The 57,671-nt window shown below is 60.8% G+C and carries 49 protein-coding genes and 1 other RNA gene (1 of these 50 running past the window's edge); 25 read left to right on the top strand and 25 right to left on the bottom strand.

Annotation, left to right across the window (positions count from 1 at the left end; translation table 11 throughout):
* The 15 genes from O9K64_RS05095 to smpB all read right to left on the bottom strand — a co-directional run.
* On the bottom strand, positions 1-214 hold the beginning of the coding sequence (locus tag O9K64_RS05095; protein WP_275097001.1) for an HNH endonuclease. The gene continues 521 nt to the left of window position 1, outside the view; the window shows 214 of its 735 coding nt (coding positions 1-214); it begins with the start codon at positions 212-214; its stop codon lies off the left edge, out of view.
* A gap of 3 nt (positions 215-217) precedes the next feature.
* Positions 218-1,546: an AAA family ATPase gene (locus tag O9K64_RS05090; RefSeq protein WP_275097000.1), complete on the bottom strand. Its 1,329-nt coding sequence runs from the start codon at positions 1,544-1,546 to the stop codon at positions 218-220.
* Positions 1,536-2,867 carry a restriction endonuclease subunit S gene (locus O9K64_RS05085; RefSeq protein ID WP_275096999.1) on the bottom strand — a complete coding sequence of 444 codons (1,332 nt, stop codon included), beginning with the start codon at positions 2,865-2,867 and terminating at the stop codon, positions 1,536-1,538. The genes O9K64_RS05090 and O9K64_RS05085 overlap by 11 nt, the downstream gene beginning before the upstream one ends.
* On the bottom strand, positions 2,864-3,880 hold the full coding sequence (locus O9K64_RS05080; protein ID WP_275096998.1) for a virulence RhuM family protein: 1,017 nt from the start codon (positions 3,878-3,880) through the stop codon (positions 2,864-2,866). The genes O9K64_RS05085 and O9K64_RS05080 overlap by 4 nt, the downstream gene beginning before the upstream one ends.
* A complete protein-coding gene (locus O9K64_RS05075; RefSeq protein WP_275096997.1) occupies positions 3,877-6,012 on the bottom strand; it encodes a type I restriction-modification system subunit M in 2,136 nt (711 codons plus the stop codon). Before O9K64_RS05075 ends, O9K64_RS05080 begins: the two co-directional genes overlap by 4 nt.
* Positions 6,009-6,242 (bottom strand): helix-turn-helix domain-containing protein, encoded by a 234-nt coding sequence (locus tag O9K64_RS05070; protein ID WP_275096996.1) that lies wholly within the window; start codon positions 6,240-6,242, stop codon positions 6,009-6,011. Before O9K64_RS05070 ends, O9K64_RS05075 begins: the two co-directional genes overlap by 4 nt.
* A gap of 594 nt (positions 6,243-6,836) precedes the next feature.
* Positions 6,837-8,021 carry a DUF3322 domain-containing protein gene (locus O9K64_RS05065; RefSeq protein WP_275096995.1) on the bottom strand — a complete coding sequence of 395 codons (1,185 nt, stop codon included), beginning with the start codon at positions 8,019-8,021 and terminating at the stop codon, positions 6,837-6,839.
* On the bottom strand, positions 8,018-11,386 hold the full coding sequence (locus O9K64_RS05060; protein ID WP_275096994.1) for an ATP-binding protein: 3,369 nt from the start codon (positions 11,384-11,386) through the stop codon (positions 8,018-8,020). Before O9K64_RS05060 ends, O9K64_RS05065 begins: the two co-directional genes overlap by 4 nt.
* A complete protein-coding gene (locus tag O9K64_RS05055) occupies positions 11,383-12,033 on the bottom strand; it encodes a DUF4194 domain-containing protein (RefSeq protein WP_275096993.1) in 651 nt (216 codons plus the stop codon). The genes O9K64_RS05060 and O9K64_RS05055 overlap by 4 nt, the downstream gene beginning before the upstream one ends.
* Positions 12,034-12,035: 2 nt before the next feature.
* A complete protein-coding gene (locus O9K64_RS05050) occupies positions 12,036-13,487 on the bottom strand; it encodes a DUF3375 domain-containing protein (RefSeq protein WP_275096992.1) in 1,452 nt (483 codons plus the stop codon).
* Complete coding sequence (locus tag O9K64_RS05045) at positions 13,484-13,774, bottom strand: hypothetical protein (protein WP_275096991.1); 291 nt, start codon at positions 13,772-13,774, stop codon at positions 13,484-13,486. The genes O9K64_RS05050 and O9K64_RS05045 overlap by 4 nt, the downstream gene beginning before the upstream one ends.
* A gap of 81 nt (positions 13,775-13,855) precedes the next feature.
* A complete protein-coding gene (locus O9K64_RS05040) occupies positions 13,856-14,860 on the bottom strand; it encodes a nucleotidyl transferase AbiEii/AbiGii toxin family protein (RefSeq protein ID WP_275096990.1) in 1,005 nt (334 codons plus the stop codon).
* Entirely contained in the window at positions 14,853-15,473 is a 621-nt protein-coding gene (locus O9K64_RS05035) for a DUF6088 family protein (protein WP_275096989.1), read from the bottom strand. Before O9K64_RS05035 ends, O9K64_RS05040 begins: the two co-directional genes overlap by 8 nt.
* 322 nt (positions 15,474-15,795) lie before the next feature.
* Positions 15,796-16,172, bottom strand: a transfer-messenger RNA (tmRNA) gene (gene ssrA / locus O9K64_RS05030).
* Positions 16,173-16,273: 101 nt separating this feature from the next.
* Positions 16,274-16,756, bottom strand: coding sequence for an SsrA-binding protein SmpB (smpB, locus tag O9K64_RS05025; protein ID WP_275096988.1), 483 nt, complete (start codon positions 16,754-16,756; stop codon positions 16,274-16,276).
* A 173-nt stretch (positions 16,757-16,929) separates the two neighbouring features.
* Here smpB and O9K64_RS05020 point away from each other — a divergent pair, with 173 nt between their 5' ends.
* The 3 genes from O9K64_RS05020 to O9K64_RS05010 are packed head-to-tail and all read left to right on the top strand — an operon-like array spanning position 16,930 to position 19,045.
* The gene (locus O9K64_RS05020; RefSeq protein ID WP_275096987.1) at positions 16,930-18,303 is read left to right on the top strand and encodes a sodium-dependent transporter; all 1,374 of its coding nucleotides are present in this window, start codon (positions 16,930-16,932) and stop codon (positions 18,301-18,303) included.
* Positions 18,304-18,741, top strand: a complete 438-nt coding sequence (locus O9K64_RS05015; RefSeq protein ID WP_260292468.1) for a type II toxin-antitoxin system RatA family toxin — start codon at positions 18,304-18,306, stop codon at positions 18,739-18,741.
* Positions 18,731-19,045: an RnfH family protein gene (locus O9K64_RS05010; protein WP_275096986.1), complete on the top strand. Its 315-nt coding sequence runs from the start codon at positions 18,731-18,733 to the stop codon at positions 19,043-19,045. Before O9K64_RS05015 ends, O9K64_RS05010 begins: the two co-directional genes overlap by 11 nt.
* Positions 19,046-19,102: 57 nt before the next feature.
* Here O9K64_RS05010 and O9K64_RS05005 read toward each other — a convergent pair whose 3' ends face one another.
* On the bottom strand, positions 19,103-19,594 hold the full coding sequence (locus O9K64_RS05005; RefSeq protein WP_275096985.1) for an outer membrane protein assembly factor BamE: 492 nt from the start codon (positions 19,592-19,594) through the stop codon (positions 19,103-19,105).
* Between the two features lie 96 nt (positions 19,595-19,690).
* On the opposite strand from O9K64_RS05005, the gene fur reads away from it, so the two are divergent.
* Positions 19,691-20,122 carry a ferric iron uptake transcriptional regulator gene (gene fur, locus O9K64_RS05000; RefSeq protein WP_275096984.1) on the top strand — a complete coding sequence of 144 codons (432 nt, stop codon included), beginning with the start codon at positions 19,691-19,693 and terminating at the stop codon, positions 20,120-20,122.
* Positions 20,123-20,152: 30 nt separating this feature from the next.
* On the opposite strand, the gene recN is transcribed toward fur, so the two are convergent.
* Together recN and O9K64_RS04990 are read right to left on the bottom strand one after the other, a co-directional pair.
* A complete protein-coding gene (gene recN, locus O9K64_RS04995) occupies positions 20,153-21,823 on the bottom strand; it encodes a DNA repair protein RecN (RefSeq protein WP_275096983.1) in 1,671 nt (556 codons plus the stop codon).
* Positions 21,824-21,829: 6 nt separating this feature from the next.
* Entirely contained in the window at positions 21,830-22,711 is an 882-nt protein-coding gene (locus tag O9K64_RS04990) for an NAD(+) kinase (RefSeq protein WP_275096982.1), read from the bottom strand.
* A gap of 461 nt (positions 22,712-23,172) precedes the next feature.
* On the opposite strand from O9K64_RS04990, the gene hrcA reads away from it, so the two are divergent.
* From hrcA to O9K64_RS04910, 16 genes are all read left to right on the top strand, one after another.
* On the top strand, positions 23,173-24,237 hold the full coding sequence (hrcA, locus tag O9K64_RS04985; RefSeq protein ID WP_275096981.1) for a heat-inducible transcriptional repressor HrcA: 1,065 nt from the start codon (positions 23,173-23,175) through the stop codon (positions 24,235-24,237).
* Positions 24,238-24,371: 134 nt separating this feature from the next.
* Positions 24,372-24,977 carry a nucleotide exchange factor GrpE gene (gene grpE / locus O9K64_RS04980; RefSeq protein WP_275096980.1) on the top strand — a complete coding sequence of 202 codons (606 nt, stop codon included), beginning with the start codon at positions 24,372-24,374 and terminating at the stop codon, positions 24,975-24,977.
* Positions 24,978-25,069: 92 nt separating this feature from the next.
* Positions 25,070-27,010 (top strand): molecular chaperone DnaK, encoded by a 1,941-nt coding sequence (gene dnaK / locus O9K64_RS04975; protein ID WP_275096979.1) that lies wholly within the window; start codon positions 25,070-25,072, stop codon positions 27,008-27,010.
* Positions 27,011-27,128: 118 nt separating this feature from the next.
* The gene (dnaJ, locus tag O9K64_RS04970) at positions 27,129-28,265 is read left to right on the top strand and encodes a molecular chaperone DnaJ (protein ID WP_275096978.1); all 1,137 of its coding nucleotides are present in this window, start codon (positions 27,129-27,131) and stop codon (positions 28,263-28,265) included.
* A 59-nt stretch (positions 28,266-28,324) separates the two neighbouring features.
* On the top strand, positions 28,325-29,128 hold the full coding sequence (gene dapB, locus O9K64_RS04965; protein ID WP_275096977.1) for a 4-hydroxy-tetrahydrodipicolinate reductase: 804 nt from the start codon (positions 28,325-28,327) through the stop codon (positions 29,126-29,128).
* A gap of 34 nt (positions 29,129-29,162) precedes the next feature.
* Positions 29,163-29,648 carry a hypothetical protein gene (locus O9K64_RS04960; RefSeq protein ID WP_275096976.1) on the top strand — a complete coding sequence of 162 codons (486 nt, stop codon included), beginning with the start codon at positions 29,163-29,165 and terminating at the stop codon, positions 29,646-29,648.
* Between the two features lie 314 nt (positions 29,649-29,962).
* Positions 29,963-30,940 carry a flagellar hook-length control protein FliK gene (locus O9K64_RS04955; RefSeq protein WP_275096975.1) on the top strand — a complete coding sequence of 326 codons (978 nt, stop codon included), beginning with the start codon at positions 29,963-29,965 and terminating at the stop codon, positions 30,938-30,940.
* A 345-nt stretch (positions 30,941-31,285) separates the two neighbouring features.
* Positions 31,286-31,573: a LapA family protein gene (locus O9K64_RS04950; RefSeq protein ID WP_275096974.1), complete on the top strand. Its 288-nt coding sequence runs from the start codon at positions 31,286-31,288 to the stop codon at positions 31,571-31,573.
* Between the two features lie 78 nt (positions 31,574-31,651).
* Positions 31,652-32,815, top strand: coding sequence for a lipopolysaccharide assembly protein LapB (gene lapB / locus O9K64_RS04945; protein WP_275096973.1), 1,164 nt, complete (start codon positions 31,652-31,654; stop codon positions 32,813-32,815).
* Between the two features lie 53 nt (positions 32,816-32,868).
* Positions 32,869-33,588, top strand: a complete 720-nt coding sequence (gene pyrF / locus O9K64_RS04940; RefSeq protein ID WP_275096972.1) for an orotidine-5'-phosphate decarboxylase — start codon at positions 32,869-32,871, stop codon at positions 33,586-33,588.
* 181 nt (positions 33,589-33,769) lie between these two features.
* Positions 33,770-37,003 carry an exodeoxyribonuclease V subunit gamma gene (recC, locus tag O9K64_RS04935; RefSeq protein WP_275096971.1) on the top strand — a complete coding sequence of 1,078 codons (3,234 nt, stop codon included), beginning with the start codon at positions 33,770-33,772 and terminating at the stop codon, positions 37,001-37,003.
* Between the two features lies 1 nt (position 37,004).
* On the top strand, positions 37,005-40,661 hold the full coding sequence (gene recB / locus O9K64_RS04930) for an exodeoxyribonuclease V subunit beta (protein ID WP_275096970.1): 3,657 nt from the start codon (positions 37,005-37,007) through the stop codon (positions 40,659-40,661).
* Complete coding sequence (gene recD / locus O9K64_RS04925) at positions 40,658-42,469, top strand: exodeoxyribonuclease V subunit alpha (RefSeq protein ID WP_275096969.1); 1,812 nt, start codon at positions 40,658-40,660, stop codon at positions 42,467-42,469. The genes recB and recD overlap by 4 nt, the downstream gene beginning before the upstream one ends.
* A gap of 361 nt (positions 42,470-42,830) precedes the next feature.
* Positions 42,831-43,562: an AAA family ATPase gene (locus tag O9K64_RS04920; RefSeq protein WP_275096968.1), complete on the top strand. Its 732-nt coding sequence runs from the start codon at positions 42,831-42,833 to the stop codon at positions 43,560-43,562.
* A gap of 355 nt (positions 43,563-43,917) precedes the next feature.
* Complete coding sequence (sat, locus tag O9K64_RS04915; RefSeq protein ID WP_275096967.1) at positions 43,918-45,105, top strand: sulfate adenylyltransferase; 1,188 nt, start codon at positions 43,918-43,920, stop codon at positions 45,103-45,105.
* A gap of 368 nt (positions 45,106-45,473) precedes the next feature.
* On the top strand, positions 45,474-46,748 hold the full coding sequence (locus O9K64_RS04910; RefSeq protein WP_275096966.1) for a bifunctional O-acetylhomoserine aminocarboxypropyltransferase/cysteine synthase: 1,275 nt from the start codon (positions 45,474-45,476) through the stop codon (positions 46,746-46,748).
* 103 nt (positions 46,749-46,851) lie between these two features.
* Here the strand turns inward: O9K64_RS04910 and O9K64_RS04905 are convergent, their stop codons facing one another.
* The 5 genes from O9K64_RS04905 to O9K64_RS04885 form a co-directional block, all read right to left on the bottom strand.
* On the bottom strand, positions 46,852-47,220 hold the full coding sequence (locus O9K64_RS04905; RefSeq protein WP_275096965.1) for a hypothetical protein: 369 nt from the start codon (positions 47,218-47,220) through the stop codon (positions 46,852-46,854).
* 91 nt (positions 47,221-47,311) lie between these two features.
* Positions 47,312-48,163, bottom strand: a complete 852-nt coding sequence (locus tag O9K64_RS04900) for a mechanosensitive ion channel family protein (RefSeq protein WP_275096964.1) — start codon at positions 48,161-48,163, stop codon at positions 47,312-47,314.
* A gap of 464 nt (positions 48,164-48,627) precedes the next feature.
* Positions 48,628-49,449 (bottom strand): hypothetical protein, encoded by an 822-nt coding sequence (locus O9K64_RS04895; RefSeq protein ID WP_275096963.1) that lies wholly within the window; start codon positions 49,447-49,449, stop codon positions 48,628-48,630.
* 38 nt (positions 49,450-49,487) lie between these two features.
* Positions 49,488-50,015, bottom strand: coding sequence for an acyltransferase (locus tag O9K64_RS04890; RefSeq protein WP_275096962.1), 528 nt, complete (start codon positions 50,013-50,015; stop codon positions 49,488-49,490).
* Between the two features lie 11 nt (positions 50,016-50,026).
* Positions 50,027-50,473 carry a GNAT family N-acetyltransferase gene (locus tag O9K64_RS04885; RefSeq protein ID WP_275096961.1) on the bottom strand — a complete coding sequence of 149 codons (447 nt, stop codon included), beginning with the start codon at positions 50,471-50,473 and terminating at the stop codon, positions 50,027-50,029.
* A 446-nt stretch (positions 50,474-50,919) separates the two neighbouring features.
* Here O9K64_RS04885 and O9K64_RS04880 point away from each other — a divergent pair, with 446 nt between their 5' ends.
* A complete protein-coding gene (locus tag O9K64_RS04880) occupies positions 50,920-51,672 on the top strand; it encodes a transglycosylase SLT domain-containing protein (protein ID WP_275096960.1) in 753 nt (250 codons plus the stop codon).
* A gap of 21 nt (positions 51,673-51,693) precedes the next feature.
* Here O9K64_RS04880 and O9K64_RS04875 read toward each other — a convergent pair whose 3' ends face one another.
* Positions 51,694-52,032, bottom strand: coding sequence for a PilZ domain-containing protein (locus O9K64_RS04875; RefSeq protein WP_275096959.1), 339 nt, complete (start codon positions 52,030-52,032; stop codon positions 51,694-51,696).
* Between the two features lie 21 nt (positions 52,033-52,053).
* Entirely contained in the window at positions 52,054-54,384 is a 2,331-nt protein-coding gene (locus tag O9K64_RS04870; RefSeq protein WP_275096958.1) for a DUF1631 domain-containing protein, read from the bottom strand.
* A gap of 362 nt (positions 54,385-54,746) precedes the next feature.
* Here O9K64_RS04870 and O9K64_RS04865 point away from each other — a divergent pair, with 362 nt between their 5' ends.
* The 4 genes from O9K64_RS04865 to O9K64_RS04850 form a co-directional block, all read left to right on the top strand.
* Positions 54,747-55,289, top strand: a complete 543-nt coding sequence (locus O9K64_RS04865) for a glycine zipper 2TM domain-containing protein (protein WP_275096957.1) — start codon at positions 54,747-54,749, stop codon at positions 55,287-55,289.
* A 35-nt stretch (positions 55,290-55,324) separates the two neighbouring features.
* Positions 55,325-55,633, top strand: a complete 309-nt coding sequence (locus O9K64_RS04860) for a PepSY domain-containing protein (protein ID WP_275096956.1) — start codon at positions 55,325-55,327, stop codon at positions 55,631-55,633.
* 9 nt (positions 55,634-55,642) lie between these two features.
* Positions 55,643-56,326 (top strand): response regulator transcription factor, encoded by a 684-nt coding sequence (locus tag O9K64_RS04855; RefSeq protein WP_275096955.1) that lies wholly within the window; start codon positions 55,643-55,645, stop codon positions 56,324-56,326.
* Positions 56,326-57,671, top strand: a 1,346-nt coding sequence (locus tag O9K64_RS04850; protein ID WP_275096954.1) for an ATP-binding protein, incomplete at its 3' end; no start/stop codon positions are given. The genes O9K64_RS04855 and O9K64_RS04850, both read left to right, overlap by 1 nt.

The raw sequence follows: 57,671 nt of genomic DNA, 5'->3' as shown, positions 1-57,671 counted from the left end.
CACAGGCCAGCAGAAAATTACTCCAGCGCCCGATCAAATGCGCATAAGCCGGCAGACCCTTGGGTTGAATATGATCGACCGCCAGCTGGGTCACCACCGGTCTCTCACAGAAACTGCAATAAGGGCCTAATCGGGCGACAAGGTCAGGCTTGGCGTCCTTGTAGTCAGCATAATCGTTCGGTCGCGGCGCATTGCCTCTTCGTATCGGCCGCATTCCTTATTCTCCCAATTTTGCAACACGCTTCATTTCCAGAAACGCCTGAAATGCCGGGTTATCCGCATAAGGTGCAATAGCCTCCGCCAGCTTGGTTTTGAAATCCTCAAGTTTCTCAGGCGGTGACTTTGCCGCTTCTTCGAGTGTCTCCAGATAACCTGTGGCAACCCCCTTCATCTCTTCGTAACGTTGGCTGACCTGAGGGTCTTTCACTTGCTGGATACCCTTGGCGATCTCTTCAATCGACAGGTTTCCAAGGTCGGCGGTTGGCTGGCCATCCAGCATAATCAGTTCTTCTCCACTGCGCAGCGACTGAATCAAAAAGGGCGAATGGGTCGTGCAAATGAATTGGAGCTTAGGAAACGTTCGGCGCAAATCTTCAATGGCGCGCCTTTGCCAACGCGGATGCAAGTGCAGATCGAGTTCGTCAATCAGCACAACCCCGGTCGTTTCCTGCAAGACTTTGCTCCCAAGTTGCGGATTAAGCTTAGCCGCCTTGTGGGCAATGTCGCCCACCATCGCCAACATGCACCGTTGCCCATCGCTCAGGTTGGAGAAAGGCTGAGTTCCACTGGAAAACTCGACAACGACTTCTCCGAGCGTCGCGTCGAAGTAGAGCTCCTGTGCCTCTTCAACACAGGCAATCAGAGCTTCTTTGACGGCGCTGTAGGCTGGGGGAACTCGGTTCTGTTGTTGGTAGGTAATCCATGACTGTCGGGCAATCCAGCGGGTCAGCTGGCTGACGGACAGGCGGGGATCAACGCTGTTCCAGTACCCGGCAAGTCTTGATTGCTCCTCCTTGCTGGCAACTTTCATGGGGTCCGAAACCGTAAATGCCTCGCGGGGCTCCTGCCACAGTCTGCCGGTGCCGTAATAGGAAACCAGTGGCAACAAAACATCCTGACCTTTACGAATCGCCTGGTCGGCCTTGGTGGCAAGTTGCTTGATACTTGCAGCCCTTCCATAGGTGGTTCGTCCGCTCGGTGAATTCAAGGTGCGAGTCCAAGAGATACGTCGCTCCTGTACTTGACCATGTGCGATGACTTCGCAGGGATAAGCCCGTTCCCACTGAACGCTGAAATGCCTGTTCCCTTCTTCGTCGATCTGCTCGTGCTCGAAATCACCGAGAAGAACTTCATTGGGGCGGATGTGGCGGGTATCCGCACCGCGCACCCCAAGGAACCAACTGCCGACAGCTACGCTTAAAGCGTCAAGGGTGCTGGTTTTGCCTGTGCCGTTCTTGCCGACAATCAGGTTGAATTCAGGGTGAAAGTTAAATTCTTTAGAATCAAAACCCTTGAAATTCTTCACCAACAGACGGTCAATTCTCATGGCGACCTCCTGCTTTCGTTTGCTTTTGTTCAATATCAATCTGGCCGGTCACGGTGGATGTGATTAGGGCGGCTCGGCGTTCCTTGAGTAGCTGAATTGAATGGGTTATTTCACTGTCCATTTTCTCGAGATGTGCAGTCTCACGATTCAAAAAAGAAACAATTTCGCGTTGTTCATGAATAGGTGGCGCGGGGTATCTAACGGTTCTTAATTTCTCTGCGGGCAAATGTTGAATGGTCGCTGCGTTTGCCTGAGAGGAGAAAACACATAAATTCACAAGAGCCTGCATAACATAAACAAAAAAAGAGGCGTTATCATAACCGTTCAAAGGACGGAGTCGATGTAGGGCTTTTTGATAGTAGCACTCCGCAATTTCTCCGAACCATATAGCTGACCTGCCTATTTCTCCACCCTCACAAACTAAAATATCTCCGGGTTGAAGAGAGTAACGAACACGGCTTTCGTCATCAAAATCCATCTCAGGCAGGCTTGATGTATTAATTGTTCCCCATTGGACATCAATATTTCTCAAGTAAGGCGCGAGATGCGTTCCTTTGATTTTCTTCTCATCAAGCATCTTCCCTAGTTGAACTTCAAATCGAGCGTAAACCGGAGGCGTCTCCCAATGCGCCGGAATATCCCCCAGCCAGTCGAGGCCGGAGGGTTTGAGGGGGGCGTTTGGGTTAAGGCCGCGGGTGACGGCGCGGCTGATGAGGGCGGCGCGCTTTTCGTCCAACAGGGCCGCCATCTTTTCCTTTTCCGCCACCAGCGCATCGATGCGCACGGTTTCCCGGTCGAGGTAGTCGGCGATCAGGCGTTGGGTATCGATAGCCGGAAGGCTGATTCGAATGTCTGCCAGATCAGAAGCATTTATTGCAGGGTAGCTGACGCCGACTGATCGGCTTTCGACCTCCCAAAGAAAATGTTTTTCACGCACAGCGTATTTACAAAAACGTGCATCGAAAAGATTGCCCTTTGGGCGAACGACTGCAAAGCCTGTTGAAACAATCAAATTTTCCGGCGGGTTCTCAATTGGCGCAATAGCCTGCAAATAGGTTCTGACCGTTGAAACGATGACGTCGCCGTGTCGAGCAATTCTGCGCGCCCGGCTGGGGGCATCTTCAAACTTATAAGCGACGACATCATGCACAGTGCCATAAGAATCGACATTACCAATGTCGATATATTGCAACTCATAGTCGGGTTCAGTCGCCTCGGTAAGCGACTCATCGTTGATTGTTGCAGCGTACTTGAGGCGTCTAGCCGCCTTCCTTCGTGTCTTCGTGCCTTCGTGTGAGGCCATCATCACCCCCGGATTCATCGCTTTTCCTTCTTCTGTTCAAGCTGTTTTTCAATCCGCGCAAGTTCCACGATCTCTTCGGCATCAGCCTGTCCGGCCTCGGCGATACGGCGGTTTTCGTCGAAGGCATCGAAGCGTTCGCGGGCGATGCGCTCCATGGCCTCGCGCGAGACACTGCCGGCGTGGGTGAGCACGGCCTTTTCGTTGAAGTCCAGCAGGCGGTCGACATTCTTCCGCCAGTAGTCGAGGGTGAGCTGCTTGCGTTCCTTCACCCGCAGTTCGGCCTGTTCCAGGAAGATGACCACCAGCCGGTTGAGGGTGTCCACCTCGTCGGCACAAAGGTAGTTCTTGGCCACGATCACATCATGCTTGCGCACCCGCGAGCCGCTCCAGTTGGTGAGCGCCATGTTGGGGGCGTTGGGGTCGGCGCGGGAGACGACGATCTCGGCGGCGGTCTGGCCGGTGACGGCGAAGAGCAGCTTGTTATGGGTCTCGGCGAAGAAGAGCTGGGCGGTGCGGTCGTCGGAACGGTAGTCGGAACTGAGGGCGAAGAGGTCGCGCACTTTCTGGTAAAAACGCTTTTCGGAGGCGCGGATCTCGCGGATGCGGGCCAGCAGCTCGTCGAAGTAGTCCCAGCCGCCGGGGTTCTTGAGCCGCTCGTCGTCCATGACGAAGCCCTTGACCAGGTACTCGGCCAGATGGGCGGTGGCCCACTGGCGGAACTGGGTGCCGCGGGGCGAGCGCACCCGGTAGCCCACCGCCAGGATCATGTGCAGGTTGTAATGCTTGGTCTGGTAGCGCTTGCCGTCCTCGGCAGTTGTCAAGTATTCCTTGACAGTTGCCGCCTCCGGCAGCTCCCCTTCCTTGAGGATGTTTTTGATATGCAGGCTGACGTTCTGCTTGGTGGTATCGAACAGCTCGGCCATCTCGCCCTGATTCAGCCAGACGGAGCCGTCCAGGGTTTGCAACTGGACTTCCGCCTGTCCGTCTTCGGTGCGGTAAACGATCAGTTCTCCCCGGTCCGGTGTGCTCACTCCGTCACCTCCCGCAAGAGCCCCATGATCCGTTTTTCCACTGCCTCCAGCTCGGCGTCGATCTTGGAAAGCGGCCGCGGCGGCTGGTACTGGAAGAATTCGCGGTTGAAGTTGATTTCAAAACCCACCTTGCCGATGCCGCCGTCCTGTTCGTCCAACGTGTCGCGGTCGATCCAGACGTCCGCAACATAGGGGCGCACCTCGCGCAGCACGTAGCTGATCACGTCTTCCTTGAGGAGGATGTTTTCAAAGTCCTTCAGGTTGGAGTCGGCCTCATATTCGATGAACTTGCTCTTGCCAGCCGGGTTGAGTCCCAGCAGGGCTTTCAGCTCATCGGGCGCAAGCTCGGGCAGGGTCTGGCCTGGGAACAGGGCGTCGAAATCCAGTTCAACTTTCTTGTGTTCTTTGGCAATAACCGGCTCGGCATCGGGGTCGACCTCGGTGAAGGCGTCGCGGAAGGCCTTTTTCTGCGCCGTGCCCTTGGCTCCCTTGGCCCAGCCTTCGACATCGTCGGGCAACCGTTTGACGGTCTTCTGCACCTCGTCCCAAACCTGATTCCAGTCATGGTGCGGCTCGTTGCCGAGCACCTCTTCAATAGCCAGTACGGCATCGAGCAGTTCGGGGCAGGTATCGAGGTAGCGTTCCTTGGCCTCCTGGGTGATCTGGAACTTGAGGCGCAGCGGGCGCAGAATGGTGACGCGGCGGTAGCCGAAATCGGCATTGTCAAAGATCTTGCTGGTCTTCGATTTGGTCAGCGCGCCGTGCTCGCGGGTCACTTCATCGATGGCCTTTTCATCCAGCCAGCGGCGCTTGTTGCCAAGGCTGCGCTTCATCGGCGTCCAGCGCTCGCGGGCGTCGATCAGTTGGATCTTGCCCTTGCGGTGTTTCTCCTTGCGGTTGCTCAGCACCCAGACAAAGGTGCCGATGCCGGTGTTGTAGAACATCTGCTCAGGCAGGGCGACGATGGCCTCCAGCCAGTCGTGCTCGATGATCCAGCGGCGGATTTCGCTTTCGCCGCTGCCCGCGCCGCCGGTGAAGAGCGGCGAGCCGTTGAAGACGATGGCGATGCGCGAGCCGGGCTTGTCGCGGTTGCCCGGTTGCCAGGGCTGAAACTTGGCGATCATATGAATCAGGAACAACAGCGCACCGTCGTTGATGCGCGGCAGTTTGCCGTTGTAACCGCGAAAGTTGGGCCAGCGGTCGATCTCCTTCTTCTCCCCCTTCCAGTCGACGCCGAAGGGCGGGTTGGCCAGCAGGTAGTCGAAGCGCATGTCGGAGAACTGATCGTTGGTCAGGGTGTTGCCGTATTCGATACGGCTGTCGCGGTGGCCTTTGATGAGCAGGTCGGAGGCGGCGACGGCATAGGAGCGCGGATTGTAGTCCTGGCCGTAGACCTTGACGGTTACGTTCTTGTTCGCGGCGTGTTCTCGTATCCAGTTTTGACTTTCGGCCAGCATGCCGCCTGTACCGCAGGCCGGATCGCAGATAGTGACAATTTTCCCCTCTTGTGTGACAACCTCGCTGTCCGGTTCCAAAAGCAGATTGACCATCAGGCGGATGACTTCGCGCGGGGTGAAGTGGTCACCGGCCGTCTCGTTGGCCGCCTCGTTGAAGCGCCGGATCAGGTCTTCGAATACCAGTCCCATGGTGATGTTGTCCACATGACGGGGGTGAAGGTCTATTTCGGCGAACTGCGACACCACCTGGTAGAGACGGTTGGCCTCTTCGAGCTTTTCGATCTCCTTTTCAAACTCGAAACGTTCAAAGATCTTGCGGATGTTCTCGGAAAAGCCGTTGATGTAATCGGCCAGGTGGCGGCCGATATTGTCCGGATCGCCCTTGAGCTTGCGGAAATCGAGCTGGCTGTGATTGTGAAAACCCAGCGGTTTGCCGTCGTCGTCCTTGGCCAGTTCGTTCAGCACCCGGTCCACCAGCTGAGGGTCTTTGCCCTTCAGAGTTTGGTGTTTCTTCAGCACAGCGTCTTTAGTCAGTGCCAGTACCGCATCGAAACGACGTAGCACTGTTAGTGGCAACATCACCCTCTCATATTGCGGCGGCCGGTACGGCCCGCGCAGCAGGTCGGCTACAGACCAGATGAAATTCGCCAGTTGCTGGAAATTGGCAGGGGTCATGCGTTGGTATCCTTATTGTCGAGTTTCAGTCTGCCGCTATGGGTTTGCCCCGCGCAGAACGCTGTAAATTGTTTCATCGCCAGCTTCGACGGCGCCGTCTTGCCGTTCTCCCAGCGGTTAACCGTGGCGAAGCTCACGCCGAGGGCGTGGGCCAGCTCCTCCTGGGACAGCCCTAGCTGCCGCCGTACTTCCTTGACCCGCATCGGAAAGTTTTCGGGGTGTGTGACCATGGTGGTTTCCGTCTGCTACTGGTACTTGCGCGCAACTCTTCATGTATATTCATGTATATTCGCGCCAAAATATAACATCTGTTATGACTTCTGTAATGTATTTCCTGATTAGAAAGAAAGGTAAGCCAAGTTCCGTCATTCCCGCGGAAGCGGGACAAAAGCGCGAAGCGCATTGAACGACTGAAAGTCGGCCCGAAGGGTGAGCGAAGCGAATAATCCAGCCGCAACCCGAGGTGCGCGCAAACCCTGGATTCCCGCCTTCGCGGGAATGACGGAGGCAGCGGGAATGACGGAGGCAGAGGGAATGACGGGTGCTGATGGTCCGCTCCGACACGCGTAGCTGACGTTCATTGATAATCAGGATGTATTTTGACCAGGATTTGCCGGGCTTGATACTCAATACAGTGTTCTCAAACTGTTGGCGTTATGTAGCTGGTTTTCCGTGTACTTGCCGTTCCGTGGAGTCAGGTCGAGATAATACCGGAGTATCAGGACGGCTCGGCTCGAACCCGGCACGTGGGATGGTTGACGGAGAAGGGGTAGGCTGGGTCGGACGATAGGTGCTGCTGCGCGCCGCAGGGGGCTGCGCGAGTCCTAACTACCAATCCCGCGCAATGCCGCCTCGACAAAGGCGAAGCCTATTCGTTCCTGCTCGAGGCGCAGGCCGGGGCGTATGCGATTGTCGCGCAGGTCATCAAAGAGGTCGCGCTCCTGTTCGGTTAGCCGGGGAAGGTCATGGGTGTGCTGGGTCTCTTCCCGGCCCCAGAGCGCCTCATGTGCGATCAGGGTTGCCCGGTCCATGAGCAGCGATTCGACGTGTGGCAGGTGTGCGCGCAGTTGGTCGAGGATGGCGAAGCCGTGGGTGTCGATATCACCCCAGTAGTGAATCGGGCAGCGCAGCAGCCATTGCGCCCGGGCCAATGCTTCCCAGCCGTATCCCGAGCCGAAGATGACGATGCTGCCGGTCACCCAGGGGAAGGCGAGGAAGTTGGTCTCGTTTTCGGTGATGAAGACCCGTCGCACGGGGAGGTCGAGGGAGGCGAAGCTGTCGGCGTCCAAGGTCAGGTCCGGTCGTGTCGGAACGGGTAGCAGCGTGATTCGCTCATCGAGGGGGCGAAAACGGATCCGGGTCGGCTTGTCGCGGAAACCGTAGCGTCGGGCGAATTGGGCGACGCCGGTACTGGCGTTATTGATCGTCTCGGGCGGCAGCACGAGGTCCAGCCACTCGGCGAGCAGACCGCGATGGGCCTCGATAAACTTGGTGTGCACCCCGGGCAGATCCACTTGCCGCAGGTAGACATCGGGCCGGGGGTGTGTCCTGAGCCAGGCGACGATATCGAGCAGGCGATCGACCCCGTCCGCCAGTTCCAGCGCCCGCAGCGGGCGGCGGATTAGCCAAGGCTCGAGCTCCGGCTGCCTTGTGCGCAGCGTCTCCAGCAACACCTGGAAACGGGCCGCCTCACGGGCCTTGCCTATCAGGCTCAGGGCATCATCCAGATTGTCCAGCCACAGGTATTTGGGCAGGGTGTTGCTCCCGTGCACCCGGTGGGTGAACTCGCGCCATTGAATGCGTACCGCCCTCAGCTCGCGCAAGCAGGTGATCCAGTTGCGCACGGCATCGAAGCGCTCGGCGATCTCCGCGGAGGTTGGCCCCTTGAGCCTTAGCTTCAGGGGGAAGGCGGGCTCACCTGTAATCAGATGGCGCAACAGGTCGCCACGATCCCACAGCTTGCGCAGCTGCTCGCGCACATCGGCCGGGTGGGTCCACTTGGCGATCATCCGCTGAACCTCGCCTTTTCTTCCCGGTATTCCTCGATGGCGAGATTGCGCAGCTTGGATGCGCGGCCGTCCTCGTTGTGGACGAAGCCGACGTTGGAGACGAAGGGCTCAATGATGTGGATCTTCTGCAGCGGGGTGACGATCAGCAGTTGCAGGTTGAGCTGCTGGAAAAGACGCAGGCCGTACTGGGCCGATTCATCCGAGCCACGGCCAAAGGCCTCGTCGATCACCACGAAGCGGAAGGAGCGCGAGCGCACCGCGCTCCACTCCAGGCCGAACTGGTAGGCCAGGCTCGCGGCGAGGATGGTGTAGGCGAGCTTCTCCTTCTGGCCGCCCGACTTACCGCCAGAGTCCGAATAGTGGTCGTACTCGCTGTCGTCCTCGCGCCAGCGCTCGCTGGCGGCGAACAGGAACCAGTTGCGCACGTCGGTCACCTTGGCGGTCCAGCGCCGGTCCTGCTCGGAGAGCCCTTCGCGGCCGCGGAAGCGGTCGATGATGGCCTTGACCTGGAGGAACTTGATCTCCGAATACTGCGCATCCTCGGAACCGGTCAGCGTGCCCTCGGTGCATGCGCGCAGATCGCCTTGGAAGTCGCGGATCTCGGTGTCCGGACTGGCCTGGGACTCCAGCAGGATGTAGCGCCCGGGGTTGTAGTCGATCTGGGTCAGCGAATTGTTGATCTGGGCGATGCGTTCCCGGATGGTCTCGCGCTCGCGGGCGAGCTGGGCATTGAAGTTGGCGATCTCGTTGATGGTGTTGACGTTCAACAGCTCCTTGAAGCGCGCCTCGAAGCGGGGTAGGTCGTCGCGGTTCAGCTGGTCGAGCAGGTTGCGGTATTCATAGGTGGCCGCCGGGCTGGCATCGAAGTCGGCGGTCTCCAGTTTGTACGCATCCTTGAACGCCATCATCGACTGAACGATCTTGTCGCGCAGTCGCTTTAGTTTCAGGTCTTCCGCATCGATGCGCGCCTGCAGCCAGGTACGGAGATCCTGTTCCCGGTTGTCGCAGGACTCGACGCTGAGCTGGTGTTCTCCCAGGGCCTCGGCACGCAGGGTCTCGACGCGTTCAGAGAGTGTCCCGTCCTGCGGGTTTTCGTCCAGCAGGGCCTGCGTCTGTTGGCGCAAGGCCTCGGCGTCGCTGCGCTTCTGTTCGACCTTGGAGCGGCCGTCGCGGTTGGTCTCCAGCTCACCTTCGATGGATGCGAGCGCCTGTTTCACCTCGTTCAGCTGTCGGCTGAGCTGCTGAAGGGTATCGGAGGCGGCCTCCAGTCGCCGGCGCTCATCGGTCAGTCGCTCGATCTCGGTGGCGAGGGTGGTCCAGTCCAGCTCTTCGAAGTCGGCATAGGCTTTCAACTCCGACAGCGTCTCTATACCGCCCTCCGCCACCTTGCGCTCGCGTTGAACTTCTGCAATCTGTCCGCCGAGTTCGACCAGGCGCGTTTCGAGCTGGTGTGCTTGCGCCTCCAGTGCGGCGATCTTGGCGCTGTTGGTCCAGCCCAGCACGTAGCGGCCGCGATCGTCGATACGGTGGCGGTCGTCTTTCTCGTGCCGGCCCGTGGGGTCTTTGATCTGTCCGGCCTGTGTAATGGCGCGGGGCTCGCGGCGGAACTGCTCCTGCGTCGCGCAACAGGCGACATCGAAGCGGTGCGCCAGCTCGCGTTCCAACCAGTCGTAGAAGGGCGAGTCGGGTTTTATGGAGAGCTTGCGCGCCAGCGAGTCAGGGTGCAGATCGGGTAGCTCACCACGCCGTGGCGGACGTACGTGGAAATAGACCAGTCTGCCCTGCAACCGGTTGCTATCCACCCACTCGGCCACCGCCTTGTAATGGGCATCGGGTATCAGCAGCGACAGGCCGAAGCCGTGCAGCAGGCGTTCACAGGCCCCCTCCCAATCACGTTCATCATCGCGTACCTGGAGCAGTTCACCGGCGAAGGGCATCGTTCCTTCGTCCAGCCCCAGGGCGGCGCAGAGGGCGGCGCGGATCTGGATCTGCCGGTCATCGATGTTGCTGCGACGCGCCTTCAGGCTGGTGATCTCGGTGGAAAGGGACTGGTGCTCCTCACGCCCCTTGCGAAAGCTGAAGTCATGCTCGCGCTCCCGGTTCTCCAGCACGGCTGTCTGCTCCTTGAGTTCCTCGGCCTGATGCGCCAAGCGTGCCCGTTGGTCAAGAAATCCGGAGGAGTCCATGGCCGGCGTGTCACCGAGATTGCCGATCAGTTCGCCATAGCGATCGGCTTTCTGCCGGCGCTTCTCCCGATCCTGCTCCTTCTTTCTGATCTCGGCGGAAAGCCGCTCCAGCCGGTCGCCGCCGTTCTCGGCGATGGCGCCCTTTAGTTCATCGATTTCAGCGAGGTGGTCGTCCCGGCGTCCCTCCAGCTCATGCACCCTGGCATCCAGGCGTGCCCAATCGCCGGCGAGATTGTCGAGGCGACGGTCGAGCAGGCCCAGCTTCAACATGGCAAAGTGGGAGCGTAGCGCGTCGCGGCAGCGCCGTAGCTCCTCGATCCCTTGCGTCAGCTCGTCGTGACGCGTGCAGTCGGCGACCAGCGGGGTGAGCAGCTCCACTTGCCGCTTGGCCTTGAGCACCGCCTCGTGGGCGCGGTTGAGGTCGTCGAAATGGCCAATCAGCGCCTGGACACGCGGTGCCACGTCGAAGGGCTCCAGCATGTGACTGCGCACGAAGTCGGTCAGGTTGCCTACCGACTTCATCGACACCGTCTGGTGAAACAGCTCCAGCGCCTGTTCGTTGTCGATCCCGAGCCGGCGCCGGAACCAGGCGCCGTATTTTGGGAAACTGTCCTCGATCTCCGCGCCCTGTCCGCGCAGCCGTTTGCGCAGTTGCGTGATGTCGGAACCGAAGCGGGAAAAGTCCTTCGTGATTGACAGCTCCCGCTCGCTGCCGACGAAAAAGCGCGCCGGTTGCCCCTGCGGCTCTTTCCAGTAGAACACCTGCGCCAGGGTCACCGTCTGGTCGTAGCCCGCATTGTGGAAGACGCCGAGGATGACCGAGTAGCTGTTGTGGTCACGCAGGGCGACGGGCCGCGCGGAAGCTGTCGCCTCGTTGCGCTCGGACTTGTAGAAGCCAAGGACGTAGGAGCGCAACGTCCGTTCCTTCGCATCGGCACCGGCTGCTTTGTTGTAGGCGACGCGTTGGGCCGGCACCAGCAGGGTGGTGACCGCGTCCACCAGGGTCGACTTGCCGGAGCCGATGTCTCCGGTCAGCAGGCCGTTGCGGCCATCCGGTTGCAGCGTCCACACCCGGCCGTCGAAGGTGCCCCAGTTGAATACCTCCAGTCGCCGGAGCCGGAAGCCTGACAGGGTGTCATCCGCAACGAAGTCCAGGCCCAGCGTCTGCGGATCGTTCATGGAGTATCTCCCCGTGGTGCTTTCTCCATTTCCTCCACAGCGGTTCCCGTAAGTTGCCTGCGATACGCCGCCAGGCGCGCATCGAACTCCGCCAGCCACTGGGCGTCGACAAAGGCCTTGAGGATGCGCCGCACTTCGTAGCTCGCCGGTCCGCCGGTGACCTTTAAACGTCGCAGGAAGCCGAGATCGACCACCTTGTTGATGTCGCTCTCGATCCGGTCGATCAGTCGCACCTCGTTGCTTGTCTCCGGCAAAAAGAGCCGAATCAGTTCGACGATCTCGTCGCGCGTCAGCACCAGTCGCGTGTCACCGCCGCCCGCATCGAACTCGGCCAGTTTCTTGCGCAGCAGCGCCAGCAGCAGGCTAACCGGAAAGGAGAGAGGGCGGCGCGCCACCAGTCGCGGCAATCTGGTGGCGTCATCCCCCTCCGCCGGGTCCGGCCGGCTTTTGAGAAAGGCGTAACCCTCCGCCTCGTCCAGCACCAGATCCAGGTTCAGCATCGCCATGTAGTCCCGCAACCGCGCCTGAAGCGTCAGCAGCGCACCCCACAACTGTTCATTGCCCTCCCGGTAGATCACCCCCCTGAGCAGGGTGATCGACAACAGGGACAGGTCGGGGTCGGTAGCCGTGGATTCTTGTTTGTCCATGTTCACCTCACGAATATCACCCGCGGCAGTCGGGCGCGCCGGCGCCGTGCCACGTCATCGGTCATCACTTCCCATTCGATGGCCTCAGGCATCTCCTCGTCTACCACCGTCTTGAACGTCTCACTGCCCAGTTGCAGATAGGCCACCAGCTCAGCCAGACCGTGTTGCAGAGGGTAGGCTTCCGTCAGTTCCCGCAAGGTGACCTGGGAGCGTGCCTGCAGGGTCTGACGGATCTGACGCGCCAGCTGTGCCGAATCGACCACCACTTGCCCATACAGTGCTGCGGCATCCAGCTCAATATCACCCCCTTCGATCACGATATCCTCTATCAGCGGTCGTGTCGAAGGCGTGTGGAGCGGCCGCTCCAGCGGCAGATTGAAATCGGCCGATGTCTCGGCGATGGTCATCACCGCGCCCTCGGGCGGGGTGTCGCGCAGGGTAAGGGCCTTGGACTCGATGCCGTGCAGGATCTCCATGATGCGGCGGTTCTCCAGCCACGCCTGGTCGTCGAGGAAGCGGCGCAGCTGCTGGGAAAGTTGGGCCACCGTGCGTTGGGCGTGCTCGCCGGCCTCCAGCCAGTCGTAGTGCACGCGCCGGGTGCGGCCATCCGGTTTGAGTTCGGCCACGGGTGCGAGGGTCAGGACGCGGTCAAGCAGTTCGGTCAACTCCTCCTGCCGGCGGCTGGACATCAGGAAGTCCCAGAAGGCGCGAAAGCTCTTGCCCTGGTCGGAATCGGCGATGGTGTCGCGCTCGCCCATGATCTCTTCCAGCAGCTCGCCCTTGGCGCCTTCCCACAGGGCGATGCGCTCGCGTACCCGCCGGTCGAGGCTACGGAAGTTGTGCTCCACTTCTCGAAAGTCGGTGAGCAGCTCCCGTGCCAGCTGCATGAACTGCTGGAAGCGGTCCTTGAGCGCGGTGTCGTCGAGCAGCGGCACGTCGCCCGCGAGCACCCGCTCAATCCCGGCGTCGATCTCATCGCGCCGCTTTTGCAACTCGGTGATGCGCCGGGCCGGGTCGGACTCGCTGCCCTCGCTCATCTGGCGCAGCAGCTCGAACAGGGTCAGCAGCCGCGATTCGGTACCGACGAAGCTGCGCTCGGAGAGCGAGCCGAGCCACGCGATGGCCTTCTCCGTTGCCGGGGTCAGATCAAACTGCGGCTCGTCCGAGCCTTGGGCGTAGAACTTGCGCAGCCAGCCCTTGTCAGGCGCGGCCCAGTCGTTCAAATAGTCGAGCGCGGGCTTCGGGAAGCTATCCTCACCCAACTGCTGGCGCAAGGCGTAGAGTTCATCTTCCAGCGCCTCGGCCAGATCGGCCGCCGCCATCACCCGCACGTTGGGCTCGACGAACACCCGGTGCAGAAAGCTCGCCACCAGCGCTGCATGGTCCGAACGCAGCAGCCGCCACGCCGGGTGATGGGAGCGCAGGGAATCGAGTGTGGAGTAATCGAAGGTCACGCGGCCTCGCCCTGGCGCTCTTCCTTTTCCTCGGGCAGGATGCGGGCGCGCTCGACGCGTTGTGTTGCGAGAGTAGTACCTGTATCGAACGGTACTCCAATATTTTGGCCATTCTGTTCGATAGCCTCATGGCTCTGTCTGAGAGGCTCATACTCTTCGCAGATCCCCATCCGGGTATATACGATCTCCCCGAGTTCAGTGCCTATTGGCTTTGAACCTATCGAGGTTTCGGCCGCTGAACCCGCGTAGCGAATCAGCGGCCTTCTTCTTTTCAGGGCTGACCTCACGCATCACCTCCCAGGCTGCGAAGACATGCCTCTCGTGACCAAGCAGGGGATGTCCGGATCTTCCTTACTTCAACCATCGCGTCACCGATTGATTGCTGTTTCCAGCGCGCGCAGGCGATCGACGATGGCATCGAAGGCGGGAGGCTCACCTATGAACATGCCGGCACTGATCATGCGCTGGAAGTCATCGCGCAGCGCGGCCAGCGCGGCATCTTCGGGAATGAGTCTGAGCTGCCCGGCCAAACATGCGTCGTAGTTGGCGTAGCTCGCGTTGTAAAAGACCTTCTTGTGCTTGACGACATCCGCGAGCAGAGCGCGATCGGCCACAGTGGCCTGCCCTTGGGCTTGATCGGCAAGCATGGCCAGGTCGTACCAGTGGCGTGACAGGCGTTCAGCACTGGCTCGGAACTCGTCGCGCTGACATTCGACGTGCATCAATGTCGCCTTCTCCCAGAAAGTACGTGCCGGGGACAGTACACTGACCGTTGAGCGAGGGAATTCGAGTTCGGCGACATGTTCCGCGATGTCGGGCCGCACCTCGTGACCTTCGTTCGGCTCGGTGATGTTTCGGCCACCAAACTCGATCAGGACGCTGTTGCCCACGTAGTCCCCTGGGGATTCCAGAACCGTCGGGTAGTGCACCCGCAACTGTTCCCCGTCATCACTGACTTCAAGCTGGAATGCGTCGGCATCGAACTCGGCGGCCAGCGTCCTCTGGAAGTGCGGTACCACGACACCATGGGCATGGTCGTGCACGAAGGACTTGAGGTCTTCGCTGAATTTCTTCAACCGATTGCGCGAGACGCCTTCGGCGAACGGATCGAAGGAGCCGTCCAAGCCACGGTAGTCGAGTGTGATGTCCACGTCCTCGGAGAAGCGCGCTATGGCTCCGAACACCTTGGAGAGTGAGGTGCCGCCCTTGAAGGCCATCGGCAGTCGGTTGGGCATGGTGAACAGGGTCTGTAGCACCCAGCAGACCCAGACATCCTTTTCCAGTACGACGGGCGAGCGGGCAAGCTGCGGAGCCAGCGCCCGATAGATTTGAGACTGCTCTTTAGGCTTCAGGTGGAGGAAGGACTCAGGCATGAACGGCTTTCCGCTCGTTCCGGAAGATAGCGTCGCTCATCCACGCGGGCATTGAGGAGGTCGCTGACTTCAGAACTTCGAATTCTCTCGATCCCAGCTTGCGCCGAATCTTCTCGACGAGAGCCGGCGTTACTTCCTTCTTTCCGAGGTACCACATTGCAGCAAGCGCGAGCCCGGCAGGTCGACCTGCCAGGGCCAACTTGCGCTGGCAGACGTGCTGCAGACGAATCTCCATATTCCCCACGCGGATGCGCTTCGACGGGCCGGATGTTACGAATACCGACTGGGTCGGAACCTGCGCGGTCAGCTCAAGCCGCCGCGCTGCTTCGGCACCGTGAACCTGGATGACGGCACCAGTGGTCTTGGCGACCGTCTCGGCCACTTTCAACGGCGAGGGGCTAACCTTGCCGACGAAACGGCTGACCTCGGGACGCACAAAGACGCCACGCGTCACACGCTCGATAGCCCCTGCCTTGACGAGGCGGGAGAGGGTCTGGTCGACGGACGCACGCGTACCGCACTCCAGGAATGCTGTTGGGGTGAAGGGCTCCCCGATCGGTATCGCCTCAATGCGCTGGCGAATCAGTTCGGCAGTCTTGGTCGTCGTGTTCATGTGTGAAAATATATGCGAGTTTCTGACAAGCTGCAAGTGCGATAGCTCGCAAGAAGAGGCTTGTGGCCCCTCCGTCAGCCAATGTTGCAATCCAATTACTTGATTATTCTGCGCGTAAGTCACTGATCTATAAGTGGATGACTCGTAGCCTTTGCAGACGTCTGGCCTGTTTAGGAGATCGAGGTCGGAGCGAGGAATGGCCGGGAAGAATTGGAATGTGGCCCGGAACGGTCTAGATGAGCGCCGCAGGAGCGCCGCCGAATGTCGTGTAGCGACGGACCAAATAAAAAAACCCAACCGTTCTTGGTTGGGGTTTTAAGTTTGGTGGAGGCGGCGGGAATCGAACCCGCGTCCGCAAGCACTCCGCCTTTGGCTCTACATGCTTAGTTCTGCCGATTATTTTTAACCGGCTACTGCCCGGCAAACAGGGCGTGTAGACGGCGGTCCCGGTTAAGTTTTAGCGATTCCGTCCCGGACGTACTTCATCGCGATCTTGTGAGATATGACGCCTGAAATGTCCCGAAGGACTCTGGACGCACAAGCACGGCTCCAGTCAGACGGCTTCTACCGGTTATTAAGCGGCGAGAGCGTAGTTGTCGTCGTTGGCAACTATAGTGTTACAGAATTATTAACGAGGGTATCTGTATCCTCGGCATGCACCTCAGGTTTCATCACCCACGTCGAAGCCATGTCGCCCCCTGGGTAAACCCAACAGACAGTATACAGGCTCTGTTGGTTCCTTGTCCCCCTGATATTGGGTGCCCGGGCTGTTTTTTCAAGGGTTGCTGTCCGACAGACTTCTAGTGGGCCTTGAGGATACGCTGTTTGTCGCGGTCCCAATCCCGGTTCTTTTCCGTCTCCCGCTTGTCGTGCAGCTGCTTGCCCTTGGCCAGGCCGATCTCCAGCTTGACCTTGCCCTTCTTCCAGTACAGGGCGATCGGCACCAGGGTGTAGCCCTTGCGCTCGACCATGCCGATCAGCTTGTCCAGCTCCTGCCGGTGCAGCAGCAGCTTGCGGGCGCGCATCGGCTCCGGGTTGATGTGGGTGGAGGCGCTGAGCAGCGGGGTGATGTTGGTGGCGATCAGGAACGCCTCGCCATTCCTTATGAACACATAGCTGTCGGTGATCTGCACCCGGCCATCGCGCAGGCTTTTGATCTCCCAGCCCTGCAACGAGAGGCCCGCCTCGTAGCGCTCTTCAATGAAATACTCGTGTCGCGCCTTCTTGTTCAGGGCGATGGTGGAACCACCTGGCCCGGACTGTTTTTTGGATTTTTTTGCCATGGGCGGATTGTATGTGACGGGGCGGGGCGGAGGCTAGTGGGTTGTGGCGCTTTGTCGGGGTTAACTTGTGCTGCCCGGGGTTTTCCCGGAAAATGCCGGCTCCTTGTCCCTTGGGCAGGGTGGTGAGCAGGCAGGCAGTCGGTCAGTCAACGAACTTGCGGAGGATTCACTCCTTGTCCAAGCGTATCTCCATTCATGGTCAGTGGTCATCCCGCCTGATGTTTATTCTGGCGGCGACCGGCGCTGCCATTGGTTTGGGCAATATCTGGAAATTCCCCTACATGGCCGGTGAAAATGGCGGCGGGGCCTTTGTCCTGGTCTATCTGCTCTGCCTGGCGCTGATCGGTATCCCGATCATGATGGCGGAGGTGTTGATCGGGCGACGTGGCCGTCAAAGCCCGGTCAACACGCTGCATAGCCTGTCGGTCGAGGCGGGGGCAAGCGGCAGTTGGCGACTGGTGGGTTGGGCCGGCATGCTGGCCGGTCTGGTGATTCTCTCCTACTACAGCGTGATTGCCGGCTGGACCCTGGCCTATCTGATGCGCATGCTGAGCGGGACCTTTGTGCGGGTGACCGCCGAAGGATCGGGCAGTATCTTCGCCCAACTGGTGACCGATCCCGAACGTCTGCTGGCGTGGCATACCATTTTTATGGTGATGACCATCAAGGTGGTCTCGCGCGGGGTGACCAACGGCCTGGAGAAGGCGGCGAAGATCCTGATGCCCATGCTGTTTTTCCTGGTCCTGGTGCTGGTGGCCTATGCCGCCCGCAACGGTGACTTCGCCCAGGCCTTCAACTATCTGTTTTATACCGATTTCAGCAAGCTGACCCCGGCGGGGGTATTGACCGCGATGGGCCATGCCTTCTTTACCCTTAGTCTGGGGATGGGGGCGATGCTGGTGTATGGCTCCTATCTACCCAGTGGCGTCTCCATTGCCCAGACATCGATACTGGTGGGCTTGCTGGATACGCTGGTGGCCCTGTTGGGCGGACTGGCCACCTTTTCTATCGTCTTCGCCAATGGCCTGGCGGCGGGCGAGGGACCCGGGCTGATATTCCAGACCCTGCCCATCGCTTTCGGGCAGATGCCCGGGGGCATGTTCTTCGGAGCCCTGTTCTTCCTGCTGCTGGTGTTTGCGGCCTGGACCTCGGCCATCGTGCTGATTGAACCGCTGGTGGCCTGGCTGATCGAGAATCGCGAGATGGAGCGCATTCGCGCCGCCATCTGGACCGGGATGGTCGCCTGGCTGCTGGGTATAGTGACCATCCTCTCGTTCAGCCACTGGTCATTCAGCTTCCACTTCGGTGGGGTCCTGAAGCGGCATGGTCTGTTTGATGTGCTGGATATCGTGACTTCGAGTATCATACTGCCCCTGGGGGGGCTGTGCATGGCACTGTTCGCCGGCTGGGTAATGGCCCGTGATTCCGTGGTGGATGAACTGGGTGGCCTTGCCGGTGTCGGTTTCAAGCTATGGTATTTTATTATTCGTTTTATTACGCCCGCGGCCATGCTGCTGATTTTCTTGCGGGCGATAGGAGTCTTATAGTTGCCAGTCGTCCACAAGAGTGCCCTGGTACCCCATTCAGCGGCCGAGATGTTTGAACTGATCAATGATGTCGAGTCTTATCCCCAGTTTCTGCCCTGGTGTAAATCCACCCAACTGCTGTCCCGTAACGAGGAGGAGTTGTGCGGCCGGCTGGAGGTGTCGCGTATCGGGATAAGCCAGACCTTTTCCACCTGTAACCGGCTTTTCCCCTATGAGCGGATCCTGATTACTCTGCACGAGGGTCCGTTCAAGCGGCTCCAGGGTGAGTGGCGTTTTACCGCCTTGCGTGAGGATGCCTGCAAGGTGGAACTGGAACTCGATTTCGAGTTTTCCGGAAAGCTGATCAATTCGGCGTTTGGTGCGGTATTCAGCCAGATCGCCGGCACATTAGTCGATGCATTCTGTAAGCGAGCAGACGAGGTAGCCCGTGGCAAGTGAACAATTTGAGATTGAAGTCGCCTATGCGAAACCCGAGGAGCAGGTGATTTTGACGGTGACCGGCGAACCGGGGATCACCGTGCAACAGGCGGTTGAACGCTCGCGCATTACCGAACGTTTTCCGGAAATCGACCTTGCCAGCGCAAAGTTCGGTGTGTTCGGCAAGGCGGCCAAGGGGGATACCCCGTTACAGCCGGGGGATCGGGTGGAGATTTACCGCCCGCTGATCGCCGATCCCAAGGAGGCCCGTAAAAAGCGCGCGGCCGAGGGCAAGCAGCTCAAGAAGGGGGGTGGAGAAGGTTGATTTTGGCCGCGGGCCCCGGCCCGGCCGATCCCCCCTGCGCGAGCCCTATGCAATAACTCACTCCGAACCGATACCGACGCTTTCCAGCGCCCGGGAGAACAGGCCTTTGCGGTCGCCGGTGTAATCGGGTACCGAGATGATGCTCTCCTCCGCCGCTATGGTTTCGGCGATTGCCGGGGTTGGCTGGGGCCGATAGTCGCCTTCGATCTTGATCAGGCGGTCGTCCTCGAAGAAGAGCGCGACCCGTTCCCGGGTCACTTCCTTATTCCCCACCTTCATGCTGTAGAGGTAATCCCAGCGGTCCTGGTGGAATACGTCCACCAGCATCGGGGTCCCCAGCAGATAGTTGACCTGGCTCTTCGACATGCCCGGTTTGAGTTTGTTGATCGTCTCCTGGCTGACCACGTTGCCCTGCTGGATATCCGGCCGATGGATCAGCGGCAGGCGGTTCAGTGCCTCGGGAATGGCGTCGCTCACGTCCTTGACGGTGGAGCAGCCGGTGACCAGCAGGCTTGCGCCACATACCCAATAGATGAGAAGCTTTTGCATTCACTCTTTCCGCTTTGTAAGGGGATTGACTATATTTAATAAGATGACCGGAATGATACCTGATTCACGGTATGAAAACACCCGAGGTGACTTGTTTTGGAAGATCAGGAAATTAGAAAAGCGGGCCTGAAGGTCACGGTGCCCCGGGTGAAGATACTGGAGCTGCTGGAGACGAGCCCCGAACGGCATGTCAGCGCGGAAGACGTCTACAAGATGCTGCTGGCGGCCGGTGAGGAGATCGGCCTGGCGACGGTTTACCGGGTGCTTACCCAGTTCGAGGCGGCCGGGCTGGTGGAGAAACACCATTTCGAGGATGGCTATTCGGTTTTCGAACTCAACAAGGGCAAGCACCATGACCACATCATCTGTGTCACCTGCGGCCGGGTGGAGGAGTTTGTCGACGAGACCATCGAGAAGCGCCAACGGATAATTGCCGAGGAACTGGGTTTTCAGATCAGTGAGCATGAACTGGTGATCTACGGCAAGTGCCTGGACAAGAACTGCGACTGCAAAAAAAGGGGCGATTGACCCGCGTTGCGGGTACGCTCGCCGACCCCGCTAGCCGTTGATCCGTTCGACCATCTCCCGGGCGTGATTCAGGGTGTGCGGGGTGATCTCCACCCCGCCCAGCATGCGCGCTATCTCGTCTATCCGGGAATCCCCTTCCAGCCTGCCGAGGCTGGTGTGGGTCTCCTGCCCATTGCTCCCCTTCTCGACCCGCAGGTGGTGATGTCCCTGGGACGCCACCTGGGGCAGGTGGGTGACGCAGAGCACCTGCTGGCTGTTGCCGATCTGCCGCAACAGCCGTCCGACAATCTCCGCGGTGCCGCCACCGATACCCACATCCACCTCGTCAAAGATCAGGGTGGGCACCTGGGTGCAACTGGCCGTGGCGACCTGAATCGCCAGGCTGATGCGGGAGAGCTCGCCCCCCGATGCCACCTTGGCCAGCGGCTTGGGCGGTTGCCCGGGGTTGGCGCTGACCAGGAACTCGATCTGGTCCAGACCGTTGGCCGAGGCTCGTTCCGCATCCAGCGCGGACACTTCCACCACCAGCAGGCCATTCGGCATGCCGAGGGAGTGCATGCCCTGGGAGACCTGTTCAGCCAGACGTCGGGCGGCGCTCCGGCGCGACTCGCTCAGCTGGTTCGCCTGCCCGAGGTAGGTATTCCACAGCGTCTCTACCTGCAGCTGTAGCGCGGCCAGGTGGGTGTCGGCATGGTCCAGCTGATCCAGCTCCTGCTGCAGCCGTTCCAGCAGCGGCGGGATCTCCTCCGGTTTGCAGCGATATTTTCTCGCCAGGTCATGGATCTCACCCAGACGCCGGTCCAGCTGCTCCAGGCGGGCGGGGTCGAGTTCCAGGTTGTCGGTGTAATGGCGGAGCGAGGAGAGCGCTTCGCTGATCTGGATCCCCGCACTGTCCAGCAGCTCGCAGGCACTCTTCAGGCCCGGGTCCACCCCGGCCAGCTCCAGCAGTTGGCCATGGGCGCGGCTGATCCGGGAGAGGGCCGCGTCGTCCTCGTCGTCCAGGCAGACGAGGGCAAAATTGCAGCGCTCGATAATATTTCCGGCATTACTGAGCAGCCCATGTTCCTGCAGCAGCCCGTCCAGCTCGTTTTCCCCCAGGTTGAGGGTGGTCAGCTCATTGATCTGGTAGCGCAACAGGTCGATTCTGGCGCCCCGTTCCTCGGCGCTGGTTCGCAGCGTGGCGAGCCGCTGTTCCGCCTCGCGCCAGGCGTTGTAACCCTCGTCGGTCTGCCGGCACAGCGCGGTATGCCCGGCGTATTCGTCCAGCAACTGGCGCTGATGCGGGCGCCGCAACAGCGACTGGTGGGCATGCTGGCCGTGGATGTCCACCAGTTGATCTCCCAGCTCCTGCAGCGCCTTGAGTGGGGCGGGGGAGCCGTTGATGAAGGCGCGGGAGCTACCGTTTCGCAGCACGACCCGGCGGATCATGCACTGGCCATCGTCATCCAGGGTGTGCTGCTCCAGCCATTGGTTGACGGCGGGTAGTGCCCGGGTATCGAACAGGGCGGTGATCTCCGCCCGGTCGCAATCGGTGCGGATCATGCCGGTGTCGGCACGGTCCCCCAGCACCAGTCCCAGCGCATCCACCAGGATCGATTTGCCGGCACCTGTCTCGCCGGTCAGCACCGTCATGCCGGGCTGCAGCTCGACTTCCAGGGTGCTGACGATGGCCAGGTCTTTGATGTTTATCTGTTGCAGCATCTGGGACTACTTATCCTTGGGGTTGGTGTTGTGCTCACTCCAGCCGAGTTTGGTTCTCAGGATATAAAAGTGATCATGGTCAACCGGGTGAATCAGCCGCACCGGATGGGCGTGTTTGCGTATCCTGACCCTGTCGCCCTTTAGTGGCAGGCTGGTCTGGCCGTCGCAGGTGACTCGCAGGTGCACGTTCTCCGCCGGATCGCAGACGACAATTTCGATCTCGCTGTCGCCGTCCACCACGATCGGACGGTTGCTCAGGGTGTGGGGGCAGATCGGCACCAGCAGGACGGCATTCAGGTCGGTATGCAGCAGCGGGCCGCCACCCGAGAGGGCGTAGGCGGTGGAGCCGGTCGGGGTGGCGATGATGATGCCGTCGGAGCGCTGCACATTGACGAAGCTGCCGTCGATATAGGTCTCGAATTCGATCATGCGGGCGATGTTCCACTTGTGCACCACCACGTCGTTGAAGGCGGTGTGATGGGCGCCGTCGATCTCCGCGCTGAGCAGGAACCGGGACTCTTCACGGTACTCACCGGCGAAGATCCGCTCCAGCGTGGAGAGCATCTCCCGGGGGGATATGTCCGCCAGAAAACCCAGCCGGCCGAGATTGATCCCCAGTAGCGGCACCTCATAGTCGGCCAGGCTGCGCGCGGTGTGCAGCAGGGTGCCGTCACCGCCGACCACAATGGCCAGGTCCGACTCGACCCCCAGATCATCCAGCGAGGCGGCAATCATTTTATGATTCGGTACCCGGGCGGCGGTGCTCTCCTCGAGCAGCACCCGGTGGCCGCGCTCCAGCAGAAACTTCCCCAGTTCGAGGATCGCCTCGCGGGGGGCGACATCCCCGTGTTTACCGATCAGGCCGATCGTATGAAATTTCTCAGGCATGGGCTTTTTGGTCTTCTATTCAAGCGGCGGATTCAGAGATGAAACTTAGCACGGCCTCCGTGACCGTGGCCAGCCAGCCGATAGAATACGCCAAGACGACGTCATCTAACGCTGAGCAGGTCGAGGATCTGCCTGCTTGCTTGCCGGGACGCCGTAAACCCATCCCTGGGGGCTTGCCGCGGCCATCCATGGCCGCGGACACCCGTCAATGACGTGAATGGATTCACTAATGCCGCGAGGGCAGGGATGCCCAGGAGCGGCCAAGCAGCCAGATCCTCTCTCACAAGTATTTGCGCGTTTAGATAACGTGGTCCTGTAGCATACGCTTTAGGGATCGTTTCTTGACACTCCCGGGTGCGAAAATGATAATCCAGGGGTTAGCACTCGGCGGTCAAGAGTGCTAATGGGCGGTTTTCTGCCGCATCCTCGCGGTGGGTGCACGTGTACTACAGAGGTTGGATGTGACAGTTAAAAAGGTGTCGAGTGAATTATCGGTAAACGAACGTGCCCAGCAATTGCTGAAAGTCCTTATAGAACGTTATATCCAGGACGGTGAGCCGGTGGGCTCCCGCACCCTGTCCCGTGACTCCGGGCTTGATCTGAGCCCCGCCACCATACGCAACGTCATGGCGGATCTGGAAGACCTGGGTCTGGTCTCCTCCCCGCATACCTCGGCGGGCCGGATTCCGACCGTCTCCGGGTACCGCATGTTTGTCGATACCCTGGTCACGCTGAAACCGCTGGAGGCAGGCAAAATAAGGCAGCTGGAGACGGGGTTGTACTCCTCGGCCGATCCCAAGATACTGGTCGAGTCCGCCTCGAAACTGCTGTCGAGCCTGACTCACATGGCCGGATTGGTGATGATCCCGCGGCGCAAGCAGCTGACGTTCAGGCAGATTGAATTTCTTCCCCTCTCCAGCAAGCGGTTGCTGACCATCCTGGTGACCACCGAGGGGGAGGTGCATAACCGGGTGATCGATGTGCGCAAGGCGTACACGCCATCCCAGCTGGTACAGTTCGCCAATATGCTGAATCAGCACTATTCAGGGCTATCCATGGAGGAGATGCACAAGCGGTTGGTGCGGGAGATGGAGCAGGCGCGCAAGGACATGAACCAGATCATGGCCCAGGCCCTGGAGATGGCGGAGCAGGTGATCGATCCGGAGATCAGTGGCGATGACTATGTCATGGCCGGCCAGACCAACCTGATGGATTTCAATGATTTCTCGCAGATGAACAAGCTTCGTGAGCTGTTCGATTCCTTCACGGAGAAGAACGAAATTCTGCATTTGCTCGACGGCTCGATGCTGGCCGAAGGCGTACAGCTGTTCATAGGCGAGGAGTCGGGATACAAGGCGCTGGACCAGTGTAGTCTGGTCACCGCCCCGTATCAGGTGGACAGCAAGGTGGCCGGGGTCCTGGGGGTGGTGGGGCCGACCCGCATGGCCTATGACCGGGTGATCCCGATAGTCGACATCACCGCCAGGTTGTTGAGCACCGCCATGCAGACGCGAAAAGCGAAATAATTGGCCATTTTGTCTTGAAACGGCCTTAACCATCCCCAGTTTGTGGGGATTATCGGAATACCCTCTCAATCAGATCGCCAATCTTGGTGACTGTTTGTTTTATTTTCAGACTTCAACAGGTTAGAGGAAACAGGATGAGCAAAGATCAGGAACAGGTCGGCGATCAGGCGGTGATTGACCAGGCCGCCGAGAGCGGTGTCGAGGTCGAGTCAAGCCAGGCGCAGCCCCCAGCCGAATCGCAGACCCCTGAAGAGTTGACCCTGCTGCTGGAAGATGCCCGGTCCAAGGCGGACGAGCACTGGGATCAGCTGGTACGCACCCAGGCGCAGATGGACAATCTGCGGAAACGGCAGGAACGGGAGCTGGAAAACGCGCACAAATACGCCCTGGAACGCTTTGTCAACGAACTGCTGCCGGTGCGCGACAGCATGGAAATGGGGCTGGCGGCCGCCAACGACGAGAACGCCACCATTGACCACCTGCGCGAAGGGACGGCGCTGACCCTGAAGCTGTTCGCCGATGTGATGGAGAAGTTCAACGTGGTGCGGATCGACCCCGAAGGGCAGCCCTTTGATCCGGAACTTCATCAGGCCATGGGCATGCAACCGCGCAGCGATGTGCCGCCGAACACCGTGGTGGTCGTGGTGCAGAAGGGATATACCCTGAATGGCCGCCTGGTGCGGCCGGCCATGGTGATGGTCTCCCAGGCCGCACCCAATCAGGTGGATGAACAGGGCTGACCTTGAAAACCGGAGGGTTATCCCCATCTGGGATAACATCCGTAAACAAGTATTTTTAAATCTAACAGACAGTTAACCGGAGAGATCAAACAATGGGAAAGATCATCGGAATCGATCTGGGCACAACCAACTCCTGCGTGGCAGTGATGGATGGCGACGGCGCCCGTGTTATCGAGAACAGTGAAGGCGATCGCACAACCCCCTCCATCGTGGCCTACACCAGTGAGGGTGAGGTTCTGGTCGGCCAGTCCGCAAAGCGGCAGGCGGTGACCAATCCCCAGAACACCCTGTTTGCGATCAAGCGTCTGATCGGCAGACGTTTTACCGATGACGTGGTGCAGCGCGACATCGAGATGGTGCCGTACAAGATCGTGAAGGCGGATAACGGTGATGCCTGGGTCGAGGCGAACGGCAAGAAGATGGCCGCCCCGGAAGTTTCGGCAAAGATCCTTCAGAAGATGAAGAAAACCGCCGAGGATTACCTGGGTGAAGAGGTGACCGAGGCGGTGGTAACCGTACCGGCCTACTTCAACGACTCGCAGCGTCAGGCCACCAAGGATGCCGGTCGTATCGCCGGACTGGATGTCAAGCGGATCATCAATGAGCCGACCGCCGCCGCACTGGCCTACGGCATGGACAAGAAGCGCGGCGACCAGAAGCTGGCGGTATTCGATCTGGGTGGCGGTACCTTCGATATCTCCATTATCGAGATCGCCGAGATCGACGGCGAACACCAGTTCGAGGTGCTCTCCACCAACGGTGACACCTTCCTCGGTGGCGAGGATTTCGACCTGCGCATTATTGACTACCTGGTGGAGACCTTTAAGAAGGATCAGGGCTTCGACCTGCGCAATGACCCGCTGGCCCTGCAGCGCCTGAAAGAGGGTGCTGAAAAGGCCAAGATCGAACTCTCCAGTGGCCAGCAGACCGATATCAATCTGCCCTACATCACGGCCGATGCCAGTGGTCCGAAACACCTGAACATCAAGCTGACCCGCGCCAAACTGGAGGCGCTGGTGGATGATCTGGTGAACCGCACCATCGCCCCCTGCCGCACGGCACTGAACGATGCGGGACTGAGCGCCTCCGAGATCGATGAGGTGATCCTGGTCGGTGGACAGACCCGTATGCCCAAGGTCCAGGCCACGGTCGAAGAGTTCTTTGGCAAGACCCCCCGGCGCGATGTCAACCCGGACGAGGCGGTGGCCATCGGCGCGGCCATTCAGGGCGGTGTGCTGGGTGGCGAGGTGAAGGATGTGCTGCTGCTGGATGTGACGCCCCTGTCCCTCGGTATCGAGACCATGGGCGGCGTGATGACCAAGCTGATCGAGAAGAACACCACTATCCCGACCAACGCCAGTCAGGTATTCTCGACTGCCGATGACAACCAGACCGCGGTGACCGTGCATGTGTTGCAGGGTGAACGCGAACAGGCCAGTGCCAACAAGTCGCTGGGCCGTTTCGACCTGACCGATATCCCTCCGGCGCCACGGGGCATGCCGCAGATCGCGGTGAGCTTCGATATCGACGCCAACGGTATCCTCAATGTCTCCGCCAAGGACAAGGCCACCAACAAGGAGCAGTCGATCATCATCAAGGCCTCCTCCGGTCTGAGCGATGATGAGGTGGACCGGATGATCAAGGACGCCGAGGCGCACGCCGATGAGGACCGCAAGTTCAACGAGCTGGTCCAGGCGCGCAACCAGGCGGACAACATGATCCACGCCATCCGCAAGTCGATGGACGAACTGGGTGAGGAGAAGCTGGAAGCGGGGGAAAAGGATTCCATTGACGCCGCGATCAAGGAGCTGGAAGAGGCCATCAAGGGCGACGACAAGGAGGCGATCGAGGCCAAGACCAAGACCCTGACCGATGCCTCGGCCAAGATGGCGGAGCGGCTCTATGCCCAGAAGGGTAGTGACGAAGCCGCCGCGGCGGCCGGATCCGCCGACAGCGGTGCCAAGTCCAAGTCGGCAGGCAAGGACGACGACGTCGTCGACGCGGAGTTCGAAGAGGTCAAAGAGGACAAGTAACGATAACCTGTGGACGGCCTGACCGTCTGATAATTGATAGCCGAGGCGCGTTGGTATGGAGGGGCTGGAAAGTCCCTGCATACCCTCGCGCTTTGGCGGTTTACAAAGTAGATCGAATATGTCGAAGCGTGACTTTTACGAAGTTTTAGGTGTCAGTAAGAACGCCAGTGAAGCCGAGATCAAAAAGGCCTATCGACGGCTCGCCATGAAACACCACCCGGATCGCAATGCGGGAGACCAGACAACGGATTCGGAGAAGCGCTTCAAGGAGGCCAAAGAGGCCTACGAAGTGCTGTCGGATGCCCAGAAGCGGGCAGCTTATGACCAGTTTGGGCATGCCGGGGTGGATAACTCCGTGGGCGGCGGATACGGGCATGGCGCCGGAGGAAACTTCAGCGATATCTTCGGTGATGTGTTCGGGGATATCTTCGGCGCTCGGGGAGGCGGCGGCTCACGCGTCCATCGGGGGGCCGATCTCCGTTACAACCTGCAGCTGTCGCTGGAGGACGCGGTGGCCGGAACCACGGTCAAGATTCGTGTTCCCACCCTGGTCAAGTGTAATCCCTGTAATGGCACGGGCGCCAAGAAGGGCACCAAGCCCAAGGTCTGTACCACTTGCGCCGGCCATGGCCAGGTGCGGATGCAGCAGGGCTTCTTCTCGGTGCAGCAGACCTGCCCGACCTGTCGCGGCAAGGGTTCGGTGATCGAATCCCCCTGTCCGGCCTGTCACGGTGCCGGCCGTATCCAGGAGCACAAGACGCTTTCGGTCAAGGTGCCGCCCGGGGTGGATACCGGCGATCGCATCCGTCTTGCCGGTGAAGGCGAGGCGGGCGAGAGCGGCGGGCCTCCCGGTGATCTCTATGTACAGATCGCGGTCAAGCCGCATGAGATCTTCAGCCGGGAAGAGAATCACCTGTTCTGTGAAGTGCCCATCAGCTTCGCCAGCGCCGCGCTGGGCGGCGAGCTGGAAGTACCGACCCTGAATGGCAAGGTGGTGCTGAAGATCCCCGCCGGCACCCAGTCGGGGAAGATGTTCCGGATGCGTGGCAAGGGGGTCAAGCCGGTGCGCGGCGGCCCGGTCGGCGATCTGCTGTGTAAGGTGATGGTCGAGACACCGGTCAATCTCACCGAGCATCAGAAGGATCTGCTGCGACAGCTGGACGAGACCATGCAGGGTGCCGGCAGCAAGCACAGCCCGCACTCCACCGGCTGGATGGACGGCGTAAAGAAGTTTTTTGAGGGCATGGGGTTTTAAGGACTCTTGCCCGACAATTCGCAGATCCGATTAAAAAACCAGCGACAGGAACAGCAGCGATGATCAGAGTAGCAGTGGTGGGGGCCGCCGGGCGGATGGGCAAGTCGCTGATCCAGGCGGTGTCCGACACCGAGGGCTTTACCCTGGGGGCGGCAACCGAAAGACCGGGCAGCACGCTGGTCGGCACCGATGCGGGCGAACTGGCCAGCATCGGCCGACTCGGCGTGGCCGTCCAGGATTCGCTGGCGGCGGTTGTGGAGGCGTTCGACGTGGTCATCGACTTTACCGCGCCACCGGTGACCCTGCAGCATCTGGCGGTCTGCCGTGCCCATGCCAAACGGATGGTGATCGGGACCACCGGTTTCTCCGCGGCGCAGCGGGCCGAACTGCAGACGGCTGCAGCGGAGATCCCCATCATCCTGGCCCCCAACATGAGTGTCGGGGTCAACCTCTGTTTCAAATTGCTCGATATCACCGCCCGGGTGATGGGCGATGACGTGGACATCGAGGTGATCGAGGCCCACCACCGTCACAAGGTGGACGCGCCGTCCGGTACCGCCCTGCGCATGGGCGAGGTGGTGGCCGACGCGCTGGGGCGTGATCTGAAGACGTGCGCGGTTTATGGACGGGAAGGCATCACCGGGGAGCGGGATCGCAATACCATCGGCTTTGAAACCATCCGTGCCGGTGACGTGGTGGGTGACCATACCGTGCTGTTCGCCGCCATGGGCGAGCGGGTGGAGATCACCCACAAGGCCTCCAGCCGCATGACCTTTGCCAACGGGGCGGTGCGCGGCGCCGGCTGGCTGATGCAGCGCGACAGCGGACTGTTCGATATGCAGGATGTCCTGGGTCTGCGCTGAAGCTGAACTCCCCAGATCGGGCGCTCAAGGGGTAATGCGCGCCTTGCGTCTGCTCGCTCCACTGCTGCTGGTTCTCCCCCTGCTGTATGCGTGCGGCGGGGGGCGGACGACCCCGGAGGAGCAGGTCCGACAACTGCTCGATAGCGCGGAGCAGGCCGTGGAGTCCCGTTCCCTGTCGGCGGTTGCCCCGCTCCTGTCGGAGTCCTTCAGCGGCACTGCCGCCCCGGACAAACAGGCGGTCATGCGTCTGTTGGCCGGCTATTTTGTCACTCATCAATCGATCCATTTGCTGACTCAGGTGAGTCGCCTGGAGCTGACCGGCCCTGGTGACGAACAGCGCCAGGCCGAGGTCACGCTGTTCGTAGCGGTCGCCGGGCAACCCGTCACCACCGCTTCGCAGCTGCTCTCCATCCGGGCCGACCTGATCCGGCTGGAGCTGATGCTGATCCTGGAACAGGATGCGTGGCGTGTGGTCTCGGCTGACTGGCGAAGGGCGGAAAAGCGCGACTTTCTCGAATAACCCCCCAGGGCCACGCCATCTAAACACGCAACTGCTTGTGAGAGTGGATCGCCCCACTCAGAGTTAGATGACGTCGACCCCACCCCACGATCCAATTCCGTTGGCACAGTTACTGCTTTTGACATTTCAGTCCATTCAGCACAGGCCGGGAGTGATTTGTGAATAGTGCGGTATCGGGGTCAAATATGGTTGCCTCTCTACAGCCTGCTTCGGCGGGCAGCAGTCGGTCGGGCGGTTCGGCTAGCGCCTCGGGACAGGGCGGTCTGGCGGATTTCAAAGCGATCATTTCCGCACAGCGATTGACGCCCGAAGGTATGGCCAGGCTTCAGGAGCTGTTGCCGCCCGAGCAACTCAGCCAGCTTGAGTCCCTGCTTGAGAGTGGCAACGGTTTGCCGTTGTCGGCAGAAATTGCCGATCCTGCCAACGCACCGGGCAACCTTTCGTTGTTACAGTGGATGCTTCAACTGGCCGGCACCGACGGGGTGGGAGAAGAGATTGCCGCCACGTTTGGTGGGCAGGCCGGGTCCGGTGCTGCCTTAACGGTGGCGGACCTGAGAGCCATGCTGCTGCGACAAGGGGGCGGCGGCCTGTCGGCGAATGGCGCATCGGAGTCGGGCGGACGGGCGTTCAATCCGACGCCGGATAACCCGGCGGCACAGTTGCTGGGAAAGGTTGATCTGCCCGTCGAGGGTGCGGGATTTAAACCGGTGTTGGTCGCCGGTGAACTCCCGGTGGGCCTGTTGAAGGGCGATGGCCAGACGACAGCGAGCCCGCTGTCGGCGGTGGCCTCCGGGCTCGAGCAGCTATCGGCCCGGCGATCGGAGGTGTTCACTCCCCCGGCCATTCAGCTCCCCACCGGCACGAAGGGGTGGGATAACCTGCTCAGTAACCGGGTCATGTGGATGGTGGGAAATCAGCTGCAGCAGGCATCGGTGCATATCACGCCGCGCCATCTCGGCCCCATCGATATCCAGGTCTCGATCCAGAATGACCAGACCAGTGTCAGCTTCCTGGCACAGAACGCGGCTGTCAAAGAGGCGCTTGAAGCGGCGATTCCCCGACTGCGTGAGATGTTTGCCGATAGTAACCTGCAACTGGTCAATGTGGATGTGGGGCAGCGTGATAGCGGCGATCGGGCGAGCGGTGCGGATCTGTTTCAGCAGGCGGCTACGGGAGACGGGAACAACTTTTCGGTTCCCGGGCAACCCGGCGGCGATGACGACAACGCGCAGGCAGAAATCGACCCTGTCGGTACCCTGACCGCCAGTGCACTGGTCGATGACTATGCCTGAGTAATTGTGCTGGCCGCGTAAGCGGGTGTCGGCAGAGTCCGCGGCACAGCGCCCGCCCCCGCCATTCTGTCGCCGATTACCCGCGGCTCGCTTCCGACGGGGATTTTTGCCGCCGGAGCGAAACGATCCGCAAGCGAAAGCGGTTCAACGCCTTATCCCGCCTGAGCTCGTGGTTCCCCCTCTCCCCCGGGCGGGGCCATCTGATTTCCGCTTGAAAAACAGCCGCAGGGTCGGTCGATATTCGCCGTTATTCCCGGCCACGGCAATTTCCCGGTACGGTTCCAGCTGAATCTTGGTTATTATACCCGCTACCCGAACCCGAGCGATGATGGGAGAGACGAGACCGTGCGATTTCTGAAGCTGATTTTCATTCTACTGATCATGATGATCGGCGCTGCGTTTGCAGTCATGAATGCCGAGGCTGTGCGACTCAATTACTATTTTGGCGTGGAAGAGCTGCCGCTGTCAGTGATACTGGTCGCTGCCCTTGCGCTGGGGGCGATTCTGGGAGTGCTTGCCATGTTGAGCGGCTCACTCCGGTTGCGCCGCGAGAACATGAGCCTCAGGCACAAGGCGAGACTGGCGCGCCAGGAAGTGAACAACCTCCGCTCAATTCCGATAAAGGACAACTGAGACCATGCTACGGAAAGGGATGATGCCGTTCAGTTTTTCTGTCTCACCACTCCACTGCAAGTCACCAACTGAACCCGGATGATGGAACTGTTCTGGTTACTCCTGCCTGTAGCCGCCGCCTCCGGCTGGTGGGCCGCAAAACGCAGCACCTCCCGCCAGGAGGTGGCCGTGGCCGAGCGCTCTCCGGGTTATTTCAGCGGCCTGAACTACCTGTTGAATGAACAGCCGGACAAGGCCATCGACGTCTTTATCAAGATGCTTGAGGTCGACAGTGATACGGTCGAAACCCATTTGGCGCTGGGCAACCTGTTTCGCCGCCGTGGTGAGGTGGATCGCGCCATCCGTATCCATCAGAACCTGATCGCCCGGCCCATGCTGAATCGTGAACAGCGTGGCCAGGCGCTGCTGGAGCTGGGGCAGGACTACATGAAGGCCGGTCTGTTCGACCGCGCCGAGAGCCTGTTCAATGAGCTGGGCGAGATGAACATGTTCCAGGCCCAGGCGCTGGAAAACCTGTTGACCATCTATCAGCAGGAGAAGGATTGGGATAAGTGTCTGCAGGTGGCCAGGCGCCTGGGACAGCGGACCGGTAAAGCCCGCCGCACGGAGTGCGCGCACTACTATTGTGAACTGGCGGAAGAGGCGCGCCACCGTAAAGACCTGACCCGGGCCGCGCAACTGCTGAGGAAAGCGCAGCTCTCCGATGACGGGTGTGTCAGGGCAACCATTCTTCAGGGCGAGATCGAAGCGGCCAGCGGCTCGCCCAAAAGCGCCCTCCGCACATTACGACAAGTGGAGAAGCAGGACCCGGCCTATCTGTCGGAAGTGCTTCCCGCGATACTCGAATGCTATCGGGAGCTGGGCAACCGTGCCGAGCTGGGCAAGTACCTGCGCCAGCTCTATGAAAGGCACCACACCGTGAGCAGTGTCCTGGCGTTGAGCGATTTTATTCAGGAAGACAAGGGTGAGGAGGCGGCGATCCGGTTTTTGGCCGGTCATCTGCAGGACCATCCCAATCTCGGCGGCCTGGACCGGCTGGTCGGCCTCTCGCTGAGGGCGGGGAAGAGTGACGGCCTGGAGAGCCTGCCGATACTGCAGCAGATCCTGAACAAACTATTGGAAAATCGGCCGGCCTATCAATGTGTCAGTTGCGGATTCACGGCCAAGACCATGCACTGGCAGTGTCCCAGTTGCAAGTCCTGGAGCAGCATCAAGCCGCGTGACGAAATTGATGAAATATGACCCCGCTGTCTCCTGAATCCTGAACTGAACCCAGAACCAACAAGGCAGAATCCATGACCGCCGTATCGAAGCATCCCCGCATCATCGTCGCCCTCGATTACCCCTCCGCCGGCCCGGCGCTGGACCTGGTGTCCGGCCTCGACCCGGCCGCCTGCCGGCTCAAGGTGGGAAAGGAGATGTTCACCCGGCTGGGGCCGGCCTTCGTTGAGAAGCTGGTGGGCAAGGGCTTCGATGTGTTTCTCGATCTGAAATTCCATGATATTCCCAACACCGTGGCGGCGGCCTGCGAGGCGGCGGCCGACCTGGGCGTCTGGATGGTGAACCTGCACGCCTCCGGTGGACGCACGATGATGTCGACGGCGCGGGAGCGGCTGGAATCGCTGGCCCATCGACCGCTGCTGATCGCCGTGACCATCCTCACCAGTCTCGGCGAAAAGGATATCGCCGAGGTCGGATTTTCCGGGGCGCCGGCGGACAACGTGATCCGTCTCGCCCGACTGGCGTCCCAGTCCGGTCTGGATGGTGTCGTCTGTTCACCCCTGGAGGCGGGGGAGGTGCGGCCGCTGGTGGGACGGGATTTTCTCCTGGTGACCCCGGGAGTGCGCCCGGCCAGCGCGGCCCGGGACGACCAGAAACGGGTGATGACGCCGCTGGCGGCGCTGCATAACGGCGCCGATCTGCTGGTCATCGGCCGGCCGATCACCGCGGCCGCTGATCCCCAGGCGAGCCTCGACCAGATCCAGCAGGAGATTGCCGGATTCGCTGGAGTCTGACGGAGCACGTCGGCAGCCCAGGAGTCCGTCGGACTCCTGGTCGCCTGACTCCGGGAACCATAGGGCGGGCCGTGCCCGCCGATGGCGCCCAGGGGGCGCCCCATGACTGGTTTTTGGAGTAGGATACGGTTCGTGCCTCACTGGCATCCTGCAGGCCCAAACGACAACAAAAGCGCCGCCTATGCTGTACCTTTACCATAGCAATCGACTGGAGCGGCTGGCTGACCAACTGGCCGACACCCTGCGCCGGCCAGCGGCCGATCCGCTGGCGCCGGAGACCATCGTGGTCCAGCATCCCGGGATGGGGCGCTGGCTCTCCCTGCAGCTTGCCCGACGTCTCTCCATTTGCGCCAATACGGTGTTCCCGTTGCCGGCCGGTTTCATCTGGCAGCTGCTTCGGCAACTGCTGGTCGATGTGCCGGAGAACGACAGCTTCAGGCCGGAACTGATGCAGTGGCGGCTGTTTGAGCGGTTGGCCAAACCGCTGCCGGGGCGGGGCTTCGAGCCGTTGCAGCGTTATCTGGCGCGTGATGATGAACTGACGCGCTTTCAACTGGCCGGTGAGATTGCCAACTGCTTCGACCAATATCTGGTCTATCGCCCCGACTGGATCGACCGTTGGCAACAGGGACGCAGTGCGGTGGCGGGCGACCATTGGCAGGCCGCGCTGTGGCGCGACTTGGTGGCCGGCCAGCGGCTGGAGCACTGGGTCGATCTGCTGCAACGGCTGGTCCGCGCGGCCGCGGACGGGCGCATCGACCCCGATCATCTGCCCGAGCGAATCTGCCTGTTTGCCCTGAACGCCCTCTCGCCCGGTTACCTGGAGGTGCTCGATCACGCTGCCCGCTGGATCGATATCCATCTCTTCCTGCTGAATCCGGCGGAAGGTTACTGGATGGATCTGGTCTCCGAAACCGAACGGGAGCGGCGTAGCCTGGAGGGCGCCGAGCAGGCGCTCTATCTGCAGGTGGGCAATCCCCTGCTGGCCTCCATGGGGGGGCAGGGGAGTGATTTCCTGGCGTCCCTGCTGAATCACGATACCGGTGCCGCGGAGGCGTTCTTTGACCCAGGTGAGGGCTGCCTGCTGCATCAGCTGCAGCGGGATATCCTGCGCGCCTGTGAGTCGGATGAGCCACAAACGCCGCGGGAGCCCCGCCGGGTCGATCCGGCGGACCGGTCGCTGCAGTTTCATCTCTGCCACAGCCCGATGCGCGAGGTGGAGGTGCTGCACGACCAGCTACTCTCCCGCCTTGCCATGGATGAGCAGCTGCAGCCGAGCGATATCCTGGTGATGACGCCGGATATGGACAGCTATGCCCCCTATATCGAGGCCGTCTTCGGCGAGTCGGGTGGGCGCAACCACATCCCCTATACGCTGTCGGATCGTAGCCAGATATCGGAGACACCCATCGTCTCCCTGTTCCTCCACCTGCTCACCCAGCCCGGGGGACGCTACCCGGTGGACGAGATCTTCTCCCTGCTGGAGCAGCCGCTGCTGCACCGCCGCTTCGGTCTCTCGTCAGGGGACTTGCCCCGCATCCGCCACTGGCTGGAAAGCGTGGTCATCCGCTGGGGACGGGATGGCTCCGAGCGGGCGGCGCTGGGCCTGCCCCTGACCGGCCAGAACAGCTGGCAGCAGGGTCTGGACCGCCTGCTGCTGGGCTATGCCTTGCCGCCCCCCGTCCCTGCTAGCACCGAGCAACTGTTTCAGGGGCTGCTACCTTGCGGAGAGGTGGAGGGGGCGGATGCGCAGATCCTGGCGGGACTGTACAGCTTCGTCACGGCGCTGTTTGAACTGGAGGGGAAGATCCTCGGGGCCGGTTCAGCAGCGGACTGGGAGATCCGTTTAAATGAACTGATCGACCATTTCTTCGCCCCCGATGAAGCCGAGACCCGGCTGGTTCAGACGCTGCGCGACAGCATCGCCCGCATGGCCGGGACGGCCGCGCTGGCCGGTTTCCAGGGGGCTATCTCGCGGGAGCTGGTGATCTCCCAGTTGCAGGACCAGTTCGCCTCACCCTCCGGCGGCCGGTTTCTCGGCGGCGGGGTCAGCTTCTGTGCCCTCACCCCGATGCGGGCCCTGCCGTTCCGGGTGATCTGCATGATCGGCATGAACGACGGCAGTTTCCCCCGCGAGCGGCGCCCGGTCGGCTTCAACCTGCTGGCGGGCCAGCGCCGCCCGGGTGACCGGTCGCGCCGTGCCGATGACCGCTACCTGTTTCTGGAGACCCTGATCTCCGCCCGGGAGCAGCTCTATTTCAGCTATGTCGCCCAGGATATACGGGATAACAGTCCGTTGCCGCCCTCGGTCCTGCTGAGTGAGGTGATCGACTATCTGGATGATCACTACACCACCCCGTCCAGACAGACCGCCTCGGAGCAGCTGAGCGTGCGCCATCCGCTGCAGGCCTTCAATCCGCGCTATTTTTTGCCGGATACGGGACTGTTCAGCTATGCCGAGGCCAATTGCCAGGGGGCAAAGGCCCTGCTGGCCCCGTCCGCCGCGCCAGCCCGGTTTATCCAGCAGCCGCTGACGCCGCCGGAGGAGCACTGGCGACAGGTCGAACTGACTCGCCTGATCCGTTTCTACACCAATCCGGTCCGCTATCTGCTGGCGGCGCGATTGGGCATCACCATCGCCTACGAACAGGCGCTGATGGAGAGTCGCGACCCCTTCGAGCTGGACTATTTTCAACGCAGCGAGCTGTTTCAGCGGCTGGTGCAGGCGTCACTGCAGGGCGACGATCCGGCGCAACGGCTGGCGCTGGAGCGTGCCCGAGGCATGCTGCCCCACGGGACCGGCGGGGTGGTGCTGTTCGAACGTCTGGCCGAGAGCGCCCGACAGTTTGCCGAACGGCTGCAGCCGTTCTATCCGGGGGATGAAGCCCAGGCCCTGGCGGTGGATTTTTCCCGTGGCAGCCTGCGCATGATGGGGCGCCTGGAACGGGTCTCCAGCGCCGGCCTGCTCGGTTATTCCCTGGAGAAATTACCCGATCCGCAACTGCTGGCCCTGTGGCTCAGGCACCTGCTGCTCAACGTCGCCGCCCCGGCGGCGGTGACGCCGGTCACCCGCTGGCTCAGCCGCGAGGGGCTGGTGACCCTGCACCCCGTCGCCGATGCGCAGGCACGGCTGGCGGAGCTGCTGGATCTCTACTGGCAGGGCCTGCAGCGGCCGTTGCCGCTGTTTGCCCGCAGCGCTCACAGTTACGCGCGAGCGTTACACGAGGGCAAGCCGCGCGAGTTCTGCCTGAAGCGGGCGCGGGACAAGTGGTTCGGCGGCTATCAGGGGTTCGCCGAATATGACAACCCCTATTACCGGCTCGCCTTTCCCGACGGTGAAGTGCTGGATGAGACGTTTGAATCCCTGAGTGAGCAGGTCTTCGCGCCACTGCTCGCGGCCATGGAGGTCGGCTGACATGCGGCGACTGGACCTGTTTGCGACCCCCCTCGACGGCATGAACCTGATCGAAGCCAGCGCCGGGACGGGCAAGACCTACACCATCACCGGGCTCTATATCCGCCTGATACTGGAGCAGGGCCTGACGGTGGAACAGATCCTGGTGGTCACCTATACCAAGGCGGCGACGGCCGAGCTGCGGGAGCGTATCCGCAGCAGAATGGTCCAACTCAAGCGGGCCGTGGAGGGCGATCGGGAGGACGGGTTCCGTGCGGCCCTGATGCGCGATCCGGACACCGCCGAGCTGCGCTTGCAGCGCCTGACGCTGGCCATCCTCAGTTTCGACAAGGCCGCCATCTTTACCATTCACGGCTTCTGTCAGCGGCTGTTGTCGGAAAACGCCTTTGAGAGCGGGATGCCGTTTCACAGCGAGCTGCTGCTGGATGAGCGGCCCCTGATGCAGGAGGTGGTGGATGATTTCTGGCGCAGCCGGATCCAGGATATACCGCCCGGCCTGCTCGGCTATCTGCTCGACCAGGGGCTGAGCCCCGACCAGCTGACCCTGGCCCTGCGCGGCAATATCAACAAGCCCTACCTGGAGATCCGGGGCCAGGCCATGCCGGCCGATCTGAGCGCTTCGGAAGCGGAGTTCTCTGCCCGCTTTGACGAGCTGCGCCGGCTTTGGCTCGCACAACGCGACGCGGTGCTGGATCAGCTCAAGCGTTGCGACGGTCTGAACCGGAACAAGTATCGCCCGGCCTCTATCGATAAATGGGCGCTGGCGATGGATCTCTATCTGCAGCCCACCCCCGGACCCCGCTTCAGCGAGCTGGAAAAGTTTTCCAGCACGGCACTGGCGGCGGCGCTGAACAAGTCGGGGCGGGCGCCGAATCACCCCTTCTTCGATCGCTGCGAGTCGTTGCTGCACGCCATCGACCGGCTGGACCGGCAGTACGAGCAGGCGCGCGTGGCCCTGCTCGGGGAGTTGATCCAGTACGCCAATGAGCAGCTGCGGCTGCGCAAGCAGCGGCTGCGGGTGCAATCCTATGACGATCTGCTGCTGAACCTGCAGACCGCCCTGGACGGGGAGCGGGGGGCGGCCCTGGTGGAGACCGTGCGCCTCGGCTACAGCGCCGCACTGATCGATGAGTTTCAGGACACCGATCCGGTCCAGTACAGGATTTTTCACCGGCTGTTTGTACAACAGCCCGGGCTGCTGTTTCTGGTCGGGGATCCGAAGCAGGCCATCTACAGTTTTCGCGGCGCCGATATCTTTGCCTATCTGCGGGCCGGCGCCGATGCCGGAAAGGGTTATACCCTGGATGTGAACTGGCGCTCCGTGCCACCGTTGATCGAGGCGGTCAACCGCCTGTTCGATCAACCCCAGGGGGGATTCCTGTTTCCCCAGATTCCGTTCCAACCCTCGCGGCCGGCCGAGACGGAACAGCAACGGCTGCTGGAGCTGGGCGGGGATGACGCCTGTTTCCGGGTCGGCTTCATCTCCGGCAAGCAGAGCAAGGAGCAGGCTTCGCAGATTGCCGTCGACTGGACCGCGCGGGAGATCGCCCGGCTTACCGGACTGGGGCCGGAACCGCGAGCGGGCGCGATCCGGCTCGGTGAGCGCCCCCTGGCGGGGGGCGATATCGCCGTGCTGGTGAGGACCCACCGGCAGGGGGAGCTGATCCGCCACGCCCTGGCCGTACGCGGGATACACAGCGTCCAGCGCGCCCAGCAGGATGTGTTCAAGACCCACGAGGCGAGCGAGCTGGAACGGCTGCTGCGGGCGGTGTTCGAACCGCAGCGGGAGGGTCTGGTCTTCGCCGCCCTCGGCAGCGATCTGCTGGGGGTGTCGGGGGACGCGATTGCCGGATTGGCCACGGATGAGGGGCAGCTGACCGCCTACCTGGAACAGTTCCAGCACTACCACCGGCTCTGGCTGGCCCAGGGCTTCATGCGCATGTTCCGCCATCTGATGCGCGAGCAGCGGGTGACCGGGCGGCTGTTGGGGCTCCCGGATGGTGAACGGCGCATGACCAATACCCTGCACCTGAGCGAGTTGATTCACCAGCAGGAGCGTGATAGCGGCGCCGGCATGGAGGCGCTCATCGGCTGGCTGAGCCGGCTGCGCCTGGGTGATCTGCCGGAAGACGAGCAGCGCCAACTGCGGCTGGAAAGTGACGACAACCTGGTACAGATCGTCACCATCCACAAAAGCAAGGGGTTACAGTATCCGGTGGTGTTTTGTCCGTTTGTCTGGGACGGTGGCGTGCGTGCCATCCGGGAGGGTGAGGGGTGCCGTTTTCACGATCCGCAACAGCAGGATCGGGCGGTGCTGGATCTCGGTTCGCCCGCCTGGCCGGAGGCCCGGCGGGCGAATCGGACCGAGACCCTGGCGGAGAGTCTGCGCCTGCTGTATGTGGCGTTGACCCGGGCCCGGCAACGCTGCTACATCACTTGGGGCGAGGTGAACGGGGCCGCGGAGTCACCCCTGGCCTGGCTGTTGCATCCGCCGCCCTCACCCGGTTCCGGGGACCCGCTCGAGGCACTGGCGGCCCATTTCCGCTCGCTGGATCAATCCCAACTGCTGGCACGCCTGCAGCAGTGGGCCGAGCCACTGTCCGGGCAGTTGCGGATCACCCCCTGTGAAGCGGCCGAAGCGGAGGTTGAAGCGGAATTTGAGGGGGAGGGCGGTGCCGGCTTGCCCGCTTCGCTTCGCCAGCAACGCCACCCTGCCGAGGGGTTGCGCGCGGAGCAGTTCACCCGGCAACTGGGCCGCGGGGCCGCCGTGACCAGCTTCTCCGCGCTGACGGTCGGCAGCGACCATTTTGATCGACCGGATCACGACGAAATCCCTGTTCAGATCCCTGTGCAGATCCCTGTTCAGATCCAGGTACCGACGGAGGCCCCGGTTGAACTCCCGGCCACCCGTTCCCGGTTCAGTTTTCCACGGGGCGCCAATCCCGGCAGTTGCCTGCATGCCATTTTCGAGCAGCTCGATTTCAGCCGCCACGGCCCCGCTGAACTCAGCCGGCTGGTGCAGCAGCAGCTCTCCGCTTATGGTATTGACCCGGTCTGGCGGGACGTGGTCTGCGACATGGTCGGCGATGTGCTCGATACCCCGCTGGAGCCAAACAGCGAGCGTCGCCTGCGCCGGATCTCCAAGGCGCACTGTCTGGTGGAGATGGAGTTCAACTACCCGGTTACACAGTTACAGGCGCCGCGCCTGGCCGTGCTGCTGACCGAGCAGGGTTTCGCGGAGTCGGAGGTGATGGCCCAGGCGGTCCGCCGGCTCGCCTTCAGCGACATCAGCGGCTACCTGAAGGGCTTTATCGATCTGATTTTTGTCCATGAGGGGCGCTACCACCTGCTCGATTACAAGTCCAACTGGCTGGGCGACCAGCCGACCGACTACAACCAGGCCAATCTCGTCTCCGCGATGGCGGACAACGGCTACTTCCTGCAGTACCTGCTCTACAGTGTGGCGTTGCACCGTTATCTCGCACAGCGGCTGCCGGATTATGACTATGAGCGCCATTTCGGCTCGGTCTACTATCTGTTCCTGCGCGGCATGTCCCCGGCCGGCGGAACGGAATTCGGTGTCTACCGGGAGCGCCCGGCGAAGCGCCTGATCGAGGCCCTGGATCACTATTTCACCGGACAGGAGGTGCCGGCATGAGCCAGGCGCTGGAGCTACTCCGTGAACTGAAGGCGCAGGCCCTGGTGACCGATCTGGACCTGCATTTCGCCACCCTCATCGGCCGGCTGGCCGCCGACCAGCGTCCCGAGCTGCTGCTGGCGGCCGCATTCACCAGTTTCCGGACCGGCGCGGGCGATGTCTGCCTGCAGCTTGCCGAGTGGAGTGGCCGCACGGTCGGCGGCACGCAAGGGCAGATTCGGCTCCCCGCCTGCGCGGAGTGGATGCACCTGCTGCTGCAGACCCCGGTGGTGGGATCGCCCGGCGACTACCGGCCGCTGATCCTGGATACGGCGGGGAGACTCTATCTGCAGCGCTATTGGGCGTACGAACAGCAGCTGGCCGATCTGCTCCTGGCGCGCAGCCGGGCCGACGTCGCCGCGGTTGACCCGGAACGCCTGCGGCAGGGGCTGGGACAGCTGTTTCCACCACAACCGGCGCTGGCGACCGACTGGCAGAAGGTCGCCGCGGCCGTGGCGGTACAGAAGCGCTTCTGCGTGATCTCGGGGGGGCCGGGTACCGGAAAGACCAGCACGGTGGTGCGCATTCTCGCCCTGCTGCAGCAGCAGGGCGGTGAGCGGCCGCTGGTGATTGCCCTGGCCGCGCCTACCGGAAAGGCTGCTGCCCGCCTGCAGGAGTCCATCCAGCAGGCGCGGGCGCATCTGTCGGCTGCCCCCGAGCTCGACGCCATCCCGGCACAGGCGATGACCCTGCATCGGCTGATGGGGAGTCGCCAGGACAGCGTGCAGTTCAGGCATGACGCCGACAACCCACTGCCGGTGGATGTGCTGGTGATCGATGAGGCGTCGATGGTGGATGTGGCCCTGATGTCCAAGGTGGTGGCCGCCCTGCCGGCCGAGGCGCGCCTGATCCTGCTGGGCGACCGCAACCAGCTCGCCTCGGTGGAGGCCGGCGCAGTGCTGGGCGATATCTGTGGGGATGACCCCGGATTTACCGCCGATTTTCAACAGCAGCTCGCACGCCTGACCGATCAGGCGCTAGCCGCAGAGACGGCGGCGCACCAGCCACTGGCCGATGCCGTGGTGCAGCTGCGGCACAGCTACCGTTTTGGCGGGCACAGCGGCATCGGGCGGCTCGCCGAGGCGGTGAACCGGGGTGACTGCGAATCCGCACGGCAACTGCTGGAGCGGGAGGAACTGGCGGATATCAACCTGCTCGCCGGGTCGAGCGACCCGCTGACGATTGCCGCGTCGGCCTACAGTCATTACCTGAAGCGCATTGCCGAGGGTGCCACGGAGGCAGAGGTGTTTGCCGCCTTCGACAGCTTCCGGGTACTCTGCGCGCTACGTTCGGGGCCCGCCGGTGTGGCGGAGCTGAATCTGCAGATCCGGCAGCGCCTGGAGACGGCCGGCCTGGTTGCCCACGGGGTGGCATGGTATCCCGGGCGCCCGGTACTGATCACCCGTAACGACCATAATCTGAAACTCTACAATGGCGATGTCGGCATCCTGTTGCCGGGCGAGGCGGAGGAGATGCAGGTCTGTTTTCAGACGTCGGACGGTGTGCGCCGGGTGAGTCCCGCCCGGCTGCCACCCCATGAAAGCGCCTTCGCCATGACGGTACACAAGAGCCAGGGTTCGGAGTTTGGGCGGGTGCTGCTGATCCTGCCGGGGCGGGAGAGTCCGCTGCTCACGCGTGAGCTGATCTATACCGGGCTCACGCGAAGCCGGCGCGAATTTATCCTTTCGGATGCGCACGGCCTGCTTGCCCCGGCAATAGCCAGACGTACCAGGCGAGCCTCCGGATTGCGCGAGAAACTTTGGGGGTAGGGAAGAAAGCCAGGGTCGCAAGTGTGACGCCTATCACCCTTACCGGGAAATATCCCCGATGATGGGGGGATTTGTGAGTCTTATCACCGCAAAAAGTGCTAAAAATGACGAAGATCAGTTTTCAGATTCTGATTACTTGCCTTTCCTACTAAATCGGAAGATACTCATGCCGCTATTTAAGAAAGTTATAACTTTCCAGAAGAAAAAGAGGGGTAGTAGTCCTCTGAGTCCGGATAGGCGAGAGGGTTTTCAGCGACCACACACAGAGGGATGGATCGTAGAATCCAGGTGGTCGAACTTCAGGGGGCGCGGGTCGAGGGAACGACTGTCTCCGAAATTGAATAATTGGGGATAGGGTTCGATGCACAACATCATGGTGCTCAACGCAAAAGGTGGCTGTGGGAAAACAACAATATCCACCACGCTGGCCTGTTACTTTGCCGGGCAGGGCTACAAAACGGCCCTCATGGATTACGATCCCCAGAACTCCAGCCACCACTGGCTGGATATGCGTAAACCCTCCCAACCTCAGATCCGTTCCATCGATGCCGCCCGCCCACGTGCCGGGATGACCCGCACCTGGCAGCTCCATACCGGAGTGGAAACCGAAGTAGTGGTCATAGACACCCCGGCCGGGGTCACCGGTGGACGACTGGTGGAACTGTTCAACAAGGCGGACAGCATCCTGATACCGGTCATGCCCACCGTCATCGATCTGCAGGCAGTGGAAGGATTTCTTACCGAACTGATGCGTTTTGCCAAAAACCGGCTGCATGGCAAACGGGTCGCCATGGTCATCAACCGGGTACGTTTCAAGACCGCGACCTATGAGAAAATCGAGGCACTGTCCGCCAGGTTGGGGATACCTTTGATCGGATCGCTGCGTGATACCCATAATTACGCCATCGCCATGGAAACCGGCATGGGCATCTGCGAAATGAAGAGCGGCGTTACCTCCAAGGACCGCAAACAGTGGCAGCCGATAATCAACTGGCTGCACGAGGCCATTCCCGGCAAGGAACCGGGGCAGGCAACGACGTTCAGCGAGTCACCGGGGTGGCAGCCGGAAGCCAAAAGCGTCGCGCTCTCCTGATATTGCCCTGATTTTCCTGATACTGCCCTGATATTACAGCGCCGCCCTGGAACAACCGTTCCAGGCGGGATGTTTTCCTTCCAGATTTCATACAGTACTTTTTCTACTGCCCTTATAAATATAAATTTGGGATAACCCATTCATCCATGTGGTAGGGTATGCCCTGAATTTATACTGGATGCGATGCCGTTGCCCGTTCGGTCAAAGTCCTGATCAAGTGGCACCAGAGACGGGTTCCATGACCGGACCGGAGGCCCATCCCGCTGATTTCTATACTTACCCGATTGCATGATTTTTGGTGTGGGCGGGCGAAGATAATATTTAACGATAAATTGTTCTAAGGAGATCTAGAGAGATGATCAAGCCTGTCGGATCCGATGCCCTTCAGCCGCTCTTTGTCTACGACACCGATAAACACCATGCGCTGATGCATGAGGCCGAGTCTTTGCCCTCGGTGATTATCAGCTCCCAGGCCGCGGGTAACGCGGTGATGCTGGGTGCCGGCTATTTCAATCCCTTGCAAGGTTACATGACCGTCGGCGACGCCATGGGCTGTGCCGAGCAGATGAAAATGACCGACGGCAGCTTCTTCCCGGTGCCCGTGCTCTGTCTGCTGGAGAGTGTGGACGCCATCCAGGGCGCCCGGCGTGTCGCCCTGCGCGACCCGAATGTGGAAGGCAATCCGGTCCTGGCGGTCATGGACATCAATGCCGTCGAGGAGGTATCGGATGAGCAGATGGAGGTGATGACCCGACGGGTCTACGGCACCACCGATCCCGAGCACCCCGGGGTGGACGCCTTCAACAGCCAGGGTCGCCTGGCCATCTCGGGCCCGATCCAGGTGCTGAACTTCAGCTATTTCCAGACCGATTTCCCGGACACCTTCCGTACCGCGGTTGAGATCCGTAATGAGATCCAGGAGCACGGCTGGGAGAAGATTGTCGCCTTCCAGACCCGCAATCCGATGCATCGCGCCCATGAGGAGCTGTGCAAGATGGCCATGGATGCGGTCAAGGCCGATGGCGTGGTGATCCACATGCTGCTGGGCAAGCTGAAGCCGGGCGATATCCCGGCGCCGGTTCGGGACGCGGCGATTCGCAAGATGGCGGAGCTCTATTTCCCGCCCAACACCGTCTGCATCACCGGTTACGGTTTCGACATGCTCTATGCCGGTCCCCGTGAAGCGGTGCTGCACGCCTACTTCCGCCAGAATATGGGCGCGACCCACTTCATTATCGGTCGTGACCACGCCGGTGTGGGCGACTATTACGGTGCCTTCGATGCCCAGACCATCTTCGATAGCGAAGTCCCGGCGGGTGCGTTGGATATCGAAATCTTCCGCGCCGATCACACCGCCTACTCCAAGAAGCTCAACCGGGTGGTGATGATGTGCGATGCACCCGATCACAGCAAGGATGACTTCGTGCTGCTCTCCGGCACCAAGGTGCGTGAGATGCTGGGACAGGGCATGGCACCGCCGCCCGAATTCTCCCGGCCGGAAGTGGCTGAAATCCTGATGAATTACTATCAGTCGCTGAACTGATGGTCGTCCCCCCTCTGGCGCGATCGCGTCGGAGGGGGGCGTGTTCCCGCTATTTGTCCAGGGATGGCCGGGAGCGGGTTTGATTCACACGCTCCCTGTACCCCCTCAATCAATACCTGCCACGCTCAGAGAATGCGCCCGCATTTCCTGCAGAGTCTCAACCCGAAGTCATCCAGCGTAGCCCGGATTTCCCCCGGCCTGGGTCTGTGTGCCTGCGGGGGTCCCGGGGGGCGGGCCCATCCAGGTGACAACGCTCTCCGCCGGCTGAGCGGTCAGCGTGTTGGCTATTCGACAGTGTGATATTTCAGCAGCTAAGATGCAGGATACTTTTTGACCGGTAATGGCAAAAGAACAGGAGGAGTGCGTAGATGAAGATTGAAACAATCGCAATACACGGGGGCTATGAACCGGATCCGACCACCAAGGCGGTTGCGGTGCCGATTTATCAGACCACCTCATACGCCTTTGACGATACCCAGCATGGCGCCGATCTGTTTGATCTGAAAGTCCAGGGGAATATCTATACCCGTATCATGAACCCGACCACCGATGTGCTGGAGAAGCGGGTGGCGGCCATGGAGGGCGGTATCGGGGCCTTGGGGCTGGCCTCCGGCATGGCGGCGATCACCGACACGATCTTCACCCTGTGCGAGGCCGGTGACAATATCGTTACCACCACCACCCTCTACGGCGGCACCTATAACCTGTTTGCCCACACCCTGCCGCAGCTGGGGATCGAGGCCAGGTTTGCCGATCCCAAGGACGTGGATGGCATGGCGGCACTGATCGATGACGGCACCAAACTGGTGTTCTGCGAGTCCATCGGCAATCCGGCCGGCAACGTGGTGGACATTGGCGCCATGGCGGATATGGCCCACGCCCACGGCGTGCCGCTGGTAGTGGACAACACCGTCCCGTCCCCTTATCTCTGCCGTCCGTTTGAGCACGGCGCGGATATCGTGGTACACGCCCTGACCAAGTACATGGGCGGTCACGGCACCACCATCGGTGGCGTGATCGTCGATTCAGGGAATTTCCCCTGGGCCGAGCATGCCGACCGTTTTCCGCGCCTGAACCAGCCGGATGTCTCCTATCATGGCGTGGTTTATACCGAGGCCCTGGGGCCGGCCGCCTTCATCGGCCGGGCGCGGGTGGTGCCGTTGCGCAATATGGGCGCGGCGATCTCACCGTTCAACAGCTTCCTGGTGCTGCAGGGGATCGAGACGCTACCGGTGAGAATGGATCGGCATTGCGAAAATGCCCTGGTGGTCGCCAACTATCTGCAGTCCCATCCCCAGGTGGAGTGGGTGCGCTACGCAGGGCTGGAGGGCAGCCCGGACAAGCCCCTGGTGGACCGATACATGGGGGGCAGGGCGTCCGGTATCCTCTCCTTCGGAATAACCGGTGGCAAGGAGGCGGGCGGGCGCTTTATCGACGCACTGGATCTGGTGGTTCGGCTGGTGAATATCGGCGATGCCAAGAGTCTGGCCTGCCATCCGGCCACCACCACCCATCGTCAGCTGAATCCGCAAGAGCTGGCCAGGGCGGGGGTGAGCGAGGATCTGGTGCGGCTGTCGATCGGTATCGAGCATATCGACGATATCATCGCCGATCTTGATCAGGCGCTGGCAGCCTCGCGCTGAGTCTGAGCCCGGTGGACCGGCTTCAGCCGGCCCACCGGTATTCGATAGCCGAGAGCTCCGGGAGGTGATGCCTGTAAGTGCTCATCCAGCCCTGACGGCACTACTACTCAAGGCGTTTTATACGCTCCGCGAGGATCTCCTCGGCTTGCTTCACCTGTTCCAGGGTCATGACGGAGGAGGCGGTCAGCTTGAATTTTTCCGCATATTTATCGCCGCCATGTTGCGCCAAACCAAACCAGATATAGGCGTTGGTGTAGTCCTTTTCGGTGCCCACGCCATAGAGATAGAGCCCGGCCAGCTTGCCGTAGGCATCCACATCACCCGCCTCGGCCGCTTGTTTATATTGGTTGAAGGCTTCCGTGTAGTCGCCTTTTTCATAGGCCGCGATGCCCGCTTCCAGGTCGGCGTGGAGCGGGGCGGAAACGAGTATTGCCAAGGCGGCGCCAAGTAGATATGTTCGGTATGGTTTCATGATGTCGTCTTGCGTGGTAAGAAGCGCCCATTCTAATCCAATCAGGCCGCCGTTAGAAGGAGCACCCAGTGCGGCATGCCGTTCCCCCGACTTACCCGGGTGCCGGGTCGGTCGCGCTTGTTGAGGTGGGCGTCTTGTTGAGGTGGACATCCATCTGCGGATAAGGGATAGAGATCCCGTTATCGTCAAAGGCCAGCTTGATCCGTTCGGTCAGATCGAACCTCACATCCCAGTAGTCGCCGCACTTGACCCAGGGTCGGACATGGAAGTTGACACTGCTGTCCGCCAGCTCGCCAACCACCACCTGCGCCGCGGGCTCCTTGAGTACGCGCTCATCCGCTGCCAGGATATCGCCAAGCAGCTGTTTGACTTTGCGGATATCATCGTCATAGCCGATACCAAAGACCATATCGACACGCCGCGTCTCCCGGGCGGAATAGTTGGTGATGTTGCCACTGTAGATGGCCCCATTCGGCACGATGACTTCCCGATTGTCTCCGGTACGCATGATGGTGCTGAAAATGCTGATGGTCTCCACCACACCGGCGGTGCCGCCCGCCTCGACAAAATCGCCCGCTGTGAAGGGACGGAAGATGATCAGCATCACCCCGGCGGCAAAGTTCTGTAATGAGTCCTTCATGGCCAGGCCGACGGCCAGGCCGGCGGCTGCCAGCAGGGCGATCAGCGAGGTGGTATCCACACCCAACTGGTCCAGCGCGGCGACGACGATGAACAGCAGCAACAGGGCGTGAAGAATGGGGACGACAAAATTGACCAGGATTACGTCCATTTTGCTCCTGCCCAGCAACTTCTTGACTATCCTGAGCAGAATGTTGGCGACCCAGCGACCAACGAAGAAGGTGCCCAGTGCCAGGATGATGTTGATGCCCCAGGGGATGGCGAAGTTCGACATCAATGTCTCAAGATCGATGAATTCCGGCATGTCAGACTCCCAGTGACTTATTTTGCTTGATTTGTTGTCCGTTCGAAATATAGCAGACAATTGTCAGTGAAGGTCACACAGATAAACTTACCTGATTACCTACCAGACTCCACTAAGGTCAGATACCGGTTATAAAGCCGCGAATGAACGCGAATAAACGCAAATAGCGCGATTTATCCTGTTTGGGGGAATAGCGGCTTCATCCAGGCTACGGTGCTTGCCGGCGACGTAGGATGCAGGTGAGCTTGCGAACCGCATCATTCGCGGTATGGCTTGATGCGGTTCGTGCCTCACCGGCATCCTACCCTGGGCAGCGTGGTTTGTAGCCCGCTGGGGTGAGCCCGCGAACCTCAACAACCTTATTCGCGTTCATTTGCGTTTATTCGCGGCTAAGATTTTTTCTTGATGATGGCTGAGTTAGATGGGTAATCAGGTAAAGTTATGGTGGGCTAAGTGCAGCGGTCTCAGGGGGCGAGCTCTTCGACCAGCAGCTCGATCGACCTGTCATCACTGCTTGCGGTTTGGGCATGTTTGAGAATCTCATCGCCGTTGCGCGCCGCTGCCCGGGATACCCCGCCGATGGTGATCCACTCACCCAGCCGGCCGGATACCACGGTGTGTGCCTGCTGAATCTCATAACGGCCTTGCTGGTTGCCGGGACGTGTCAGGTGCGGGCTGATATCAAGCGTTACCATCGATCCATTGATTCTCGGGACCACGTAGAAGCCGCTGGTCACATCCTTGTAACGGGTGGTCAGCTGTTGATGCACGGTGTTGTTGTTGATAATGGTGGTCTGCTCGGCAATCGGCACCGACTGCCCGGTGGCGATGAACGCAGGATGGCCTTCCAGCACCTGCAGGGTATGGGTGGCATCCAGGTGACTCCGGGTTCGCGTCTCTTTGATCCGCAGGCGCAGGCCGCTGTCCTGGGGATTGCCGACTATGACTTTGGCCTGTTTTCCGATCATGCCGCTCACGTCCGCTTGAGTCGAGCGCTGTGATACCTGGCTGCCTGCGGACTGTCTGACGGAGATCTGCAGCCTCCTGGGGGGCTGATCGAGACGCCGCAGGATCTTCTTTATCTCCGCCAGGTTGTTTGGAGAGGTGCGGATGATCAGTTGATCATGCATGCCGGCGATAGAGCCATCACGCGCTATGAAGGGTTGGAGTAGCGGGATCATCTCGGCGACGGGACGGCTTTTCAGCTGGATGATTTCCAGTGGATAGTCGGCCAGGACCTGGCCGCTGCAGATGAGCAATATCAGTGGAAGTATGAATCTTTTCATCGGGCTGCCTTGCGGGTGGGGTAGTGCCTCGGCCAGGATCAGATATAGAGCCGGCGCAGGCTGCTGTCCTGCTCGCTTCTCTCCCACACCTCGGTAAAGAATTCGGTCAACAGTTTTGATTCGAGTGGATCGCAGAAGTTTACCTCGCCTTCATAGCGCTCGGCCACGCGCCGTCGGATATAGCCGACCCGGTCCGCAATCAGGAAATTCTCCGGATGGTCGATATAATCGGCATGGGGGCGGCGGATCTCGATTTTGCTGGTGAGTCTCCTGGCGAGGTCGATTAGCCGATGTCCCTCACTGCGGACACGTTCACTGTCCTGGAGCAGGATGCGAATGCCGGTTCCGCGGCACTCGATGGCGAGCCGCTTCACGGCTTCAAGAAACCCGATCTGGTCGTAGAGGGGTTTGTCCAGGTCATAGGTAAAGATGTCGAGGTAGTATTTCGCCTGCTGCGCCATCTGCTCGCTTGCCTCGCTGAACTGGGTACGGCCCTGCAGGCGCATACGCTCCCCGCTTGCCCCCAGCACCAGGGATTCCATGTCGCGCTTCGTCTGGTCGTTCATTGTGACTCCTGTCAGGCCCGGGTACGGCGCGGGTCCTGTTCCATGCGTTGATGGGCTATGCCGGCTTCCATAAACTCTTCACCCACAGAGTGAAATCCATGCCGGAGGTAGAATGCAATCGCCGCTTTCTGGGCATTGAGGAACAGCGGTTTCCGTCCGTCGGCGTGGGCCGCTCGCAACAGTTGGGTCAGCAGGGCGCTGCCCACGCCCCGATTGCGCCACTCCGCCACCACGGCCATTCTGCCGATCTGTCCCGCTGGGGTGACGCGGCCGGTGCCAATACCGTTGCCGTCACTGTCCGTGGCCAGCACATGCAGCGCGGCCGCGTCCTGGTCATCCCACTCCAGCGCTTTCGGTACCCCCTGTTCCGTGATGAACACCGATTCCCGGATGGCGCGCAACAGGGGTCTACTCTGCTCCCAGTCAACCTGGCTGATGGTGAAGTCACGCGTGGGCATCTGCGCTCCCGTTGAATCTCCCAAGGCCCCTCAAGTATAGAGGACACAGCTCCCAAGCTGAACCGCTGGCGGCCCGTTGGACTCAAGTTTCCAGGGTCATGGCCGATGGATGCGTTGTGGGTGTTGGATGTTGTCGTTTTGGACGTGCCGCGAGGTGAGGATTAACGGCAACGGCCCGGGTAAGGATTTTGCGGGAGGGTGGCCGTTGCCATCAATCTTCGGATTCAATACTGGTCGAGTAGGCGGCGGATGGTTGTGTTGATGTTCACAAAAAATACGCTTGGTTCCGCCGCCCGTTGTGGGGTCGCCCGATTTGTGCGCTCTGCACGGTGAAGATGGCATACGCGTACCAATGGGCTCCTGCCGAACGCCCCTGTGGGGCGACTGATGGCGGGAAACTGTCCCGGACTGGCTGGACGGGCTATGATTGGAGCTGCAGGCCACCAGTGAAAGTTGACAACAATTCGTTTGGCAGGCGTCTCGGATTGCGCGCGGCACAGCGCTATATCCTGATGATGTTGCGCCGCTGGTCGGTCGATGGGGCAAGGGGAGCAAGCTTGGGTGTGGTACTGAAACGGCGGGTCAGCGCGGTGATGGGGGCGGGATTGCTGTTTTTCTCCGTTTCGGTAGGCGCTGATATCTATAAGTACGAGGATCGCCACGGCAAGCTCTATTTTACCGACCGTCCCATGAAGGGGAGTGGTTATCGTCTGCTCCAGCACTCGGTGAGCGGAAAGAAAAAATCTTCCGGCTCAAGGATCGATATGGCGTCGAGCGAGCGCAATCGCCGCCGCTATACCCCAATGATTGAGGAGGTCGCGCGCAAGGTCCGGCTCAGGCCCGAGTTGTTGCATGCCGTGGTCAAGGCGGAATCCGCATATGACCCCCGCGCCCTTTCACGTACCGGGGCCAGGGGGTTGATGCAATTGATGCCGGGGACGGCAAAGCGGTATGGTGTGTATGACAGCTGGGACCCCAAGTCCAATCTGATCGGTGGAGCCACCTATCTGCGGGATCTGCTGCTGATGTTCAACAATGATCTGCGTCTGGCCCTGGCGGCCTATAATGCGGGTGAAAATGCGGTGAAAAGGTTTGGCAACAGTATCCCGCCTTACCCCGAGACCGAGGCCTACGTGACCCGCGTGCTCGATCTCTACCGGGAGAACCAGGCGTCGGGCCATGTGACCGCCCTGAACTGAAACTGAACCGGGGCAGCCATTTTACACGCGCCAGTCTCCGATCAGGCTACCGAGGGTCGTCTTGTCCGTGTCCGATATATCGATGACATGGAAACCTATCCAGCGCTGGTTCGATCCCTCCATCTCCTGGACCCAGAGACTCTCCGCTCCCAGCCGGATGCTATGCGACCCGGCGCTGCCCGGTGCAAAGACGATCTTAAACTGGAACACATAATTTTCCGGCAAGGCCTTCTCGGTGATCATCATGAATCCGCTGGAGGATATATTCACCAGTGTGCCGATGAACTCATTCGACTCAGCGTCAAGGATATCAATTCGGCTATTGCAGGTTTTTCTTGGCTGGGAACGTTTCTCGGGCATTACCGTTTTCCTTGTTTGAGCCTAACCGGCGGAGTGCAGGCCGATCGATTTTTGTAGAACGGCATGGATGGCTTTCAGTGCCTTACTGACAAAGGGGATGCCAGTGGGTTCAATCATCCTTGCCTTGCCCGAGCAGAGCTGCTTTGCCAGCTCTTCGGAAGGCGTGATGTAGGCCTGGATACCAAACCGGTCCACGAACATGAATTTGTGGGTGATCGGGCTGAACCAGGAGAGCTTCAGGCGGCGCAGCTTATCATGTTCATCCACCAGTTCAAACCAGGTGCCGAACCTGACGTCGCGTAATTTGACCAACATCCGTTCCTCTTCGTCGCTCGGCGTGGGGGCGGCCGGATGCGCCGGCGTGGGCTTTTTTGCACCGCTGATGGGCTTGATGACCGGTTGCGATATCCCGACTTGCCCGCCGGGTTTCTGCTTGACTTCGGGGGCGGCCGGCTGCTCCGAGATAACCGCGGTGAGCAGTTTGAACAGGGCATTGCTATCGGCATGATGGTAGTTGCCCAGCGAGTCCAGGCCGGTCTGGATGTGCTGAACCAGGTTTTTCTGGTTCTTGATCAGCCACTCCCGTGCCCTGGGATTGTGTCGGGCATCGATCACCCGGACCAGACTGTCGATAACCGCCAGGACGGAGGTCCACTCCTTGCTTGATTCCGCCTCCGGGTCGCGCAGCAACATCAGGATCATCCGGTCCAGCCAGGCGTGGTTGAGGAAGCGCTCAAGGACCGGATGCAGATGGCGTCCCCTGGTCCTCTGCTCGATCTCCTCCCGGGCCCGTTTTCTGGCCGTCTCCAGTCGTTCCCGACCCTTGGCGGCCTCCTGATTCCGTTCTTCGAGTATTTTCGCCCGGGACTCCAGCTCAGCGGTCTGTTTTTCGAGCTTGTAGAGCATTTCGTCAAAGATCGAGAGTTCGTTCTTGAACTCCGTCAATACAGTCTTCACCAGTTCCTGCATCGGGTAGTAGATGCCGCGTCGCAGGTCCTCTTCATCGATCCAGCGCTTGCCGGCATCGATCATCAGGTTCAGGAGTTTTCTGGCGGTGTGCGCTTCATCGGTCAGAAAGGCGCGGTCCAGGATGGCAATCTTCAGATAAGGGGTGTGCAGATGACTGATCAGGGCCTTGGCGATATTGGCCAGTCCCTCCTCGTCGAGCACCTGATCAAACAGCATGCCGACCAGCTCGATGGTATCCAGGTCCGCTGAAGGGATGGTGCTTCTGTCCAACTCGTTGAGCAGTTTGGTTCTTTCCGATTCCAGGGTTCGGCGGACACTCTGCAGTAGGGCGGTATCCAGTTCGATGGATTGCGGTAGGCCTTCATTGTGCTCCGGCACCGGAAGATAATCCGCCTGGGAGTGCGGTTGCACCTGCTCAATCGCCTGCACGATGGCCGAGGCGCTCTTCAGCTGGGCGGTATTGCCGCCGGGAACCCGCTCGGGATGGTTGCTGTAGTCGGGATCGGCCGCCCGCCGGGCGGTCAGCAGATCGTGGATCGACTGGAACAGCTCCTCGCCCAGCACCGCGCTGCCAGCCGCTGGTGCCGCCTGCCGGGTGGCGGCATGCGCGGGTCCGGCATCGGACGGTCCGGGGTGGGGCGGTTCCATCGGATGCGTGGCAGCGCCGTCCGCCGGGGCCTGCCTGGCGGTCGGCGGAATAATCGAGCTCAGTTTCAGATTGGGGAAGATGCCGGCTTCGATCAGCTTGTCATTCAGGTTGTTGTAGATGCTTTTGGCGTCACCCATGACAAATTTTCCGAACAGGAAGTAGACGATCAGCTGGATCTGCTTATCCACATCCAGTACCTCTGCCGCCTGCTGAAAGGCGATTGCGGTGTGGGCGGGGCAGGCGGGTATGTCGTCTTCGGCCAGTTTTTTGCCGCCGCGCAGCACCGCCAGTCGTTTGCCCAGGGCGTACAACTCCTGATAGCAGTCGGACTGGGCCTTGGAAATCATGCTCTGGATGGCGATGTGCTTCTCCAGCGCATCGTTATCGACCACCTTGAGTTCGATTTCAATGGCCTCTTCGGTCGGGGCGTCGGGATAGACAATGGGCTTTCCCTGGACGAAAAGCTTGAATCCCTGTTCGATGGACTCTCTGAAATCGTGTTCTATGGCGTCCCTGAGAGAGAGGATGTGGTTGACGGCTTCAAAAAATCGTGCCTGTGAGGTGTTGGTCTCCGCCTTTTTGGCAAAATCGAGAAAAACCGGTTCGATCTGTTGAAAAAGCTCGTTCAGCTGGGTGGTGAGGTAGACCATCGCCATATCCCTGCACTCACCCAGCAGTTGTTGGCGTTTTATTTCCGCCTGGGCGGCCCGGGGTTTCTCGGATAACTCTTCCATAGGCGACTTCCTTGACTCCAACTAGACGGTAGCATGTGCTTAATAGCGTAGCGACCAGGTGCTGAAGCGCTTTAGTTATACCTGACGCTGTCCATCTTTACCCATATTGGTTTTTCTTGGCAAGAAAACGGATAAGAGGGCAGGGCGTTCCCCTTAATATAGTGCCAGGAGGGTCCCCGTGCCCCGGAATCGGGCGATACAGACCGGAAAAGAATATAACTCTCATTGGCCGCACCTGCTCCGATAGGACCTCGGGCGCAGGGAGAGTTGTATATTCAGGCGCGGTTCAGGAAGCCTCCCCTATCCTGTGCTCAACGGTGAGGGATTGGGCTCTCGCCTCTGATGACCAAAAGGAAGCAATCATGAAAAAGAGCACTGTTTTTCTAGCCATGAGTATCATCATCGCCCCCGGCCTGGTGCTGGCGGGTAATGGTTTCCACGACAAGGCTCGGGTAATCAGCAGCCAGCCGCTCTATGATATCGTACGGGTCAATCAACCCGAGGAGCGCTGCTGGAATGAACGGGTCCGCCACCGCGGCGGTTACCGCAGTGACTCATACACCCCGGGCATCGCCGGTGCCATCGTCGGTGGCGTGGTCGGTAATCAGTTCGGTAAGGGCAGCGGCAAGGATGCCATGACCGTAGCGGGTGCGCTGTTAGGGGCCTCGGTCGGCAATGACCTGGGCAAGCGGCCGACCCAGGGCTACGTCACCAGCGAACGGCGTTGCGAGGTGGTGGATCACTACCGGGAGCATGAGGAGTTGGTCGGTTATGATGTAAAATACAAATACAAAGGCCAGGTGTTCCATACGCGTACCGACCGGGATCCGGGAAAATTCATCGAGGTGCGCGTTTCAGTGGTCCCGGCCGGTGGTTACGACCGCGATTTTCGGGAATATGACTGAAAGTCCGATTAACAGCCGTCCCGCAGGAGGACTGTATGGTTTCGATACGACAGCGCCGGTTGCTGGGTGGGCTGTTGCTGGCCGGCATGCTCTTCAGCCTGCCGCTGGCGGCCCAGCACAGCGGCCCGGGTGACCGGGGAGGCAGAAACGGCGTGGATCTCGACACGACGGTGGAACGGATTCGCAAGGAGACCGGCGGTCGGGTGCTGCATGCCGAAACGCTGGAGAATGAGGGTAACCGGGAGCATCGGGTGCGGATCATTGACGACCGGGGCAAGGTGCGGCGTTATCGGGTGGATGCCGGTTCCGGACAGAAAGTGCCCCCCGGCCAGCGGCGGCGCTGAGGAGTCGCCATGCGTATTCTGGTGGTGGAAGATGAAGCCCCGCTGAGACATCAGCTACAGCAGCGCCTGGTGGCCGAGGGGTATTCGGTGGATGTGGCGGAGGATGGCGAAGAGGGGCGCTATTTCGCTGAGGAGTATCCCTTCGATCTGGCCATTATCGATCTGGGGCTTCCCAAGCTCTCAGGGATTGAACTGATCCGTGGCCTGCGTCTGCGCCAGGTCGGTTTCCCGATATTGATCCTGACCGCGCGGGATAACTGGCAGGACAAGGTCGAGGGGCTGGAGGTGGGGGCCGATGATTATCTGGTGAAACCGTTCAACATGCAGGAGCTGCTGGCGCGGCTCAATGCCTTGTTGCGCCGCTCGGCCGGATTCGCCTCACCGCAGATTGCCTGGGGACCGATTGAACTCAACACCCTGCACCAGGTGGCCACCCTCAACGGCCAGGAGGTGGCGTTGACCGCCTATGAATACAAGGTACTGGAGTATCTGATGCTGCATGCGGGTAAGGTGGTTTCCAAGAGTGAATTGACGGAGCACATCTACGATCAGGACTTCGACCGCGACTCCAATGTGCTCGAGGTGTTTATCCGCCGGCTGCGAAAAAAGTTTGATCCGGACGGCCAGCTGCAGCCGATAGAGACGCTGCGTGGCCGCGGTTACCGCTTTACCCAAAAATTCCCCGCAGCCTGATGCGGTCGATCCATGGCAGACTGTTGCTGGCGGCATCGGTGGTGCTTGCGGCGTTTCTGGGGCTAGGGGCGGTGGCGCTCGATCGCGCTTTCCGGGACAGCGCGGAGAGTGCCATACAAACCCAGCTGATGGGGCAGATCTACGCTCTGCTTGGGGCCGCCGATACCGATGTGCAGGGACGCATGCGGCTGCCGGAAACCCTGCCCGATCCGCGCTTTGCCAACCCCGCGTCCGGACTCTATGCCCAGGTCAGGGGCGAGCAGGGGCAGTACCAGTGGCACTCCCCTTCCGCGGTGGGTCGCCAGTTTCCCATGCGCACCGATATCCCGCCGGGGAGTTCCCTGTTTCAGCTCCTGCCGGCAGATGAATCCCTCTATCTGCTCAGCTATTCCCTGCTCTGGGAGGACGATAGCGGTGCCGAGATCGCCTATCTGCTGGTGGTCGCCGAGAGCGCTGTCGGTGTGCAGAAGCGCGTTGCCGCCTTCCGCCAGACCATACTGCTCTGGTTGGGGGGGGCAGCGCTCATTCTGCTGCTGGTACAGGGAGCCGTGTTGCGCTGGGGACTCAAACCGCTGCGGGCGGTGGCGGCCGATCTGCGCATGATCGAAACCGGCGCCCGTGAGCGTCTGGAGGGGGAGTATCCCCGGGAGTTGCGCCGGCTCACCGACGGGATCAACTCCATGATCCGTCACAGCGTCGCCAGTCGGGACCGCTACAGAAACCGTCTGGGCGATCTGGCCCACAGCCTCAAGACGCCGCTGGCGGTGCTTCAGGGGGCGGCCGAGGGCGAAGATCCCCGGTTGTTGCGGGAGGCGGTGGCCGAGCAGGTGCCGCGGATGAACGAGATCGTACAATATCAGCTGAAATCCGCAGCGGCGGCCGGGCGTGGGGCGGGGCTTGGTCAGAAGACCGCGTTGCGTCCCATTCTGGACAGGCTGGTCAGGACCTTGCAGAAGGTCTATCGGGAGAAGTCGATCCACTGCCGCTGCGAGGTGGCGGCGGATCTGCTGTTCCCCGGGGAGTCGGGTGATCTGTTGGAGTGTCTGGGAAATATTTTGGAGAACGCCTTCAAGTATACCCATACAACGGTTGCCATCTATGTCGAAGCGGATCGGACAGATGCGAAGGCGGCGGGAATCCGTCTCTCTGTGGCCGATGACGGACCCGGCATTCCTCCCGAGGTGAGGGAGCGGGTGCTGCGTCGGGGCGAGCGCGTGGACCAGCGGATCCCCGGCCAGGGCATTGGACTCTCCGTGGCCGGTGAGATCGTGCACCTGTACGGTGGGGAACTCGAGATCGGGGAGAGCACCCTGGGCGGGGCCTTGATCGGCATCCGGATGCCGGG

This window comes from Sedimenticola hydrogenitrophicus, from assembly GCF_029017505.1.
GTDB classification, from domain to species: domain Bacteria; phylum Pseudomonadota; class Gammaproteobacteria; order Chromatiales; family Chromatiaceae; genus Sedimenticola; species Sedimenticola hydrogenitrophicus_A.
The sequence above is the reverse complement of the archived record's forward strand: the minus strand, read 5'-3'. Positions and strand labels throughout refer to the sequence as shown.

What these genes read in the sequence shown, in the direction of transcription:
- O9K64_RS05090 (WP_275097000.1), bottom strand. Translation starts at nt 1,546, where the DNA reads ATGAGAATTGACCGTCTGTTGGTGAAGAATTTCAAGGGTTTTGATTCT.
- O9K64_RS05085 (WP_275096999.1), bottom strand. Translation starts at nt 2,867, where the DNA reads ATGAATCCGGGGGTGATGATGGCCTCACACGAAGGCACGAAGACACGA.
- O9K64_RS05075 (WP_275096997.1), bottom strand. Translation starts at nt 6,012, where the DNA reads ATGACCCCTGCCAATTTCCAGCAACTGGCGAATTTCATCTGGTCTGTA.
- O9K64_RS05070 (WP_275096996.1), bottom strand. Translation starts at nt 6,242, where the DNA reads ATGGTCACACACCCCGAAAACTTTCCGATGCGGGTCAAGGAAGTACGG.
- O9K64_RS05065 (WP_275096995.1), bottom strand. Translation starts at nt 8,021, where the DNA reads ATGATCGCCAAGTGGACCCACCCGGCCGATGTGCGCGAGCAGCTGCGC.
- O9K64_RS05060 (WP_275096994.1), bottom strand. Translation starts at nt 11,386, where the DNA reads ATGAACGATCCGCAGACGCTGGGCCTGGACTTCGTTGCGGATGACACC.
- O9K64_RS05055 (WP_275096993.1), bottom strand. Translation starts at nt 12,033, where the DNA reads ATGGACAAACAAGAATCCACGGCTACCGACCCCGACCTGTCCCTGTTG.
- O9K64_RS05040 (WP_275096990.1), bottom strand. Translation starts at nt 14,860, where the DNA reads ATGCCTGAGTCCTTCCTCCACCTGAAGCCTAAAGAGCAGTCTCAAATC.
- O9K64_RS05035 (WP_275096989.1), bottom strand. Translation starts at nt 15,473, where the DNA reads ATGAACACGACGACCAAGACTGCCGAACTGATTCGCCAGCGCATTGAG.
- smpB (WP_275096988.1), bottom strand. Translation starts at nt 16,756, where the DNA reads ATGGCAAAAAAATCCAAAAAACAGTCCGGGCCAGGTGGTTCCACCATC.
- O9K64_RS05005 (WP_275096985.1), bottom strand. Translation starts at nt 19,594, where the DNA reads ATGCAAAAGCTTCTCATCTATTGGGTATGTGGCGCAAGCCTGCTGGTC.
- recN (WP_275096983.1), bottom strand. Translation starts at nt 21,823, where the DNA reads ATGCTGCAACAGATAAACATCAAAGACCTGGCCATCGTCAGCACCCTG.
- O9K64_RS04990 (WP_275096982.1), bottom strand. Translation starts at nt 22,711, where the DNA reads ATGCCTGAGAAATTTCATACGATCGGCCTGATCGGTAAACACGGGGAT.
- grpE (WP_275096980.1), top strand. Translation starts at nt 24,372, where the DNA reads ATGAGCAAAGATCAGGAACAGGTCGGCGATCAGGCGGTGATTGACCAG.
- dnaK (WP_275096979.1), top strand. Translation starts at nt 25,070, where the DNA reads ATGGGAAAGATCATCGGAATCGATCTGGGCACAACCAACTCCTGCGTG.
- dnaJ (WP_275096978.1), top strand. Translation starts at nt 27,129, where the DNA reads ATGTCGAAGCGTGACTTTTACGAAGTTTTAGGTGTCAGTAAGAACGCC.
- dapB (WP_275096977.1), top strand. Translation starts at nt 28,325, where the DNA reads ATGATCAGAGTAGCAGTGGTGGGGGCCGCCGGGCGGATGGGCAAGTCG.
- O9K64_RS04960 (WP_275096976.1), top strand. Translation starts at nt 29,163, where the DNA reads ATGCGCGCCTTGCGTCTGCTCGCTCCACTGCTGCTGGTTCTCCCCCTG.
- O9K64_RS04955 (WP_275096975.1), top strand. Translation starts at nt 29,963, where the DNA reads ATGGCCAGGCTTCAGGAGCTGTTGCCGCCCGAGCAACTCAGCCAGCTT.
- lapB (WP_275096973.1), top strand. Translation starts at nt 31,652, where the DNA reads ATGATGGAACTGTTCTGGTTACTCCTGCCTGTAGCCGCCGCCTCCGGC.
- pyrF (WP_275096972.1), top strand. Translation starts at nt 32,869, where the DNA reads ATGACCGCCGTATCGAAGCATCCCCGCATCATCGTCGCCCTCGATTAC.
- recC (WP_275096971.1), top strand. Translation starts at nt 33,770, where the DNA reads ATGCTGTACCTTTACCATAGCAATCGACTGGAGCGGCTGGCTGACCAA.
- recB (WP_275096970.1), top strand. Translation starts at nt 37,005, where the DNA reads ATGCGGCGACTGGACCTGTTTGCGACCCCCCTCGACGGCATGAACCTG.
- recD (WP_275096969.1), top strand. Translation starts at nt 40,658, where the DNA reads ATGAGCCAGGCGCTGGAGCTACTCCGTGAACTGAAGGCGCAGGCCCTG.
- O9K64_RS04920 (WP_275096968.1), top strand. Translation starts at nt 42,831, where the DNA reads ATGCACAACATCATGGTGCTCAACGCAAAAGGTGGCTGTGGGAAAACA.
- sat (WP_275096967.1), top strand. Translation starts at nt 43,918, where the DNA reads ATGATCAAGCCTGTCGGATCCGATGCCCTTCAGCCGCTCTTTGTCTAC.
- O9K64_RS04910 (WP_275096966.1), top strand. Translation starts at nt 45,474, where the DNA reads ATGAAGATTGAAACAATCGCAATACACGGGGGCTATGAACCGGATCCG.
- O9K64_RS04905 (WP_275096965.1), bottom strand. Translation starts at nt 47,220, where the DNA reads ATGAAACCATACCGAACATATCTACTTGGCGCCGCCTTGGCAATACTC.
- O9K64_RS04900 (WP_275096964.1), bottom strand. Translation starts at nt 48,163, where the DNA reads ATGCCGGAATTCATCGATCTTGAGACATTGATGTCGAACTTCGCCATC.
- O9K64_RS04895 (WP_275096963.1), bottom strand. Translation starts at nt 49,449, where the DNA reads ATGAAAAGATTCATACTTCCACTGATATTGCTCATCTGCAGCGGCCAG.
- O9K64_RS04890 (WP_275096962.1), bottom strand. Translation starts at nt 50,015, where the DNA reads ATGAACGACCAGACGAAGCGCGACATGGAATCCCTGGTGCTGGGGGCA.
- O9K64_RS04885 (WP_275096961.1), bottom strand. Translation starts at nt 50,473, where the DNA reads ATGCCCACGCGTGACTTCACCATCAGCCAGGTTGACTGGGAGCAGAGT.
- O9K64_RS04875 (WP_275096959.1), bottom strand. Translation starts at nt 52,032, where the DNA reads ATGCCCGAGAAACGTTCCCAGCCAAGAAAAACCTGCAATAGCCGAATT.
- O9K64_RS04870 (WP_275096958.1), bottom strand. Translation starts at nt 54,384, where the DNA reads ATGGAAGAGTTATCCGAGAAACCCCGGGCCGCCCAGGCGGAAATAAAA.
- O9K64_RS04865 (WP_275096957.1), top strand. Translation starts at nt 54,747, where the DNA reads ATGAAAAAGAGCACTGTTTTTCTAGCCATGAGTATCATCATCGCCCCC.
- O9K64_RS04860 (WP_275096956.1), top strand. Translation starts at nt 55,325, where the DNA reads ATGGTTTCGATACGACAGCGCCGGTTGCTGGGTGGGCTGTTGCTGGCC.
- O9K64_RS04855 (WP_275096955.1), top strand. Translation starts at nt 55,643, where the DNA reads ATGCGTATTCTGGTGGTGGAAGATGAAGCCCCGCTGAGACATCAGCTA.